40 protein-coding genes, 1 tRNA gene and 7 pseudogenes (2 of these 48 only partly in view) are annotated in these 57,671 nt (G+C 70.2%); 26 read left to right on the top strand and 22 right to left on the bottom strand.

Going from position 1 to position 57,671, the window contains the following annotated elements:
- Together lon and ACFY0T_RS37095 are read left to right on the top strand one after the other, a co-directional pair.
- Positions 1 to 1,643, top strand: the 3' portion of a protein-coding gene (gene lon / locus ACFY0T_RS37100) for an endopeptidase La (RefSeq protein WP_388881058.1). Its footprint begins 784 nt before the window's first position; 1,643 of the gene's 2,427 nt are visible here — the last part of the coding sequence; the start codon falls outside the window, past its left edge; the stop codon is at positions 1,641 to 1,643.
- Between the two features lie 188 nt (positions 1,644 to 1,831).
- A complete protein-coding gene (locus ACFY0T_RS37095; RefSeq protein ID WP_388881055.1) occupies positions 1,832 to 1,975 on the top strand; it encodes a hypothetical protein in 144 nt (47 codons plus the stop codon).
- Positions 1,976 to 2,035: 60 nt separating this feature from the next.
- Here ACFY0T_RS37095 and ACFY0T_RS37090 read toward each other — a convergent pair whose 3' ends face one another.
- Positions 2,036 to 2,908 carry a lysozyme gene (locus tag ACFY0T_RS37090; RefSeq protein ID WP_388881052.1) on the bottom strand — a complete coding sequence of 291 codons (873 nt, stop codon included), beginning with the start codon at positions 2,906 to 2,908 and terminating at the stop codon, positions 2,036 to 2,038.
- A gap of 292 nt (positions 2,909 to 3,200) precedes the next feature.
- Here ACFY0T_RS37090 and ACFY0T_RS37085 point away from each other — a divergent pair, with 292 nt between their 5' ends.
- On the top strand, positions 3,201 to 3,698 hold the full coding sequence (locus tag ACFY0T_RS37085; protein ID WP_388881049.1) for a MarR family winged helix-turn-helix transcriptional regulator: 498 nt from the start codon (positions 3,201 to 3,203) through the stop codon (positions 3,696 to 3,698).
- Positions 3,699 to 3,828: 130 nt separating this feature from the next.
- On the opposite strand, the gene ACFY0T_RS37080 is transcribed toward ACFY0T_RS37085, so the two are convergent.
- Positions 3,829 to 4,617: a protein phosphatase 2C domain-containing protein gene (locus ACFY0T_RS37080; RefSeq protein WP_388881047.1), complete on the bottom strand. Its 789-nt coding sequence runs from the start codon at positions 4,615 to 4,617 to the stop codon at positions 3,829 to 3,831.
- A 357-nt stretch (positions 4,618 to 4,974) separates the two neighbouring features.
- Between ACFY0T_RS37080 and ACFY0T_RS37075 the strand changes: the two genes are divergently transcribed.
- From ACFY0T_RS37075 to ACFY0T_RS37050, 6 genes are all read left to right on the top strand, one after another.
- Positions 4,975 to 7,932: a nitrate- and nitrite sensing domain-containing protein gene (locus ACFY0T_RS37075; protein ID WP_388881044.1), complete on the top strand. Its 2,958-nt coding sequence runs from the start codon at positions 4,975 to 4,977 to the stop codon at positions 7,930 to 7,932.
- Positions 7,929 to 8,432 (top strand): roadblock/LC7 domain-containing protein, encoded by a 504-nt coding sequence (locus ACFY0T_RS37070; protein ID WP_388881041.1) that lies wholly within the window; start codon positions 7,929 to 7,931, stop codon positions 8,430 to 8,432. The genes ACFY0T_RS37075 and ACFY0T_RS37070 overlap by 4 nt, the downstream gene beginning before the upstream one ends.
- Positions 8,429 to 8,842: a DUF742 domain-containing protein gene (locus tag ACFY0T_RS37065; RefSeq protein ID WP_388881038.1), complete on the top strand. Its 414-nt coding sequence runs from the start codon at positions 8,429 to 8,431 to the stop codon at positions 8,840 to 8,842. The genes ACFY0T_RS37070 and ACFY0T_RS37065 overlap by 4 nt, the downstream gene beginning before the upstream one ends.
- Positions 8,823 to 9,461 (top strand): ATP/GTP-binding protein, encoded by a 639-nt coding sequence (locus ACFY0T_RS37060; protein ID WP_388881035.1) that lies wholly within the window; start codon positions 8,823 to 8,825, stop codon positions 9,459 to 9,461. Before ACFY0T_RS37065 ends, ACFY0T_RS37060 begins: the two co-directional genes overlap by 20 nt.
- 24 nt (positions 9,462 to 9,485) lie before the next feature.
- The gene (locus tag ACFY0T_RS37055; RefSeq protein ID WP_388881032.1) at positions 9,486 to 10,739 is read left to right on the top strand and encodes a styrene monooxygenase/indole monooxygenase family protein; all 1,254 of its coding nucleotides are present in this window, start codon (positions 9,486 to 9,488) and stop codon (positions 10,737 to 10,739) included.
- A 459-nt stretch (positions 10,740 to 11,198) separates the two neighbouring features.
- Positions 11,199 to 13,787: an alkaline phosphatase family protein gene (locus ACFY0T_RS37050; RefSeq protein ID WP_388881029.1), complete on the top strand. Its 2,589-nt coding sequence runs from the start codon at positions 11,199 to 11,201 to the stop codon at positions 13,785 to 13,787.
- A gap of 47 nt (positions 13,788 to 13,834) precedes the next feature.
- On the opposite strand, the gene ACFY0T_RS37045 is transcribed toward ACFY0T_RS37050, so the two are convergent.
- The 4 genes from ACFY0T_RS37045 to ACFY0T_RS37030 form a co-directional block, all read right to left on the bottom strand.
- Positions 13,835 to 14,998, bottom strand: a complete 1,164-nt coding sequence (locus ACFY0T_RS37045; protein ID WP_388881026.1) for a C40 family peptidase — start codon at positions 14,996 to 14,998, stop codon at positions 13,835 to 13,837.
- A gap of 102 nt (positions 14,999 to 15,100) precedes the next feature.
- The gene (locus tag ACFY0T_RS37040) at positions 15,101 to 15,466 is read right to left on the bottom strand and encodes a hypothetical protein (RefSeq protein WP_388881023.1); all 366 of its coding nucleotides are present in this window, start codon (positions 15,464 to 15,466) and stop codon (positions 15,101 to 15,103) included.
- A 52-nt stretch (positions 15,467 to 15,518) separates the two neighbouring features.
- Positions 15,519 to 16,244, bottom strand: coding sequence for a TetR/AcrR family transcriptional regulator (locus ACFY0T_RS37035; RefSeq protein WP_388881020.1), 726 nt, complete (start codon positions 16,242 to 16,244; stop codon positions 15,519 to 15,521).
- A gap of 199 nt (positions 16,245 to 16,443) precedes the next feature.
- The gene (locus tag ACFY0T_RS37030; protein ID WP_388881017.1) at positions 16,444 to 17,379 is read right to left on the bottom strand and encodes a diiron oxygenase; all 936 of its coding nucleotides are present in this window, start codon (positions 17,377 to 17,379) and stop codon (positions 16,444 to 16,446) included.
- 137 nt (positions 17,380 to 17,516) lie between these two features.
- Here ACFY0T_RS37030 and ACFY0T_RS37025 point away from each other — a divergent pair, with 137 nt between their 5' ends.
- Both ACFY0T_RS37025 and ACFY0T_RS37020 read left to right on the top strand, forming a co-directional pair.
- The gene (locus tag ACFY0T_RS37025) at positions 17,517 to 18,623 is read left to right on the top strand and encodes a ferritin-like domain-containing protein (protein WP_388881014.1); all 1,107 of its coding nucleotides are present in this window, start codon (positions 17,517 to 17,519) and stop codon (positions 18,621 to 18,623) included.
- Between the two features lie 107 nt (positions 18,624 to 18,730).
- On the top strand, positions 18,731 to 19,330 hold the full coding sequence (locus ACFY0T_RS37020; protein WP_388881012.1) for a Uma2 family endonuclease: 600 nt from the start codon (positions 18,731 to 18,733) through the stop codon (positions 19,328 to 19,330).
- On the opposite strand, the gene ACFY0T_RS37015 is transcribed toward ACFY0T_RS37020, so the two are convergent.
- The gene (locus ACFY0T_RS37015; RefSeq protein WP_388881009.1) at positions 19,327 to 19,833 is read right to left on the bottom strand and encodes a DUF3291 domain-containing protein; all 507 of its coding nucleotides are present in this window, start codon (positions 19,831 to 19,833) and stop codon (positions 19,327 to 19,329) included. The genes ACFY0T_RS37020 and ACFY0T_RS37015 overlap by 4 nt on opposite strands.
- 166 nt (positions 19,834 to 19,999) lie before the next feature.
- Between ACFY0T_RS37015 and ACFY0T_RS37010 the strand changes: the two genes are divergently transcribed.
- A complete protein-coding gene (locus tag ACFY0T_RS37010) occupies positions 20,000 to 21,964 on the top strand; it encodes a nitrate- and nitrite sensing domain-containing protein (RefSeq protein WP_388881006.1) in 1,965 nt (654 codons plus the stop codon).
- 2 nt (positions 21,965 to 21,966) lie between these two features.
- On the opposite strand, the gene ACFY0T_RS37005 is transcribed toward ACFY0T_RS37010, so the two are convergent.
- The 5 genes and pseudogenes from ACFY0T_RS37005 to ACFY0T_RS36985 all read right to left on the bottom strand — a co-directional run bounded on the left by ACFY0T_RS37005 (position 21,967) and on the right by ACFY0T_RS36985 (position 27,497).
- A complete protein-coding gene (locus ACFY0T_RS37005; protein WP_388881003.1) occupies positions 21,967 to 23,457 on the bottom strand; it encodes a penicillin-binding transpeptidase domain-containing protein in 1,491 nt (496 codons plus the stop codon).
- Positions 23,458 to 23,476: 19 nt separating this feature from the next.
- Positions 23,477 to 24,853, bottom strand: a complete 1,377-nt coding sequence (locus ACFY0T_RS37000) for an FtsW/RodA/SpoVE family cell cycle protein (protein WP_388881000.1) — start codon at positions 24,851 to 24,853, stop codon at positions 23,477 to 23,479.
- Between the two features lie 84 nt (positions 24,854 to 24,937).
- On the bottom strand, positions 24,938 to 25,387 hold the full coding sequence (locus ACFY0T_RS36995; RefSeq protein ID WP_388880997.1) for an SH3 domain-containing protein: 450 nt from the start codon (positions 25,385 to 25,387) through the stop codon (positions 24,938 to 24,940).
- Positions 25,388 to 25,510: 123 nt separating this feature from the next.
- Positions 25,511 to 26,670 (bottom strand): annotated as a pseudogene (locus ACFY0T_RS36990) (ATP-binding protein); the annotation flags it as partial.
- A 317-nt stretch (positions 26,671 to 26,987) separates the two neighbouring features.
- Positions 26,988 to 27,497: a dual specificity protein phosphatase family protein gene (locus ACFY0T_RS36985; protein WP_388881169.1), complete on the bottom strand. Its 510-nt coding sequence runs from the start codon at positions 27,495 to 27,497 to the stop codon at positions 26,988 to 26,990.
- A gap of 106 nt (positions 27,498 to 27,603) precedes the next feature.
- On the opposite strand from ACFY0T_RS36985, the gene ACFY0T_RS36980 reads away from it, so the two are divergent.
- On the top strand, positions 27,604 to 28,407 hold the full coding sequence (locus tag ACFY0T_RS36980; RefSeq protein ID WP_388880994.1) for a nuclease-related domain-containing protein: 804 nt from the start codon (positions 27,604 to 27,606) through the stop codon (positions 28,405 to 28,407).
- Positions 28,408 to 28,569: 162 nt separating this feature from the next.
- Here ACFY0T_RS36980 and ligD read toward each other — a convergent pair whose 3' ends face one another.
- A complete protein-coding gene (gene ligD / locus ACFY0T_RS36975) occupies positions 28,570 to 29,451 on the bottom strand; it encodes a non-homologous end-joining DNA ligase (protein ID WP_388880992.1) in 882 nt (293 codons plus the stop codon).
- A gap of 458 nt (positions 29,452 to 29,909) precedes the next feature.
- On the opposite strand from ligD, the gene ACFY0T_RS36970 reads away from it, so the two are divergent.
- Positions 29,910 to 31,004, top strand: a complete 1,095-nt coding sequence (locus ACFY0T_RS36970; RefSeq protein WP_388880989.1) for a Ku protein — start codon at positions 29,910 to 29,912, stop codon at positions 31,002 to 31,004.
- Between the two features lie 382 nt (positions 31,005 to 31,386).
- Here the strand turns inward: ACFY0T_RS36970 and ACFY0T_RS36965 are convergent, their stop codons facing one another.
- Both ACFY0T_RS36965 and ACFY0T_RS36960 read right to left on the bottom strand, forming a co-directional pair.
- Entirely contained in the window at positions 31,387 to 33,150 is a 1,764-nt protein-coding gene (locus tag ACFY0T_RS36965; protein WP_388880986.1) for a beta-ketoacyl-[acyl-carrier-protein] synthase family protein, read from the bottom strand.
- Positions 33,151 to 33,379: 229 nt separating this feature from the next.
- Positions 33,380 to 33,610, bottom strand: a pseudogene (locus tag ACFY0T_RS36960) (MarR family transcriptional regulator); the annotation flags it as partial.
- Position 33,611: 1 nt separating this feature from the next.
- Between ACFY0T_RS36960 and ACFY0T_RS36955 the strand changes: the two are divergent.
- A pseudogene (locus ACFY0T_RS36955) lies at positions 33,612 to 34,352 on the top strand (MFS transporter); the annotation flags it as partial.
- Between the two features lie 95 nt (positions 34,353 to 34,447).
- Here the strand turns inward: ACFY0T_RS36955 and ACFY0T_RS36950 are convergent.
- Positions 34,448 to 35,464: a DUF5954 family protein gene (locus ACFY0T_RS36950; RefSeq protein ID WP_388880983.1), complete on the bottom strand. Its 1,017-nt coding sequence runs from the start codon at positions 35,462 to 35,464 to the stop codon at positions 34,448 to 34,450.
- 177 nt (positions 35,465 to 35,641) lie between these two features.
- Positions 35,642 to 36,560 (bottom strand): annotated as a pseudogene (locus ACFY0T_RS36945) (aldehyde dehydrogenase family protein); the annotation flags it as partial.
- Between the two features lie 527 nt (positions 36,561 to 37,087).
- Here ACFY0T_RS36945 and ACFY0T_RS36940 point away from each other — a divergent pair.
- The 3 genes from ACFY0T_RS36940 (at position 37,088) to ACFY0T_RS36930 (ending at position 41,837) form a co-directional block, all read left to right on the top strand.
- On the top strand, positions 37,088 to 39,802 hold the full coding sequence (locus ACFY0T_RS36940) for a SpoIIE family protein phosphatase (protein ID WP_388880980.1): 2,715 nt from the start codon (positions 37,088 to 37,090) through the stop codon (positions 39,800 to 39,802).
- A 491-nt stretch (positions 39,803 to 40,293) separates the two neighbouring features.
- Positions 40,294 to 41,433 carry an ABC transporter substrate-binding protein gene (locus ACFY0T_RS36935; protein ID WP_388880977.1) on the top strand — a complete coding sequence of 380 codons (1,140 nt, stop codon included), beginning with the start codon at positions 40,294 to 40,296 and terminating at the stop codon, positions 41,431 to 41,433.
- 233 nt (positions 41,434 to 41,666) lie between these two features.
- Entirely contained in the window at positions 41,667 to 41,837 is a 171-nt protein-coding gene (locus ACFY0T_RS36930) for a hypothetical protein (RefSeq protein ID WP_388880974.1), read from the top strand.
- Positions 41,838 to 42,021: 184 nt separating this feature from the next.
- On the opposite strand, the gene ACFY0T_RS36925 is transcribed toward ACFY0T_RS36930, so the two are convergent.
- Positions 42,022 to 44,184, bottom strand: a complete 2,163-nt coding sequence (locus ACFY0T_RS36925) for an MMPL family transporter (RefSeq protein ID WP_388880971.1) — start codon at positions 44,182 to 44,184, stop codon at positions 42,022 to 42,024.
- 298 nt (positions 44,185 to 44,482) lie between these two features.
- Here ACFY0T_RS36925 and ACFY0T_RS36920 point away from each other — a divergent pair, with 298 nt between their 5' ends.
- The 5 genes and pseudogenes from ACFY0T_RS36920 to ACFY0T_RS36900 form a co-directional block, all read left to right on the top strand.
- The gene (locus tag ACFY0T_RS36920; RefSeq protein WP_388880968.1) at positions 44,483 to 45,709 is read left to right on the top strand and encodes a sensor histidine kinase; all 1,227 of its coding nucleotides are present in this window, start codon (positions 44,483 to 44,485) and stop codon (positions 45,707 to 45,709) included.
- Positions 45,706 to 46,383: a response regulator gene (locus tag ACFY0T_RS36915; protein WP_388880965.1), complete on the top strand. Its 678-nt coding sequence runs from the start codon at positions 45,706 to 45,708 to the stop codon at positions 46,381 to 46,383. Before ACFY0T_RS36920 ends, ACFY0T_RS36915 begins: the two co-directional genes overlap by 4 nt.
- 287 nt (positions 46,384 to 46,670) lie before the next feature.
- The gene (locus ACFY0T_RS36910) at positions 46,671 to 48,998 is read left to right on the top strand and encodes a lamin tail domain-containing protein (protein WP_388880962.1); all 2,328 of its coding nucleotides are present in this window, start codon (positions 46,671 to 46,673) and stop codon (positions 48,996 to 48,998) included.
- 367 nt (positions 48,999 to 49,365) lie between these two features.
- Positions 49,366 to 49,662 (top strand): annotated as a pseudogene (locus ACFY0T_RS36905) (transcription termination factor Rho); the annotation flags it as partial.
- Positions 49,663 to 49,766: 104 nt separating this feature from the next.
- Positions 49,767 to 50,722: pseudogene (locus ACFY0T_RS36900) on the top strand (S1 family peptidase); the annotation flags it as partial.
- A 393-nt stretch (positions 50,723 to 51,115) separates the two neighbouring features.
- Here ACFY0T_RS36900 and ACFY0T_RS36895 read toward each other — a convergent pair.
- The 4 genes and pseudogenes from ACFY0T_RS36895 to ACFY0T_RS36880 form a co-directional block, all read right to left on the bottom strand.
- Positions 51,116 to 51,847, bottom strand: coding sequence for a hypothetical protein (locus ACFY0T_RS36895; protein WP_388880959.1), 732 nt, complete (start codon positions 51,845 to 51,847; stop codon positions 51,116 to 51,118).
- An 11-nt stretch (positions 51,848 to 51,858) separates the two neighbouring features.
- A pseudogene (locus tag ACFY0T_RS36890) lies at positions 51,859 to 52,684 on the bottom strand (IS5 family transposase).
- 344 nt (positions 52,685 to 53,028) lie between these two features.
- Positions 53,029 to 54,045, bottom strand: coding sequence for a DUF6215 domain-containing protein (locus tag ACFY0T_RS36885; protein WP_388880956.1), 1,017 nt, complete (start codon positions 54,043 to 54,045; stop codon positions 53,029 to 53,031).
- 374 nt (positions 54,046 to 54,419) lie between these two features.
- A tRNA-Arg gene (locus ACFY0T_RS36880) sits at positions 54,420 to 54,491 on the bottom strand.
- Positions 54,492 to 54,814: 323 nt separating this feature from the next.
- On the opposite strand from ACFY0T_RS36880, the gene ACFY0T_RS36875 reads away from it, so the two are divergent.
- The 3 genes from ACFY0T_RS36875 to lysA form a co-directional block, all read left to right on the top strand.
- Complete coding sequence (locus tag ACFY0T_RS36875) at positions 54,815 to 55,285, top strand: response regulator (RefSeq protein ID WP_388881166.1); 471 nt, start codon at positions 54,815 to 54,817, stop codon at positions 55,283 to 55,285.
- A gap of 337 nt (positions 55,286 to 55,622) precedes the next feature.
- Positions 55,623 to 56,609, top strand: coding sequence for an ArgS-related anticodon-binding protein NrtL (nrtL, locus tag ACFY0T_RS36870; protein WP_388880953.1), 987 nt, complete (start codon positions 55,623 to 55,625; stop codon positions 56,607 to 56,609).
- A 7-nt stretch (positions 56,610 to 56,616) separates the two neighbouring features.
- Positions 56,617 to 57,671: the 5' portion of a diaminopimelate decarboxylase gene (gene lysA, locus ACFY0T_RS36865; RefSeq protein ID WP_388880950.1), read on the top strand. It continues 337 nt past the right edge of the window; only the first 1,055 of its 1,392 coding nucleotides appear in the window; it begins with the start codon at positions 56,617 to 56,619; the stop codon falls past the right edge of the window.

The raw sequence follows: 57,671 nt of genomic DNA, 5'->3' as shown, positions 1-57,671 counted from the left end.
TCGAGGCCGCCGACCTCCCCGAGAAGGTCCGGGAGGCCGCCCTCAAGGAGGTCGACAAGCTGGAGCGGTCCAGCGACCAGTCGCCCGAGGGCAGCTGGATCCGCACCTGGCTCGACACCGTGCTCGAACTGCCGTGGAACGAGCGGACCGAGGACGAGTACGACATCCAGGGCGCCAAGGCGATCCTCGACGCCGAGCACGCGGGCCTGGAGGACGTGAAGGAGCGGATCACCGAGTACCTCGCGGTGCGCAAGCGGCGCTCCGAGCGCGGGCTCGGCGTGGTCGGCGGGCGGCGCGGCGGTGCCGTGCTCGCGCTGGTCGGCCCGCCCGGTGTCGGCAAGACCTCGCTCGGCGAGTCCGTCGCGCACGCCATGGGCCGCAAGTTCGTGCGCGTCGCCCTCGGTGGCGTACGGGACGAGGCAGAGATCCGCGGCCACCGGCGTACGTACGTCGGCGCGCTGCCCGGCCGTATCGTCCGCGCCATCAAGGAGGCCGGGTCCATGAACCCGGTGGTCCTGCTCGACGAGATCGACAAGGTGGGCTCCGACTTCCGCGGTGACCCGGCCGCGGCGCTGCTCGAAGTCCTCGACCCGGCGCAGAACCACACCTTCCGGGACCACTACCTGGAGGTCGAGCTCGACCTGAGCGACGTCGTGTTCCTCGCGACGGCGAACGTCCTGGAGGCCATCCCGGAGGCCCTGCTCGACCGTATGGAGCTGGTCCGCCTCGACGGCTACACCGAGGACGAGAAGGTCGTCATCGCCCGGGACCACCTGCTGCCGCGCCAGCTGGAGCGGGCCGGTCTGCAGACGGACGAGGTCACGCTGGACGAGAGCGCGCTGCGCAAGCTCGCCGGCGAGTACACGCGGGAAGCCGGCGTACGCAACCTGGAACGGGCCGTCGCGCGGCTGCTGCGCAAGGTCGCGGCCCAGCATGAACTGGGCGAGCGTGAGCTGCCGTTCACGGTGACCGACGCCGATCTGCGATGGCTCATCGGCCGGCCGCACCACGTGCCCGAGTCCGCCCAGGACCCGGCCGAGCGCCGTACGGCGGTGCCCGGTGTGGCCACCGGTCTGGCCGTCACGGGCGCGGGCGGCGACGTGCTCTACGTGGAGGCGTCGCTGGCCGACCCGGAGACGGGCGCGGCGGGTCTGACCCTGACGGGTCAGCTGGGCGATGTGATGAAGGAGTCGGCGCAGATCGCGCTGAGCTTCCTCAGGTCGCACGGTGCGGAGCTCGAACTGCCGGTCGGCGACCTGAAGGACCGGGGCGTGCACATCCACTTCCCTGCGGGTGCGGTCCCGAAGGACGGTCCGAGCGCGGGCGTCACGATGACGACGGCGCTGGCCTCGCTCCTGTCCGGCCGTCTGGTCCGTACGGACGTGGCGATGACCGGCGAGGTGTCCCTGACCGGGCGCGTCCTGCCCATCGGCGGGGTCAAGCAGAAGCTGCTGGCCGCGCACCGGGCCGGGGTCACGACCGTGATCATCCCGAAGCGCAACGAGCCCGACCTGGACGACGTCCCGGCCGAGGTCCTGGAGAAGCTCGACGTCCACGCCGTCACGGACGTCCGCCAGGTCCTGGAGCTGGCGCTCGCCCCGGCGACGAACGGAGCGAGCCCGAAGATGCCGGTGGCGGCGTGAGGGACGCTCACCGGTAACGGGCGGCCCCCGCAACGGAGTTGAGGCTCCGGGGCGGGGGCCGTCCCGTGTTTGGGGGGTGGGGCCGAACGGGGGGATCGAACTTGTCCTCGCACATCGGGAAACGAGGGACTGACGGGAGGGCAGGTCGGCACACTCCGGACCGGCGCTGGGGAGACCTGAACAAGGTCGTGACCCCGGAGGGCGACGCCCTGTGGCTCTGCGCGCAGCACGCCCGCCCGTATCTGCCCGCCCGGCAGCTGACGGCGCCGGGCGGCGCCCCGCCGCTGCCGGCTCCGCGCCCGGGAGACGCCACCCAGCCGACCGCTCCGTGATCCGACCTCTGTGGCACGCGATGTCGCGTGCCACAGAGGAAGGAGCTGGGCGGGCGGGCACTAACCGTTGGCCAGCGCCTGCACCCGGTCGAGCGCCCCGTTGAACTTGTCGTGGTCCCCGACCGTAGGTCCCGACGACGTGTACTGCCAGGCGGTGTAGTAGGACCAGCCGGCCGGCAGCGTGCCCACGTCGGAGGCGTACCGCGCGATCCACAGAGGATTGGCGGAGGCGAAGCCGCCGTAGTTGCCGGTGCACTGGGTCCACCAGCTGGTGGCCGTGTAGATCACCGCGTCGCGCCCGGTGCGCGCCTTGTACTGGGTGAGGAAGCTACTGATCCAGCTGACCATGCCGCTCTGCGTCTTGCCGTAGCAGGCGGCCCCGTACGGGTTCCACTCGATGTCGAGCGCGCCGGGCAGCGTCTTGCCGTCCTTCGACCAGCCGCCGCCGTGGTCGACGAAGTAGTTCGCCTGGGTGGCGCCGGACGTCGTGTCGGGGGTGGCGAAGTGGTACGCGCCGCGGATCATGCCGACGTTGTACGAGCCGTTGTACTGCTGGGCGAAGTACGGGTTCGTGTAGTACGTGCCCTCGGTCGCCTTGGTGTACGCCCACTTGACCCCGCTGCTCCACAGGGTCGACCAGGCGACGTTGCCCTGGTGGCCGGAGACGTCCACGCCTTCCGTCTGCGTGGCGTCACCGCTGCTCGGCGTACCGTCCTGCCCGTCGTGCGCGACGACACCCATGCCCATGGAGGCGGAGCCCCGGGCGGGAGTGGCGGGGGTACCTCCCTGCTCGAGCGAAGCCGAGAGCTTGGGGGAGGCGGAGGAGGGGAGGGCGAACAGCAGGGAGAAGGCGGTGAGCAGGATTCCCACTGCGAGCGGGCGCAGGCGGTGGGCCGTTGCGAGTCCGTGGGGTCTGTGTCTGTGCACGGGCATGTCGTGCCTCCGAAGAGATCGGTGGTGCACGGTGGTGCTCGGTGGGGGGAATGCTGGGGAGCGCTGATGGCACGCGCACGGTCAGGTGGGGGGCAAGTCCTCGTCGACTTGTGGAATGGCGTGGGCATGCCAGTAATTGCCTGGTAAAGAAGCTACGCACGGAGAAGACGGCGTGGGAAGGGGGCCCGGAGGCTGCCGTTGGTCTACGCCTGCGAAATACTGGCGGAGCTGCGGCAATGGCGGATTTCGGCGGAAACTTTCAGGATCGGGAAACCGGGTCAGGGGTGCTGACGTGCACGACAACGGAAACGGCGGCGGGCAGCGTGTCGAATCCGCGGCGTCGGGAAGTGGTGTGGACCAGGAATTCCCCGCGCTGGAACGTGAGTTGACCGTGTTCCTGCGGCGCGCCCGCGCCTCCTCCGGGGAGATGGCCCGCGAGGTCCATCCCGACCTGGAGTCCTCCGCGTACGGACTCCTGGTGCGGCTGGACGAGTGCGGCCGTCAGCGTGCCACGGAACTCGCCGCCTACATCGGCGTCGGCAAGGCCACCATGTCCCGCCAGCTGCGCGCCCTCGAAGACCTCGGCCTGGTCGCCCGCGAGCCCGACCCCGCCGACGGCCGCGCCTGGCTCGTCCACCTCACGGAGGAGGGCCGGGTCCGCTTCCGCAAGGTCCGCGAGGCCCGACGCGCCCGTTACGTCCGACAGCTCGCGGGCTGGGATCCCCGCGAGGTCGCGGAACTGGCTCGGCTGCTGCACCAGCTGAACGTCGGGATGGAACAGCAGCGGTAGCCGCCGGGCCGGCTCACTCTTCGCGGGTCCCGGGCCGGCTCACTCACTCTTCGCGGGTCCCGGGCCGGCTCACTCTCCGCCGGTCCCGGTCCGGCTTGCGCTTCCCGGGTCCCGGGCCGGGCTCACCGGCTCACAGCTCCACGTACACCACCGTCGCATCGTCATGCGTCTTGCTCCGTCGCAGATGCACCCGCTCCTGCGCGTCCGCGGCCTCCAGCGCCCGTACGCGGTCGACGAGCGCCTGTGCGCCCTCCTTCCGTACGAGGGTGAACAGGGCGGTCCAGTCGCCCTCGTGGAACTTCTCCACCCAGCGGGTGGCGCCGTCCGTGAGGGCGGTCAGGGTGCGGACGGACGTACGCGGCAGCGTGCCCGTCACCGCGCGGGAGGCCACCGAGGGGTCCGCCGCGGCCGTGAAGAAGCCGCCCTCCTTGTTGCGGACGGTCGTGTCGGCGACGGCGTCCGTGGCGAGGGAGGTGCGGGGGAGGCGGGAGAGGCGGTCGTCCAGCAGCGCCGTCACCTCGCCGATGGGGGACTCCACCAGCAGGGCCGAGTCCGAGAGGACCAGGTACTCGACCTCGGCGGCGGACCAGCGGGCGAGAACCACGGTTGCCTGGGGTGTGCGCGGGTGAGAAAGGTCACAGGTGTCGGCGTGGGCGTCGGCCACCCGGCGAATGGCCCGGGACAGGATCTCCGACAGGGTCAAATCCCTGAGCGAAACGGACAGTTCGGTCAGGGATCCGCCGAGGCGCGCGGAGAACCAGGCGACCGAATGCACACAGCCGTAGTCGCCCTGAGGGGGTGTCACGCCGTCCAGGACGACCAGTGAACCCCCCTGTCCTGAGGCCGGAAGTCCGACCGATGCGAAGTCCTCATTGGGGCGGTCCGGGTCGCCGGGCTCTGAGACGAGTTCGGTGCGCATCCAGCCAGTCTGCACGAGCCCTTCACAAGGTCCACGAAAGGCTGTCATCGGTCGCCGAACCGGTGCGGACGCGCAGCTCAACCGCCGGGTTTGGGATGGAATGATCGGCTCCGGTGAAGCGTGGCGGCGAATACTGCCAAAGCGCGTCGCCGACGTCCAACCGACCCGCCGGTCAAGGCCGTCGCACACGCCGGAGGAACTTGCCCGGCAACTCCCGTCCGGGGTTCACTCCTTCGGGTGGCGGGTCAGATGATGCGGGACCACTGCCCACCGGCACTGGGAGGGTCGGGAGCCGTACCGGGCGGACGCGCCAGTTGACGGAACGTCACCCGGGCCCATTGGGTACACGAGTCAGGAATGCGAGCACCGGTGCAGAAGACGCGGCCGAGGCGCACAGGCAAGCAGACGGCCTCTACTTCCACAGGGGGCGGCGCCACCGGCGACGCCGCCGACTCCGCGGGCAGGGGCCGCCCCGCCCACGTACGCAACCGGCTGATCGTCGCCGTGGCCGTCGTCGCGGCCGCCATCGCCGGCGCCGGAGCCCCCACGGTGATGGCCGCCTCGGGGCAACTCAACGACTCCCAGAACCTGGTGACGCTCGCGGAGCGCACCCAGCAGGCGCTGACCCTCGCGCACTCGCTGGCCGACGAGCGGGACGAAGTCACCTCGTACATCGCCGCGGGACGGCCGAAGGCCAAGGCCCCCTCCGAGCAGCGCGGCGCCCGCGTCGACCGGCAGGTCGAGGAGTTGCGGGCGGACGAGGACGCCCCCGCCCCGCTGCTGAAGGACCTCGACTCCATCGCCTCCCTGCGCAGAGCGGCGCTCACCGGAAAGAGCACCGCTCTCGAAGCGCATCAGGCGTACTCCGCCGCCATCACCGAACTGCACGCCCTCGCCGAGGACCTGGCCGACCAGCTGCCGCCCCGCGCGGGCTCCGGCGCACACGCCCTCGCCGAGCTGGACTCCGCCGTCCAGCAGTCCGCCGCCGCCCGCGGACTGCTCCTGGCCGCCCTCAACATCCCGCGCACCACCCAGACCACGATCGACCCGATCACCGGCCTGCCGGATACCACCAGCACCTCGTCGGCCGCCGACACCAAGCAGCGGGACGCGCTGAGCGCCGCCGCCCAGCAGGCCCGGCTCCGCTCGGACGCGGCCCTCGCCGACTTCCGCGAGGTCGCCCCCAAGGCCGCCAAGGCCTCGTACGACTCCACGGTCACCGGGCCCGACGTCACCTCCGCCGACTCCTACCTCGCGCGCCTGACCGACCAGCCGACGCTCTCCGGCGCCGAACTCGACACCAGCACCAAGAAGCTGGACGCGGCCCTGTCGGCCCGTATCGAGCTGATGCGCGGCGCCGAGGCCTCCCTCAACGACCACCGCACCAAGGACCTCGCACAGCTGCGTGACGAGGATGTCACCGCGCTGGAGATCCGGATCGCCCTCATCGGCACGCTGCTGCTCGTCGCGGTCGGCGTCTCGATGGCCATGGCCCGCAGCCTCACCCGCCCGCTGGCCGTGCTGCGGATCGGCTCGGCCAGGCTGGCCGCCGATCCGGGCGCCCAGGAACCGGTCAAGTTCACCGGCCGCAACGACGAGTTCGCCCAGGTCGTCCGCTCCGTCAACGCGCTGCACGCGCACGCCGCCGCGCTCCACGAGCGGCTCGCGACCCTGGAAGGCGACCGCAAGCACCTCATCGGGCAGCGCCAGCTCATGGCTGACGAGCGCGACAAGCTCCGCGGTGAACTCGCCGAGGCCGCCGCCCACTTGGAGCAGGTGCGCGGCACCATCCACGGCACGTTCGTCAACCTCGCGCTGCGCACCCTCGGCCTCGTCGAGCGCCAACTCGGCGTCATCGAAGGCCTGGAGGAGCGGGAACACGACCCGGACCGCCTCGCCACCCTCTTCAGGCTCGACCACTTCGCCACCGTCATGCGGCGCCACAGCGAGAACCTGCTCGTCCTCGCGGGTGCCGAGCACATCCAGCACCACGCGGGTCCCGTCCCGCTCGTCGACGTCGTACGGGCCGCGGTCAGTGAGATCGAGCGGTACGAGCGGGTCCGCATCGCCGCGCTGCCGCCGCACGCGCACCTCGCCGGGTTCGCCGCCGACGACATCAGTCACCTCGTGGCCGAACTGCTGGAGAACGCCACGTCGTTCTCGCCGCCGGACCTCTCCGTCGAGGTCTCCGGCTGGCTCCTGGAGAGCGGCGAGGTGATGCTCTCCGTGCAGGACGAGGGCATCGGCATGACCGCCGAGCGGATGAGCCAGCTCAACTCCCGCCTCGCGGACTTCGATCCGGAGGACGCGTACGACCTGGAGGGCGGCGAGGGCCTCGGGCTCGGCCTGTACGTGGTGGCCCGGCTCGCCCACCGGCACGGCGTGCGCGCGCAGCTGCGCGAGCAGAAGCAGGGTGGCGTCGCCGCCGTGGTCGTCCTCCCGAAGGCGCTGCTCGCCGCCGCGCCCGCGGACACCGTCCCCACGGCCACCCGGCACGTCGGCGGCGCACTCTCGGTGTCGCTGCCCGGCGCCGACGCCGAGGCCAACTCCAATGTCCTGCACGGCCGTTCGGCCCTGACGGCGGCGGAGCCCGCGGGCGCGGCGGACGAGGACCCGCTGATCGCGGCGGCGGAAGAGGCCGTACGGGAGGCTTCCGCGGGGGAAGAGTCCGTACGGGAGCCCTCCGCGCGGGGAGACGCCGTACGAGAGCCTTCCGCGGAGGCCGAGGCGGAGGCGCAGGCCGTACGCGACGACGCCCCGGAGCCTCTCGCGGAGGCGGCCGCTCCCGAACCCGAGCCCACGCTCGAGTCGGCGCCCGAACCGGAGCCGACCCCCGAGACCACGATGGAGCTTCTGGTCCCGGAACCCCGGGCGGAAGCCGCCGCTCCCGAACCCACTCCGGAAGTGGCCACTCCCGAGCCCACCCCGGAAGTGGTCCTCCCGGCCCAGACCACCACCGACCCGTACGCCATCGGCCCCGACACCCACGAGCGTGCCGCGGACGAGCGCGTCCCGGACCAGCGCGTCCCGGACCAGCGCGTTCCGGACGAGCCCCCGCGGCTCACCGACAAGGGCCTGCCCAAGCGGACGCCGAAGATCTCCGCGCCCGCGCCGGCCCCGAGGCCGCGCACGGGCGGTGTGGACGCCGATGCCCTGCGCCGCAGGCTCGGCGGCTTCCACCGGGGCGCGAAGGAAGGCCGCCGCGACGTGGAGGCGGAAATCGCCGAACAGACGGCGGAGGTGAACGCGCCACGGACGCTCAACGCACAGGACGTAGAAGCATCGGGGGGCACAGTCGAGGAGGCAAGCAGTTGACCGCGCCCAGTACCTTCGGCCTGAGCAGTGAAGCCCGTAACCTGCACTGGCTGCTGACGAATCTCGTCGAGGAGGTGCCGGGCCTCCTGTCGGTCGCGGTCGTCTCCTCCGACGGCCTGCTGCTGCTCTCCTCCGACCCCGGCAGGAACGCGGAGGCGAGGACGGCCGACACGGACCGGCCCACGGGCCCCAAGGGCTCCTCCGCCGACCTCGCCACCATCGTCTCCGGCATCGGCAGCCTCACCATCGGCGCCGCCAAGCTGATGGACGGCGGCGGCGTCAAGCAGACGATGGTCGCGATGGACGAGGGTAGCGTCTTCGTCATGTCGATCAGTGACGGCTCGCTGCTCGGCGTGCACGGTTCCCCGGACTGCGACATGAGCGTGGTGGCGTACCACATGGCGCTCTTCGTCGGTCGTGCCGGACACGTGCTGACCCCCGAACTCCGCATCGAGCTCCGAAAATCGCTGGAAGCAGAGTCGACGGGGAGTGCCCGATGAGCAGCGCGTCTGACAAGGCCCAGAAGCTCCCCGTCCGCGGCGGCGACCGCAAGCCCGCCCGCGTACGCCCCTACTCGCTCACCGGCGGCCGCACCCGCTTCGGCCACGTCCTCCTCGTGGAGACGTTCGTGGCGGCGCTCGAAGCCCCCGAGGAGCGCAAGGAGCTGACCAACGGTTCGCTCACGAACCGGGTGATGCCCGAGATGCGGGCCATCGTCGAACTCTGCCGCCGGATGCGCACGGTGGCCGAGATCGCCGCGCTGCTCAGGATGCCGCTCGGCGTGGTCCGGGTGCTCCTGAGCGACCTGGCGGACCAGGGAAGAATCCGTGTGTACGGAACAGGTCACGGCCCGGGACAGCCGGACCGCGCTCTGCTGGAAAGGGTGCTGAGTGGACTCCGTCGTCTCTGACGCCGCCCCGGGCGTCGTCCCCCTCCTCGACGAAGAGGAGAACCTGCAGGCCTGGCAGACGGACCGCACCCGTGCCCCGATAGCCACGAAGATCGTGGTGGCGGGCGGCTTCGGCGTCGGCAAGACCACGCTGGTCACCGCGGTTTCCGAGATCACGCCCCTCCAGACGGAGGCGCTGATGACCCAGGCCAGCGAGGACACCGACGACCTCACCGGCACGCCGGACAAGCTGACCACCACCGTGGCCATGGACTTCGGCCGCATCACGCTCGACGACGACCTGGTGCTCTACCTGTTCGGCACGCCGGGCCAGCAGCGGTTCTGGTTCATGTGGGACGACCTGGTGCGCGGCGCGATCGGCGCGGTGGTCCTCGCCGACACCCGCCGCCTGTCGGACTGCTTCCCGGCGCTCGACTACTTCGAGAGCTGCGGACTGCCTTACGTCGTCGCCGTCAACCACTTCGACGGCAGCGAGCGGTTCGAGCCCGAGGACGTGCGCGAGGCCCTCACCGTGCCCGCACACATACCTGTCATGATCATGGACGCCAGGCGCCGGATCTCGGTGGTCGAGACCCTGCTCGCACTGGTGGGGCACGCGCTCGACGTGAGCCCCGAATGAAACGTACGCAGAGTTAGGACGCGCATGCGGAAGATACTCGTCGTCGGAGCCGGCCAGTCCGGCCTCCAGCTCGCCCTCGGACTCCAGTCGCACGGGTACGAGGTCACCCTGATGTCGAACCGGACGGCGGACGAGATCCGCACCGGCCGTGTCATGTCGACGCAGTGCATGTTCGACACGGCACTCCAGCACGAGCGCGATCTCCAGCTGAACTTCTGGGAGTCCCAGGCCCCGAAGATCGAAGGACTCGGCGTCTCGGTCGCCGCCCCCGGCTCCTTCGACCCGGGCCCCTCGCAGCGCGCGATCGACTGGGTCGGCAGCCTCGACGGGTACGCGCAGTCGGTGGACCAGCGGGTGAAGATGGCCGGCTGGATGGAGACGTTCGCGCAGCGCGGCGGCCAGCTGGTCATCCACGGCGCCGCGGTCTCCGACCTCGACTACTTCTCCCGTACGTACGACCTGGTGCTCGTCTCGGCGGGCAAGGGCGAGCTCGTGTCGATGTTCGGCCGCGACGCCTCCCGCTCCCCGTACAGCGAGCCGCAGCGCGCGCTGGCGGTCTCCTACGTCCATGGCCTCGGCCCGCGCCCGGAGCACCCCGACTACGACGCGGTCCGCTGCAACCTCGTCCCGGGCGTCGGCGAACTCTTCGTCATGCCGACCCTCACCACCTCCGGCCGCGCCGACATCCTCTTCTGGGAGGGCATACCCGGCGGCCCGCTCGACGTCTTCAACGGCGTCAAGGACCCGGCCGAGCACCTCTCCCTGACCCTGGAACTCATGGAGCGGTTCACGCCCTGGGAGTACGCGCGGGCCACGAAGGTCGAACTGACCGACGCGCACGGCACGTTGTCCGGGCGCTACGCCCCCACCGTCCGCAACCCGATCGGCCGTCTCCCCGGCGGCGGCCTCGTCCTGGGCGTCGCCGATGTGGTCGTGGCGAACGACCCGATCACCGGACAGGGCTCCAACTCGGCGTCCAAGTGCGCGGCCGCGTACCTCGCCTCGATCCTCGAACAGGGCGACAAGCCCTTCGACGAGGAGTGGATGCAGGCGACGTTCGACCGGTACTGGGACACCGCGCAGCACGTCACCAAGTGGACCAACGCGATGCTCGGCGCTCCTCCGGAGCACGTGCTCAACCTGATCGGGGCCGCGGGACAGCTCCCCCCCGTGGCGAATCGGTTCGCCAATGGGTTCAACGACCCCGCCGACTTCGAGAACTTCTTCTATGAGCCGGAGAAGACCGGAGCGTACCTCGCTTCGGTGACTGGGGCATGACGGGCTTCTGACCAGCGGTCCAACCGTTGTTGTTGGTCGTCGTCGGCCACCCTCGGACGGCCCACAGACGGCCCCACATTGCCACACCAGACGTGGTGGACATCCCCACTGGGCAGTGGGGATGTCCACCAAGCTTTGCTCTCTGGAGTTGCGCTCACCCTTGAGCGGGACGACTTCCAACAGGCTGTTCTCGAAGTCGTACGTCTTGGACGCGCATGTTGCCGAGTTCCTCGGCCCGCACTCCATCCGTGAGGGTCCGGATGATGGCGTGATCCCGGAGCCGAGCGAAGTCCCGGACGCGGGGACCACCGCCCCCGGTCACCGCCAAGAGGTCGCCAATGAACTCTTCGCTGACTCACCTGAATGCCCGTTGGGGCGAGAGCGGCTCGGTATCAGCAGGGACAATCCTCTTAGCTCTGAACGCACGTCACACCGCCTTGCGGAGTAGGAGAGAAGACAATGGCCGGGTCGAACTTCTGTACCCTCGCGATCGGCGGCGCAGCCATAGCCACTGTCGCCACCGCCTCGGCGCTCGGGGACCCGACCAGTGCCACATCTGCCCGAGCCGAGGCTTCGTCGGCCGCGGCAACGAAGCGGATCGTGTCCTCCGAGCTCGCCATCAAGACCGCCGGTCCCAGGAAGGACGGCACTGCAATCACGCCCCTTGGATACCGGGTCACACCAGCGGGTGACCAGAGCCGGCTCGGGGACCTCCCCCTGAACGCAGCTCTTCACCCGAACGGTCGCTATCTGCTGGTGACCAACAACGGTCAGGGCGTACAGAGCCTGCAATTGGTCGATATCCGGACGAACAAGGTCGTCCAGACACTGTCGTATCCGTCGCCGGAGGCGCTGTACATCGGCCTGGCGTGGAGTCCGGACGGCAGGACCGCATACGCCAGTGCCGCGGCGAACTCCAAGATCCGGGTGCTGTCGTTTGCCGGTGGCCGACTCACCGAACGTGATCCCATCAAGCTGCCCACCAAGTCCCCGGAGGGCAAAGCCGTCACGCTTTTCCCGGCCGGCCTGGCCGTCACCCCGGACGGAAGAAAACTGGTGGTCGCCGATCAGCTCGGCAACGCCGTGACGGTCGCCGACACCGTCAGCGGGCGGGTGCAGACCGTCGCCGCAGGTCGTCGGCCGGTGTGGGTGACACTCAGCAAGGACGGGCGAACGGCCTACGTGTCGAACCAGGGTGCCGACACCGTGGACATCGTTGATGTGGCGGGCTCGGCGCCCCGGACGACTGGGCGGATCAAGGTGGGTCTGCATCCGAACAAGTCGGTGCTTTCCGCGTGCGGCCGGAAGCTGTATGTCGCGAACGGCGACGCCGACAGCGTCAGCGTGGTGGATCTGGCGACCAAGAGCGTGATACGCAGTTTCTCGGTATCGCCGTCCAAGAAGGCTCTCGTCGGCAGCAACCCCACGGGCCTGACCCTGGACTCTGTGGGCAAGCGGCTCTTTGTCACCAACTCCGGCAACAACAGCGTTTCGGTGCTCGATCCGACCAGCGGCAAGGTTCTGGGGCGGATTCCTACCGGCGGGTACCCCAGTGCGGTCATCTGGCACAACGGACGCCTGTGGATCACGAATGCCAAGGGGCTGGGGGCGGGCCCGAACAACGGTCCCGGATACCCCAACCCCGAGCGCTTGAGCCGGACGTCCCCCAGCCAGCAGCTCGCGTCGATGGTCGCCGGCACGCTGAGCAGCGTGGATGTGCCGGACCGGGACGAACAACTGGATGCGTACACCCGCCAGGTGGAGCGCAACAACGCCCCGGTGACCAGGGGCGGTGGTGCCGTCGTGCCGGGCAAGCCCGGAGAAGAGACTCCCATCAAGCATGTGATCTACATAGTCAAGGAGAATCGCAGCTACGACCAGGTGCTCGGCAGTCTGGGGAAGGGAAACGGCGACCCCGGCCTCAACCTGTTCGGGGACGAGTCGGCGCCCAACACCCGGAAGCTGGCGCGGCGCTTCACCACCATCGACAACTTCTATGCCGATGGCAAGGCCAGCGCCAGCGGCTGGAACTGGGCGGTCCAGGCCAACTCCAACCCCTACGCGGAGCAGATGTGGCCCGCAGCCTACTCCGGTCGCAAGGGTGTCTACCCCGGCGGCAACAACGCCCCCGAGAACGCTGCGCAGGCCGCCAAGAACTCCTACCTCTGGCAGCGCCTCGACAAGGCCGGCGTGAGCTTTGCCAACTTCGGCTTCTATGTGAGGCGTCAGGGGGACGAGGCGCACGCCGCGGATCCGGTGCTCGATGCCCGGACCGACCACGAGTTCCAGGCAGAGCTGGGCTGTCCGGACTCGTCGGGAACGTTCGTCCCCACCAAGAAGAACTGTATGACCCCGCGGGTCGACCAATGGCTGAAGAGCTTCCGCAGATATGTGACCAAGGGCGACATGCCGACGGTGCAGTTCGTCCAGTTCCCCAGTGACCACACCTTGGGCACCAAGGCCGGGCAGCCCACTCCCAAAGCGATGGTGGCCGACAACGACTACGCCCTCGGCAGGCTGGTGGATGCGGTGTCCCACTCACAGTTCTGGAAGGACACCGCCATCTTTGTCACCGAGGACGAGGCCCAGAACGGGCCCGACCACATCGATGCCCACCGGACGCTCGCCTTGGCGATCAGCCCGTACACCCAGACGGGAAAGGTCGACTCGACCTTCTACAGCACCGCCTCGATGGTCCGCACTGTCGGCCTGTTCGCCGGGATCGGCCCCCTCACCCAGCTTGACGACTATTCAACGCCGCTGAGTGCGTCCTTCACCGACAAGCCTGACTACCGGCCCTACTCGGTGATCAGACCGACCTATCCGATGAACAGCCTCAACATCCCTGTCAATGCACGGGAGGCCGTGGAGGGAATCGAACCCACGCACCTCGCTTTGCAGGTTTGTTCACGCTGGTCAGGGTGCGATCCGGAGCCGTTCAGCCGGGTTCAGGACCGTTCGACGCACCGTGCCGGTAGCGGCTCGCGAACGCCGACGAACTCCGGCGTACGCCGACGAATGAGACGGAAACCGAGACGGTGGGTCTAGCGGAGATGACCTGGTCAGGGGACCGCCCTAGCCCCGACGTACTCATGTCACGCCCCGCGCCCCTTAGCGGCGCTGTAGCCACCGTCTGATCCCCTCGTGGCCCTCTTGGGGAGCTTCGGCGGTGTGTAGTGCCGCAGGGGCTCCCTACTGAGGTCGGGCCGCACCGCACCCAGCAGTGGATTGGCGGCGACCGGCGAGACCTTGATCTTCGTCCCGGGCCGTGGTGCCTGCACCACCATTCCGTCGCCCAGGTAGAGGGCGACGTGGGTGGCCTCGGGGAAGTAGATGACCAGGTCACCGGGGCGCAGCTCGCTCAGCGGAATCCGCGGGAGGCGGGCCCACTGCTCCTGGCTGGTCCGGGGGATGGGCTGCCCCGCGTGGTCCCAGGCCTGCGAGGTCAGGCCCGAGCAGTCGTACGACTTCGGGCCCTCCGCACCCCACTCGTACGGCTTCCCGATCTGCCGTACGGCGTACCGCAGCGCCTTCGCGCCCTCCCGCGAGGGTCGCCGTACGCTGCTGAGCGCCCCCGAGGCCATGAACTTCTGCTGTGCCTTGGCCGCCCCCGACTTCTCGAACCTGTCCATCTCCGAGAGCTGGTCGACGGTCAGCGAGGAGAGCAGTTTCTCGACGTCCTCGAGCCGCTTTCGTACGTCGTCCCGGTCCTTCTTCTGCCGTGCGGCGAGGGTGAGTTGATCGTCGAGCGACTTACGGGCCGCACGTGCGAGCGTGTCGGCCTCCTTCTCGCTCCCGGCCACCCGTTCCACGGTCTCGGCCCGCTCCTGCGACAACTGTCCGATCAGGTGCCCCTCGTCGAGCGCGTGCTGCGGATCACGGGCGAGGAGCAGTCGTACGTACGAGGAGATCTCGCCGCTGTTCTGGTACTGCTGCCGGGCGAGCCGCCCCGCGGCGCCGCGGCTGTCGTGCAGCGAGCGGCGGGCCTTGGCGAGGCCGGCGTCGAGCCGGGCGACCTCGGCGCGCTGTTTCTTGAGGTTCTCCGTGGTCGAGTTGTACGCCTCGGTGGCCCGCTCGGCGTCCCGGTACAGCCGCTGAAGGTCCGTCAGCAGCCCGGCGACGGACCGCTGTCCGGGCTTGCCGACGGCCGTGCCTGTTCCCGGGCCGGGTTCCGGGACGGCCACCGCGGGGGTGGGCACGAGGAGCGCCCCGGTCGCCACCGCCGCCGTACAAGCCAGACGCAGAAGCCTTCCTGACACGTCATCACCTCCGGTGCTGGGGTGGTATGTCCACCTTGCACCGGCAGGATGGGGCGGCCGTGTGCCGACCGCGCGCCGACTGGCCGGTTCAGCCCAAGAAGGTCACTCGTCGGCGTGGGGGTCCGGCGTGGCGTCGCCTGGGGCGTCACTCTTCCCCTTGCCCTCGCCCTCGCCCTGGCCGTCGGCCTTGGCTTCGGTCTTGGCTTCGGCCTTCGACCAGGGCCACTTCAGCCCGTGCGCCCGCTTTCCCTCGGGGTCGTACTCGTACTTCCACCCCTGATGCAGCCCGAGCCGATTGCTCCGGCCCGCCTGGACGCGCCGGTAGACGAGCACGGTGGGCGGCCCGCCGGCCGCGTCCGGCACCGGAACCCGGTAGGTCTTCGGCGGATGCCCGGTGGGCCCGAGCAGGACGGGCAGCACGCGCCCGTCCAGAGGGCCGCCCACAAAGGGAGTGTCTTCGCTCTTCACGCCACCAGTGTCACAAACCCCACGGTCGCATCTGTCTCATCTGTCCCAGCCGTCACAGCAGGCGCGCCGCATCCCCGATCACCGGCAGCACACGACGGGCCATCGCGCCCACGGCCCCGTCCGCCGTCTCCACCGCGAGCGCGGCCTTCACCACTCCCGCGGCCTGCGGATCGCGGCCGGCGCTCGCCGCGAGCGTCGCCACGAACTGTTCGACGAGCCAGTCGCGCAGCTCGTCCAGCGGCGGCTCCTTGTCCTCGTCGAGCCAGATCAGCGAGGCGGCCTCCACGGCGGTGATCCACATCCGTACGGTCATCCGCAGCCGCGGCCCGGGTTCGTCGACCGCCAGATGATCGAGAATGTGCTCGGCGGCGGCCCGCCGTACCCCGTCCACTATGGCCGTGGTCCGGGACGTCTCGACGACGCTCCCGCCCTGCAGCAGGGCGCTGAACCCGGCGTCGTGCTGGTCCACGAACGCGAGATACCGGTCGAGCGCCCGGGACAGCCGCTCGGTGAGCGGCCCCTCCGGGGGCTCCGCGAAGCAGTGCTCCAGCTCCTCGGCCGCGGTCCGCAGGGCGGCCTCGTACAGCTGCTGCTTGCCGCCCGGGAAGTACCGGTACACCAGCGGCCGTGACACCCCCGCCGCCTCCGCCACGTCGTCCAGCGAGATCTCCTCGGGCGCGCGGTGCGCGAAGAGGGACAGCGCCGCCTCGAGCAGCTGACTGCGCCGCTCCTCGACACTCAGCCGTCGGTACGCGCGGGTCGGAACCTCGGAGGTCATATCGGCAGCGTAACCGTGTAATGGCCCCCGCCGCCTCAAACGCCGGAGGGGCTGATTTCAGCCCTGCGGCGTTTGAGGCGGAGGCCGTTCAGGCCGATCGCGGGGGTCTCGGGGCGGCAGTCCCCAGGGGCCATGGGGGTCCCCTGCTCGAGCGAAACCGAGAGCTTGGAGGAGGGCAGGGGCGGACGGGGCGAAAAACTCACGCCAGCAGCCCCGACGACCTCCACAGGCGCCGCCCGGCCCCCCGCAGCACCCCGATGTCGTCCAGGAAGTCCGTCAACCGCTTCGCCCCGGTCTGCATCACGTCCCGCCGGTGCCCACTCGCCTTCACCTGCGCCACGGCCTCCCGCTTGTCGAGCCCCACATTCGTGTACACCTCGGGATTGACGAAGGCGACGGAGAAGACGCGCGCGAACTCCCCGGAGGTGACCCGCGTGAACTCCTGGGACCAGCGCGGAGCCGTCACCATCTGCCGTCGCAGCTCCTCCCGGGCGTACCGCACATGCCGCGCCTCCTCCACGACGTGGATACGCGTGACCCCCCGGATGAGGGTCTGCACCCGCTCGTCCGGGAACGTCAGCCGCTGCATCCAGTCGAGGATCTCCTCACCGAGCAGCGTGGCGGTGAAGGACCCCGGCGTGGTCGAGATGGTCTTGAAGAGCCGCCCGAGGTTCAGATGCGCCCGGCTCACCGGGTAGTACGGCGTCCCGCCCCTCGATATCAGCCGGGCGAACATCTTCGAGTGCCGGCACTCGTCCTCGATCTCGGTCAGCGCGTACCGCACATGCGCACTCGTGGCCGCCTTGTCGTAGATGTGCCGCACCAGCAGCTGCATCAGGATGATCTCGAACCAGATCCCGAGGGACGCCAGCGCGGCGGCTTCATGCTGCGACAGCGCGATCCGCTGCTCCTCGCTCATCCGCCGCCACAGCGGGGTGTCGTACAGCGACACCAGCTCCGGCGGCCAGAACCACTTGCCCTCCTCGAAGGGCGCGTCCCAGTCCAGCTCCTTGTCCGGGTCGAAGGAGTGCTTGGCGGAGGAGTCGAGCAGCCGCTCGGCCACCTGCTCCCGGTCCTTGAGCAGGCCGAGCGCGTCGCGGAGACCAAGGAGTTCGTCTTCCGTCACGGTCGTCATGGCTGTTCCCACCTCGTCGTACGGGATCTACAGGGGTTACCGACGGTCACGTCTTATGAGACTGCTTGTCAGCAAGACCGTCAATCCCTTGCGCCCGACTTGTTGACGACGCGTCTACCTCATGTGAGCCTGCCGGTATGTCGACCCGAGAGCTGTACGCCAAGGACCCTGGAGATTCCCTCTGGCAGGTGCCCGCCAGCGGCGCGGCCCGGTTCAGCTGGGATTACGACGACGGCCGCGAGCGGCTCCTCGCCCTCTACCAGAAGGGCAAGGACAAGCAGTGGGACGGCCAGAAGCGGATCGACTGGGACCTCGACGTCGACCCGTACGACCCGCTCGGCACGCCCGACGAGTCGATGTCTCTCTACGGCACGAAGCACTGGGCAAAGCTCACCGACCGCGACAAGGGCGAACTGCGCAAGCACTACGCCTCCTGGCAGTTCAGCCAGTTCCTGCACGGTGAGCAGGGCGCGATGGTGTGCGCGGCGCGCATCGTCGAATCGGTCCCCGACCTCGACGCGAAGCTCTATTCGGCCACCCAGACCATGGACGAGGCGCGGCACGCCGAGATCTACGGCCGCTTCCTGCACGAGAAGATCGGGATGCTCTACCCGATCAACGACAACCTCCAGTCCCTGCTCGGCGACACCCTGCGCGACTCCCGCTGGGACATGCCGTACCTGGGCATGCAGGTCCTGATCGAGGGCCTGGCTCTGGCGGCCTTCGGCATGATCCGCGACACCACCGACAAGCCCCTCCCGAAACAGATCCTCGCCTACGTCATGCAGGACGAGGCCCGCCATGTCGCCTTCGGCCGCATGGCCCTGCGCGACTACTACCAACAGCTCTCCGACGCCGAACTCCGCGAACGCGAGGAATTCGTGATCGAGGGTTGCTACTTGATGCGCGACCGCCTGCGCGGCGTAGAGGTCCTGGAGAACTTCGGCATCCCGAAGGCGGAGGCCGAGGAATACAGCGAGCAGTCCGAATTCCTCGCTCTCTTCCGGCAGTTGCTCTTCAGCCGCATCGTCCCCTGCGTCAAGGACATCGGCCTCTGGGGCAAACGCCTCCAGCAGGCCTACGTCGACATGGGCGTCTTCGAGATGGGCAACTCGAACCTCGACCTCCTGATGGCCCAGGACGAGGAAATCGCCGAGAAACTGGATGCGGAACGCTTCGCGGTGGAGGAACGGGAGCGGGTCGCGGAGGTGAGGGAGGCGATCGAGGCGGGGACGGAGGGCTGATCAAGGCGGCAATGGCAGGCCTGGTGATCACTCGATGGAGCGCCGAATCGGCGTTCGTCCTGGGTACGCTGACTGAGCCAGGCAGACTCCAGCACATGGGAGCGATCATGAGCGCCGCACGCGAATACGGGCTGGACGACGACTACGAGTGGCCCCGTCCGCCGGAGGGCGGCTGGACGGCGGACGACCTCGACGAGCTTCCCAACCTTCCTCCGCACACGGAGCTGATCGACGGGAGTCTTGTCTTCGTGAGTCCGCAGACTCGTTTCCATGCACGCGCCATGCTCTTGCTGGTGAACGCCCTGCTGGATCAGGTGCCGGAGGGGCTGGACGTCATCCATGAGATGACCATCAAGCTCAACAAGCGCAATAGGCCGGAGCCCGACGTCCTGGTGTTCCGTGCGGGCGCCGACACCGGTCCGAAGCAGACCTGGTACCGGCCGGAAGATGTGGTGATCGCTGTAGAGATCGTCTCCGAGGACTCCGAGGACCGAGACCGAGAGGTGAAACCACGGAAGTACGCGCAGGCGGGCATTCCGCACTACTGGCGCGTCGAGGAGAACCAGGGCCTTCCGGTGGTCTACGTCTACGAACTCGACCCCGCAACCCAGGCCTATGGCCTGACGGGCATCTTCCACAACCGCCTCAAGCTGACCGTCCCGTTCCCCATCGACATCGACCTCACCGCGATCAACCGTCGCCGCTAGACCGAGCACCCCAGATCCTCCGGAACCGCCGACGACACCGGCTCCGTCCCCTGCGCCGGGAACGACGTCCGCAAGGTGAAGGCGTACGGCGTCGGTCCGTTCGTCCGCAGGTGCAGCAGCCGCCCTTCCGCCTCCGCGATAGTCGGCCGATGCCCCGCCGGTACCCACCACAAGGCCGTCACCGCTTCCTTCAGCCGCTCGAACCACTCGCGGCGGCGGGACAGCAACTCCCTGTGCCGGCCCTGATACATGAACGCCGTCAGCGCGTTCGTGTCCCGCCACACCGACATGTTGACGATCAGCCAGTCGTCGCCGAAGACCGGTACATCCGTGGCGTTGCCTGAGTCGCTCTGCAGGCGCCAGACGAAGCCGTCCGCGGTGTCGGCGACGGCGTTCACGGGGTCCAGGGCGTCGACGAAGTCCTTCAACTGCGGTGAATCCAGAGGTGCCTTGAGACGAGCGATGTTGACCTGGGCGAGTTCGTACGAGGCGGGTTCCGTCATGAACCGAACGATAGGTCGGCAGGAGGCGGCATCCCACCCCCCGTCTCACCACGCGAGCAATGTCCGCCTCTCACAGCACACCCGTCGGCCTCGTGAGTACCTGGGAACCGACCCCTTACGGACGGGAAACGGCTCCCTGACCGGCCCGCCCTTAGCCTCCCTGGGCATGACGGGGAACGTACTGACCACCCTTCGCCTTCCCACCCTTCCCACCCTTCCGGGCTGGAACTCCATCCGCGGTCGCATGGCCATCGTCCTGGCCGTGCCGACCTGCCTGCTGCTCGCGCTCACGGGACTCGGCGTCGCCGACCGCGCCGCCGACTGGTCCGCCGCCAGGGAGACCGAGGCGCACGTCGGTGTCCTGCTGCGTGTGCAGGATCTCGTGCGGGAGTTACAGCGCGAACGCGGGCTCACCAATGGCCTGTTGGGCGGCGCCGAGGAGTACCGGGACGATGTGCGCGCACAGCGGAGCCGCACCGATGACGCCCGCTCCGCGCTGCGAGCAGCGCTCTCCGAAGAGAGCGGTGATCTCCCGGGTGCGGCCTCCTCCGCCCTCGAAGCCGCCCAGGTGCCGCTCGGCGGCCTCGCCACCCTGCGCGCCGAGGCCGACTCCGGCACCATCGACCGCGAGACCGCCCTGACCACCTACACCAAGGCCGTCACCGCCCTCATCGACGCCGAGTCCGCCGACGCGCCGAGCGGTGACCGCCGTATCGCCCAGGGCGTGCAGGCGCTGCAGGCCCTGGCACGCGCCACGGAGGCCGTCGCTCTCGAACGCGGCTCCCTCAACGGCGTGTTCGCGGCGAAGCGGTTCCGCGGCGGCGAGTACCTCGACTTCACGGAGATCCGCGCCACCCGCGTGGCCGCTCTCGGCCAGTTCCGCGAACTCGCCACCTCCGCCCAGGAGTCCGCGCTCGACGCGGCCTTCAAGACGGCCGCGGCCCGCAGGATCACCGGCTACGAGGACAGGGCCGAACGCGGTGTCGACGGATCGGCCCTCGACGTCGCCCCCGCCCGCTGGTGGGCCGACATGACGACACTCGTCGACGACCTGCACGGCGTGCAGAAGCGGCTCGGCGGCGACGTGCGCGCCCGTGCCGGCGAGACCGGTGACGCGGCCACCCGGCAGCTCGGCGGCTTCCTGGCCCTCGGCGCGCTGATCCTCGCCGTGGCCGCCGCGCTCGCCGTGATCTCGGCCCGCTCCATCACCCGCCCCCTGGGCGCCCTCGCCGACGAGGCGGACGCGGTCGCCGGGAGCAGGCTGCCCGATGCCGTCCGGCGCATCCAGGAAGCCGACCCCGACACCCCGCTCCCCGACGGACCCCGGGAACCCGAACTCCCGGGCAGCGCACGGGAGATCACCCGCCTGGTCGCCGCCCTGCGCAACGTCGAGCGCACCGCCGTCGGACTCGCCGCCGAACAGGCCGTCCTGCGCCGCAACAGCACCGAGTCCCTGGCCAGCCTCGGCCGTCGCAATCAGACGCTGCTCAACCGCCAGCTCGGCCTGATCACGACCCTGGAGAGCCAGGAAATCGACCCGGACGCCCTCGCCGAGCTGTTCGAACTCGACCACCTGGCCACGCGCATGCGGCGCAACGCCGAGTCCCTGCTCGTCCTGGCGGGCGAGGAGTCCCCGACCCGCTCCTGGTCCCGTGCGGTCACCGTCGCCGAGGTGGTCCAGTCGGCCGTCTCCGAAGTCGAGCAGTACCGGCGCGTGGCCGTCGCCGACATCCAGCCGTGCCACGTCCGCGGCCACTGCGTTGCCGAACTGTCCCATCTGCTGGCCGAGTTGGTGGAGAACGCGCTGATGTTCAGCCCGCCCCAGCAGCCCGTCGAGATCTACGGCTGGCGAGACGCCGGCGAGTACTGCCTCGCCGTCGTGGACCGGGGGATCGGGATGACCGCGGAACGGCTGGCGCACGCCAACGCCGTGCTGTCCGGCAAGGCCGGCTCCCTGCACACCACCCCCACGCGGTTCCTCGGCCATCACGTCGTCGGCGCCCTCGCCACCCGCCTCGCCGCCCATGTCGAGCTGCGCCCCACCCAGGGCACAGGCGTCACGGCCTACGTAGCCCTGCCGGCCGGCCTCGTCCAGCAGCCGGACTCCTCAACGGCCTCGGTCGGCGGATGAGTTCAGCGTCCGCCGGAACCCGGTCCGCCGCCGGAGGCCGAGTTCAGCACCGCCTCCATCACCGCCTTGGCGATCGGCGCCGCGTCTCCACCCCCGCTGATCTCCCCGCGACGGGCCGCCGCGTCCTCGACGACGACCGCGACGGCCACCGCGGGCTCCATCTGGTCGTCGGCCTGGGCCCAGGAGATGAACCAGGCATACGGGAAACCGGAGTTGTCGATGCCGTGCTGGGCGGTGCCGGTCTTGCCGCCGACGGTGGCGCCGGGGATGGCGGCCTTCGCGCCGGTGCCCTCCTCCACGACGTCGGTCATCAGCTCGCGCATGAGCAGCGCGGTCGTCGGGTTCATCGCCTGGTGGAGGGTCCGCGGCCCGTGTGCGGAGACCGTGCCGCCGCCCTTCGTGGTCGTCTTCTCCACCAGGTACGGCGACTTGACCGAACCGCCGCCCGCCACGGCCGCCGAGATCATCGCCATCTGGAGGGGAGTGGCGCGGGTGTCGAACTGCCCGATGGAGGAGAGGGCCAGCTGGGCATGGTCGAGCCGTGTGTCGAAGTTGCTGGGGGCGACCGAGAAGGGGATCCGCAGCTTCCGGTCGTTGAAGCCGAAGTTCGCCGCCGTGTGCGTCATGGCGTCGAGGCCCACGTCCACCCCCAGCTTCGCGAAGACCGTGTTGCAGGACCACTCGAAGGCATAGCGCAGCGAGGCGTCCTCACAGTCCTCGGCCTCGTTCGTGAGCAAGGTCCTCGTGCCGGGCAGCCTGTACGGGTCCGGTGACGACGTCGGCGCGTCGAGATCCGTCACCACGCCCGCGTCCAGCGCCGCCGCGGCCGTCACCACCTTGAACGTCGACCCCGGCGGATACGTCTGCCGGATCGCCCGGTTGAGCATCGGCTTGCTCGCGTCCTCGTTCAGCCGCTGCCACGCCCGCTTCACCGCCGGGCCCGTACCGGACAGCTCCGCGGGGTCGTACGACGGTGTGGAGACCAGTGCGAGGATCCGGCCGGTGGACGGTTCGATCGCGGCGACCGCGCCCCGCCGCGAGCCGAGTCCCTCGTACGCCCTCCGCTGCGCGAGGGGGTCGAGCGTGGTGACGACCTTGCCGCCGGGGTTCTGGGCACGCGTGATGTCGTTCCACAGGGGGAGCGGGGCGAGCATCGGGTCGGCGCCGGAGAGGATGTCGTCCTCGGCGTTCTCCAGGAACGTCGTCCCGTACAGCTGAGAGGCGAAGCCGGTCACGGGCGCGTACAACGGGCCGTTGCTGTACGTCCGTTCATAGCGGAGCTGCTCACCCGTGTCCGTGGAGCCGGTGACCGTCCTGCCGTCGACCACGATGTCACCGCGCGGCTGGTCGTAACGGGCGATCGTCTGGCGGCGGTTGGCGGGATTGTCGTCGTACGACGGGGCCTGGAAGACCTGGATACGGCTGGCGTTCACCAGGAGCGCGACGAGCAGCACGGTGCACAACCCGGCGGCCCTGCGAATGTACTTGGTCACGACGCGACCTCCCGAGGACTCACGGCGCCGCCGTCCCGTCGTACTGACTGCGCGCCGAGTCGCTGATCCTGATCAGCAGGGCCACGATGATCCAGTTGGTGACGACCGAGGAACCGCCCTGTGCGAGGAACGGCATCGCCATCCCGGTCAGCGGGATCAGGCCGGTCACCCCGCCCGCGATCACGAAGACCTGGAGCGCCACGATCGAGGCGAGGCCGAGCGCGAGAAGCCGTCCGAAGGGGTCGCGCAGGGCGAGGCCCGCCCGGTAACCGCGTTCCACGAGAAGGGCGTAGAGGAGGAAGATCGCCGACAGGCCGACCAGGCCGAGCTCCTCGCCCGCGGTCGCCAGGATGAAGTCCGACTTGGCGGCGAAGCCGATGAGGATCGAGTGGCCGAGCCCGAGGCCGGTGCCGAACATCCCGCCGGCGGCGAACGCGAAGAGTGACTGGGCGAGTTGGTTGGGGCCGAGGCCCGCCTCGATCGACGCGAAGGGGTGCAGCCAGTCCTGCACCCGGCTGTGGACGTGCGGTTCGAGCCAGCCGACGGCCACCGCGCCCACGCAGGCCAGCAGCAGCCCGACCGCGATCCAGCCGGTGCGGCCCGTGGCGACGTACAGCAGGATCACGAACAGGCCGAAGAACAGCAGCGACGTTCCGAGGTCCCGCTCCAGGACCAGCACCAGCACGCTCAGCAGCCAGATCGTGACGATCGGCCCGAGCACGCGGCCGGTTGGCAGCTGGAGCCGCTTGAAGCGCCAGATCTGGCGGCCGGTGTAGGCGAGCGCGTTGCGGTTGGCGGCCAGATATCCGGCGAAGAAGACCGCGAGCAGCACCTTCGCGAACTCGCCCGGCTGGATGGAGAATCCGGCGATCCGGATCCAGATGCGGGCGCCGTTCACGGCCGGGAAGGAGATCGGCAGAAGCAGCAGGACCAGGGCGGTGACGACGGAGACGTACGTGTAGCGCTGGAGCACACGGTGGTCGCGCAGGAACAGCACGGCCGCGATGAAGAACGCGACACCGAGCGTCGACCAGATCAGCTGGATGGGGGCCGCCCGGTCGCCCGGGGTCTCCAGGTCGAGCCGGTAGATCAGCACCAGGCCCAGTCCGTTGAGGAGTACGGCGATGGGGAGCAGCAGCGGATCGGCGTACGGCGCCCGCAGCCGCACCGCGACGTGCGCGAGGAGCGCGAGTACGCCGAGCCCGGCGCCGTAGCCGGCGGCGCCGGGCGGGACGCTGCCGTTTCTGGCGAAACCGACGGCGCAGTAGCCGTACACGCAGAGCAGGACGGCCACGACGATGAGGGTGAACTCGATGCCACGGCGCCGGGGCAGGCGTACAGCGGGGGTGGGCCGGTCCGCTGCCACGGTCGTTCCGGGCATTCCGGGGTGAATCATGTCCGGAACGTAGCAAGTGGCGGACCTGATGTCCCGTTATCTAGTGATAAACGGGCTGTTCCGGTGCACCTCAGGATCGACTGTTCAGCACCAGCGCGGGGTGCTGGAGGCCTCGATGAAGCGCGCCGGACCCCAGGCCCAGGTGCCGTCGGTGACCAGGTACCAGAGATCGTCGTCGCGGTCGCCCCAGGTCTGGCAGTAGATGCGGACGATCTCGCCGTTCCTCGCGATACGGACCAGTCTGCTGTCGCGATCGGGGCGGGTGCGCAGGGCCAGCCCGCCGTCCACGTTGACTCTGCCTCTGGTGGTGTCGGGGTCGTCGAGGTCGTCGTCGCCACCTTCGTCGTCGTTGCCGAAACGGACGTCGCCCCCGTTGCCGAAGCCGCCGTCGCCGCCCTCGCTCCGCTGGCGGTCGTCGCCGCTCCCGGGGTCCCGGTCCTCGTCGGCGAGGGCCGGGGTGGCTCCGGCGAGTGCGACGAGGCTGCCGGCGGCGAGAGCTATGGCGAGACGTGTGTACGTGGATCGCAGAGACATGGGGGCTCCTCCAGGAAGGGGGGCGAACCTGACTAATCGCCACATTAGGAGCGGGGGTGGGTGCGCGCAGGTCACAGTGAGCCATCGGGGACGCGGAAGTGCTCAGGCCCCCCGGACGGTCCTTCAGGCTGCTCCGGACGGTCCTGCGGGGAGGCCGTGCTGAGGGAGCGTCAGGGTCGTCGGCGCGCCGCCGCCGGGAGCGTTGGCGAACGTCAGCCGCGCGCCGAGTACCTCCGACTGGCCGAGCGCGATCGTCAGCCCGAGCCCGTGCCCCTTCGAAACCGCCCTCCGTGTGGAAGCCGCTGCGGCCCGTGCGTCACGAGGTACTCCGGATCGCCCTCGCCATGGTCCCGCACGGGCACGGCCGGGCCGTCGACCGTCAGCACCACCGGCCCCTTGCCGTGCTGGTGCGCGTTCGCCACCAGATTCCCGAGCACCCGCTCGAGCCGGCGCCGGTCGGTCGCCACCCGCGCGTCCCGTACGACCCGGACCTCGGTGTCGGTGCCCGACGCCCGCATCACCCGCCCGGCCGGTGGAGCCAGCACCTCCGAGTCCAGCTCAAGGCGCTCGCTCCGCGCGTCCAGGCGGGAGATCTCCAGCAGGTCTCGGTCAGCGTGCCCAGCGCGGCCGCGCGGTCGCGCACCAGCTCGGTCGGCCGCCCGGCGGCAGCAGCTTCGGCCGCCGCCTGCAACCCGGTCAGCGGGGGTGCGCAGCTCGTGCGCCACATCCGCGGTGAACCGCTGCTCCCTCAGCAGCTTGCTCTGCAGCGAGGACGCGATCGTGTCGGGGGCACCGGCGACCGCGGCCACCCCGTCCTGGGGGCGCGTCGGATCCTGCGTCCGCGGGTCGTCGACGCGCGCGTCCAGGTCGCCCGCGCTGATCCGCCGCGCCACGTGTGCCATCGCGTGCAGCCACCGCGTCACCCGCGTCACCGCGAACGAGCCCACCAGCAGCGTCGCGCCGATCGCCGGCGCCAGGGGCCACACGATCGCCCGGTCCAGGGCGTCGATGGTGTGGGCGCCCTGCGCGGAGTCGTACTGGACGGCCGGCACGCGTCCGTCTTCCGCGGGCCGGCGCCCACATGGTTGGGCGTCCGTCGTGCTCGCCGGCCATCGTGCCGCGCCTCCCGTCCGCCGCCGACTGCCGCAGCCGGGCCGGCAGCCCGGGCAGGTCGACGCCCGCGTCCGGCGGCAGCCGGTCTCCCGCCTCGTACCGCGTCGTCACGTCGGTGAGTCGAGCGCGCGGCCACGGGCCTCGCCGACGGTCTGGTTGGTCACCGAGAGCGCCCTTGACGCCCTTGACGGTCTCGGTGTCCGCCTCGCCGTAGTCGAGGGTGGGGTGGAGGCGGGCGGCAGCTCGGGCCACAGCGTGGTGGCGCCGACAGCGGTGGGGGTGGCCCCCGCGGCGCGCAGGTCGCCGCTGTCGCCGCAGTCGGCCAGGGTCGCCACCAGGACAGCGGGCGGGCGGCGCCGAAGGCTGCGCGCGAGCCTGTCGGCTGCGCGCGCGGGGCGGCTGGGGCGGCTGGGTCGGATGAGGAGAGGGTGGTGAGCCGCGGGAGGGCGGGCCGTGCGGTCGCAGGTCAGCGGGCGGTGCGGTGGTGTCACGGCTCCGCGAGTTCCTCCAGCAGGCGGGCCGTCGCCAGCCCCGCCCGCAGGTACTCCACGAACAGCTCGTTGTGCAGCGCCCACGGAGAGCGACGGGCCCGTATCAGCCGTATCGCGTCCTCGGTGCTGTGCCCAGCGAGGACGAGCGCGTGCGCGACGACCAGCCCCGAACGGTTGTACCCGTGATAGCAGCGCACGAGAACCCGGCGGCCGTCCTCCAGGGCGTCGTCCGCGGCCCGCGCGAGTCGCATCACACCCGCCAGTTGCGTACCGTCGAGGGGGCCGTCCGGGATGGGCCACACATGGTGCTCGACGCCCGGGTCCGGACCGTGCCCCGGCAGCCGCAACAGGGTCAGGACCAGGTCGAACTCATCCCGTGCGACAGCGAATTCCGGCTCGCCGGAGTGCCCCGCGAACGCGTGCCCGCCCATCCACAGGCCCGGCACGATCTCGCTCCACGGGCTGTCCGGAGCGGGTACATCGGGTTGCCTTCCACGAGTCCGCAACGGCGCCTCCCACCCAGTTCCCAACTCTCCCAACTCCTCCCAAAGGTAACCGGGTTCTTGCCCCTGGAGCACCCCGCCTGTTCCCATGGTCATGGGGTGATGGTGCATGAACGGATTGCGCGTCATACCGACCTGGCGGCACGGTCAGGAGCGGCTGTACGTCTGTCTGACGGACGGGAGGAACGTCGCCTGGTACGACCGTGAGGCGGCCCGGGTCAACCTGCTCAGCGAGGACAGGCGCGAGGAGGTGCTCGACGCGCTGGGGCCCTTCCTGACCGGCCCGGTGACGGTGGGACCACCCCCCGTCCCGACCCCGGCGGAGCTGGCCCGGCTGACCCTGCACCCGGACGACGACCTTGCGCCGAACCGGCCCGGCGAGGCGCTGGTGATCGCCCTCGACCGTGATCCGGGGCCGACGCATCGACTGCGTCCCGATCCGCGCCGGCGGGCGCTCGCCGCCGAGCAGGCCGTCGGCGAGGCCCTGGACCAGCTGGAGGGCGCGGGCTGGCACACCCTCCACTCGATCCCGCTCCCCGGCGGCGACCGCATCCACCACATGGTGATCGGCCCCGGCGGCCTCTTCTCCGTACGCACCCTGTACGCGCGCAAACAGCGTGTCCTGGTCGCCGACCCCATGGTGACGGTCGGCCGCCACGAGCCGCGCCCACTCCTACGCCGAGTCCGCGCGGACGCCGACCGCGCGTCCTACGCCCTGACGGCCGAGGTCCACCCCGTCCTGGCCCTGGCCGGCCCCGCCAACCTGGAGGTCATGGCACCCCCACGCGAGGTCCGCATCCTCCAGGACACCGACCTCGCCTCCCTGGCCCGCCTGGGGGGCGTCCTGAAACCGGCGGACGTGGAGGCCCTCCACGCGATAGCCCGGGACCGGCATACGTGGCTACGGGTGTGACAGGCACCCCGTCAGGGGCGCGGGGAACTGCGCGCCCAGCCCCCACCCACCCGCAGCCGAAGAACCACCCAGGGGTCTGGGGCGGAGCCCCAGGCATGGGACGGGTAGGGGCGGAGGGGGCGAAAACCGATCTGGCCCACCCAGGAAGGCGCCCACGCCAGGTCACGGCAGCGGGCCGGCATGGCGGGGATTGAGCAGGGGCTCCAGAAGGTCGCCGTACCGCCGCAGACGAGGGGCGATGTCAGGAGCACGGAAGGCGAGTCGGGTCGCGGTGGTGCACTCCGTGACCTCGTCCCAGGTCACGGGCGCGGACACCGTGGGCTCGGCCCGGGCACGGAGGGTGTACGGCGTCGCCGTCGTCTTCCGCGCGGCGTTCTGGCTCCAGTCGACGAAGACCTTCCCACCCCGCAGGCTCTTCGTCATCCGATGCACGACCCGGCCCGGTAGCGCACGCTCGGCCTCGACGGCGAGCTCCTTCGCGTACGCGGTGACCTCCCTGGAGGGCGTCGGCTCCAGGCCCGCCAGCAGATGCAGCCCCTTCGACCCGGACGTCTTCGCGTAGGCCTCGATCCCGTCCGCGGCCAGCCGCTCGCGCAGCCACAGCGCGACCTCGCAGCACTCGACGATCGTCGCGGGCGCCCCCGGGTCGAGGTCGAACACGAGACGGTCGGCCTCGCCGGGGGCGTCCACCTGCCACTGGGGCGTGTGGAACTCGGTGACGAGGTTCGCGGCCCACATGAGCGAGGCCAGGTCCTGGATCAGGACCATACGGGCCGGGCCCTCCGAGCGGGGGACCTCGGCCGTCCTGACCCAGGCGGGCGTGCCGGGCGGCACGTTCTTGGCGAAGAAGACCTGCCCGCCCGGCCCGTCCGGGTAGCGGAGGAAGGAGAGCGGCCGGTTGTGCAGGTGCGCGAGGAGCGAGTCCGCGACGGTCGCGTAGTAGTGCAGCACCTCGCCCTTGGTGAAGCCGGTCGCGGGATACAGCACCTTCTCCAGGTTGCTGAGCGCGAGCCTCCGCCCCTCCACCTCCGTGATCGGCGTCATAGGTCGAGAATCCCACGAAAGGGTAATAAAGCGTCCGGATTGTGACGTCTCGGGCTGATGGATCGCACGGAGTCCGAAGGCGGGTAGTAGCGCCGGTCCGCCGAACACCGCGATCCGGGCGATGCCGTCCCCGGCCCCGGGAACCGAACGCTCTGCACGTCGTGGACGGCCCGCGAGCCCTTGAGCGGCCCGGCGGAGGCGGCCGCCATGGCGGCGTGGATCTCCTCCTTGTTCCGCAGGTGGGTGCCCGGCAGCAGGCCGGTCGCCTCGGCCGCGTAGTGACTGAAAGGAATCGGGGCCGCCCGGGAGCACCGGGGGAGGGCGCCAGGGGATGTGGCACCGGGAACGTCCGCTTAGCCTGGATTCAGCCAGTATTTTCCTGTTCTCGCACACGCCTCTTTTCCACACGTACCTCGCGAATCCATGTCTCCATATCTCTATGTCTCCATGTCAGGAAGGTGCTGCACGTGCGATCCATCTGGAACGGCGCCATCTCCTTCGGCCTGGTCAGCATCCCCATCAAGCTCGTGAACGCCACCGAGAGCCACTCGATCTCCTTCCGCCAGATCCACCTCGACGACGGCGGCCGCATCCGCTACCGCAAGTTCTGCGAGCTGGAGGACCGCGAGGTCTCGACCCCGGAGATCGGCAAGGCGTACGAGGACGCGGACGGCACGCTGATCCCGATCACGGACGAGGACCTGGCCGCGCTGCCGATCCCGACCGCCAGGACCATCGAGATCGTGGCCTTCGTGCCGGCCGACCAGATCGACCCGCTCCAGATGGACACGGCGTACTACCTGTCCGCGAACGGCGTCCCCGCCGCCAAGCCGTACGTCCTGCTGCGCGAGGCCCTGAAGCGCAGCCGGAAGGTCGCCGTGGCGAAGTTCGCGCTGCGCGGGCGGGAGCGGCTCGGCATGCTGCGCGTGGTCGACGACGTGATCGCCATGCACGGGCTGCTGTGGCCGGACGAGATCCGGGCCACCGACGAGGCTGCCCCGGACACGAGCGTCACCGTCCGCGACAAGGAACTGGACCTGGCGGACGCCCTGATGGACACCCTCGGCGAGGTCGACTTCGCCGACCTGCACGACGACTACCGCGAGGCCGTCGAGGAACTCATCTCCGCCAAGGCCGCCGGCATGGAGGCCCCCGCCGTCCCCGCCGGGGAGCCGACCGGCGGCAAGGTGCTCGACCTGATGGCCGCCCTGGAGAAGAGCGTGCGCGCCGCCAAGGAGTCGCGTGGCGAGGAAGCCGCCGAGGAGGCCGCCGAGGTCACGCCACTTCCGTCCCGGCGCCGTACGCCAGCCGGCAAGTCCGCCCGTACGGCCCCCAAGGAGGTCGGCGGCAAGAAGTCGACCTCCGCGGCGAAGAAGACGGCGGCCAAGAAGACGACGTCGAGGAAGACCACGGCGAAGAAGACCACGGCGAAGAAGTCGACCACCGATACGGCCGCCAAGAAGACGGCGACCAAGCAGACGGCCGCCAAGAAGACGGCGGCCAAGAAAACCACCGCGAAGAAGGCCGCCCCACGGAAACGGACGTCCGCCTGAGCGCTCGCGACGCTGCCGAGACACGCGATGCCTTGTCTCGCCCCCTCCGCCCCTACCCATCCCGACCTGGGGCTCCGCCCCAGACCCCGCTCCTCAAGCGCCGGAGGGGCTGAATCTTTCGCCGGCCGGGGCTGAAAACTTTCACCCCCGGCCGGCACTTTTCTGGCCTGTCCGGCGTGTGATGACGAGCGCGTCAGCGCGACACGGGGGTCTGGGGGGCGGAGCCCCCAGATACGGGACGGGTAGGGGCGAAGGGGGGAAGAAACAAAAGGCCTGCGGCGCAGCCCACGTCTCGACGAACCAGCCACCCTCGGGGTGCGGTTGAGGCACCGCGTGGCGCACCGTCAGGCGGCGTGCGGCCCGTGTTGCCGCCCGACCCCGATCACGCGGTCCTCCGCAGCGCCAGCACCGCGTTGTGGCCGCCGAATCCGAAGGAGTTGCTGAGGGCGAGGTCGCCCAGCGCGGGCAGCGCTCGCGGGCTGTTCGTCACCACGTCCAGGACGATGGCGTCGTCCTGGTCCTCGCAGCCGATGGTCGGCGGGATGAGCCCGTGGTGCAGCGTGAGCACGGTGGCGACGGCCTCGACGCCGCCCGCCGCGCCCTGCAGATGACCGAGGTGTCCCTTGAGCGCGGTCACCGGGACGTCCGCGCCCAGCACCGCGCGCAACGCGCTCGCCTCGGCGAGGTCGCCGTCGGTGGTAGCGGTGGCGTGGGCGTTGACGTGCACGACGTCCACGACGTGGGCGCCCGCGTCCCGTACGGCCCGCCGCAGGGCGAGGGCGACGCCACTGCCGGAGGGGTCGGGCGCGGCCATGTGGTGGGCGTCGGCGGACAGCCCCCACCCGGCGGCCTCGCAGTAGACGCGTGCCCCGCGCGCCCGAGCGTGCTCCTCGGACTCCAGCAGCAGGAATCCGGCGCCCTCGCCGTTCACGAAGCCGTCGCGGTCCTTGGCGAAGGGCCGGGAGGGGCTGGTGGACCCGAGCTCGTGGGTGGACAGCGCGCGCATCGCGGCGAACGAAGCCATGATCGCCGGGGTCACCACGGCCTCCGCGCCACCGGCGAGGGCCACGTCGACATGCCCGTACCGGATACGGTCGATGGCCTGCCCGATGGCCTCGGTGCCGGAGGCGCAGGCGCTGGTCACGGTGCGGGCCTCGCCGGTGATCCGCAGCGCGAGGGACACCTGGGACGCGGCCTGCGAGGGCACGGTCATCGGCGTGGTCAGGGGCGACACGGCACGCGGCCCCTTGTCCCGCAGCTTCCGGTCGCCGCCGACGAGCACGGAGGCGTCACCGAGGATGGCGCCGACACTGACGCCGACCCGCTCGGGGTCGAGCCCGCTCTCGACCGTACCGGCCACGTCGAAACCGCCGTCCTGCCACGCCTCGCGCGCGGCGAGCACCGCGAACTGCGCGGCCCGGTTCATCCGCCGCGCCTGCGGCCTCGGCAGCAGTTCGGCCGGGTCCACGGGAACGCTCCCGGCGACGCGAACGGGCAGTTCGGCGAACTCCTCGCCCTCCAACTCCCGTATCCCGCAACGGCCCTCCACCAGCCCCTGCCAGAGCTCCTCCACTCCCACACCGAGCGGCGTGACGGCCCCGAGCCCGGTGACGACGACCCGCCGGGGCGCGGTGCCGCCGGTGGCCGTACAACGTGGCCGGGGGAGGTGCCGTACGACATGCCCCTCCGCGACGGCGCGCGCGGCGTGCTCGCGCAGCCCGGCGTCCGAGACGGGCTCCTCGGCCCGGCTCTCCAGGTCCCGGTGCCAGCGGCCCCACCGGCGGGTGTACGACTCCTCGACGGCCCCGGGGTCGACGGCGCGCAGCGAGGTGACGCGATCGCCGTCGCGGAATTCCACCCTGGTGAGATCGGTCGACGTGATCTCGGGAATTCCGGTGACATCCATACGCCGACAGGCCACGGTCACCCGATGACCGCGCTCGAATACCTCGTCGTGATCCATTCCCCCGAGTGGCGGCCGCAGGGTCAGTCGAATGGTGTGCGGGGTCTCGGGGAGGGTGTGCATCACCACATGCCACTTGTCTTCCGCCACGTCCTGTTCCGAGAGGGCGAGAAGATCACCCGGAATCACTTCGGCGACGGTGACGGCGTGGGGCTGTACGGGGACGTCGGACGAATTGCGCATGGAGCAAGAGCCTTCGGTGCCTTGGGAGTGGGGGGAATGCCGGGCTCAACTGTCGACGACAAATCGACAGTTGCCTAGGTGTCCCCACCAAGGAGTGCGCAACGTCACGGAAAGGGAAGCTCAATTCCCGCCCCGGAAAGGGAAATCCGAGCGAGTGTCCCTCCGGGAATTGATCATTTCTGGAAGGACGCAGGCCCGGATATGTGGCCCAGGGGCAGGGCCGCGGCGGTCAGCGGCGCGGCCAAGGGCGCCCGTCCAGGCGCTCGATGTCGCGGTTCAGACGGCCGAGATACGCGGCGAACTCGGCCACCTCCTCCGGCGCCCATTCCTCCATCACCTTCTCCAGGCCGTGCAGGTTCTCGGCGCGGTCGGAGGTCAGTCGGCGCTCGCCCTCGGCGGTGATGGCGAACTTGCGGGCGATGCCCCCCTCGGGGTCGGGGACGCGCTCGACGATCCCGCTGGCCTGGGGCTGGTGGGAACTGCGGATCACCGACCCGCTGGTCGACCTCCGGGTGACCGCCCGCCCGCAGGTGCTGACCACGAACGCGGCCTCGATCCTCATCGGCTTCGCGATGTACGCCCAGTCGCTGGTGGTGCCCCAGCTGCTGCAGCTGCCCGAGGCCACCGGCTACGGTCTGGGCGAGTCGATGCTGGCCATGGGCCTGTGGATGGCCCCCGCGGGCCTGATGATGATGCTGATGTCGCCGATCGGCGCCAAGCTGTCGGCCGCGAAGGGGCCGAAGGTCACCCTGATCGTCGGCGCCCTCATCATCGCCCTCGGGTACGGCGTCTCGCTGCCGCTGATCGGCTCCGGTTCCCCCTGGGCCCTGCTGGTCGTGACCATCGTCTGCAACACGGGCGTCGGCTTCGCCTACGGCTCGATGCCGGCCCTCATCATGGGCGCGGCGCCCCCGCCGGAGACCGCCTCGGCCAACAGCTTCAACACGCTGATGCGCTCCATCGGCAGCTCCGTGGCCGCCGCCGTGATCGGTGTGGTCCTGGCCCAGATGACCACCAAGTTCGGTGTCTACTCCCTGCCGTCCGAGAGCGGCTTCCGGGTCGCCATGCTGATCGGCTGCGGTGTGGGCCTCGCGGCGGCGGCCGTCGCCGCGCTCATCCCCGTACGCCCGGTGGCCGCCGGGCAGCCGGAGGCCGACGTCGTATCGGACTCCGAGCCGGAGGCGTCCGGGGCGAAGGCGTGACCTGAGGCACAGGAGCGGGATTCAGGGGGCGGCCTCACCGAGGCCGCCCCCGAGTCGTTCTTCGTACTCCCGAGTGCATTCTTCGTGCCCCCGGGTCATTCCTCGTAGTGGAGCGTGCCGTCCTCGTCCATGGTCGGGTGCATCTTCATGGGGCCGTAGTCGTCCAGGTCGGAGGGGCGGGGCGGCTCCGGCCCGTCGGGGCCGAACCGGGCCGTCCGCTCGATACGGCAGATCCTGAACAGGCGGTCGTCCACCCGGATTTCATGGGCGCGGCCGGCGACCCGGAACTCCTCGGCGGCCCGCGCGTACCGCGCCCGCTTCGCCTCTCCGAACCGGTACAACAGCGGCCACATCTCGTTCAACCCGTCGTAGAGCAGCCGCCGCGCGTCGTGCGGGGTCGGCGCGAGCGCGCCGCACGGCTCCCACCCGCCCGTGCTCTGTTCCACCACGCCGAAGCCGACGGGAAGGAGCACCACGTCCGGGTGGCTCGTGACGGCCCGCTCGGAGTCCGCGCGGACCTCGGCGGGAAACCGCGCGCCGGTGTACGCGAACTCCCGCATCGCCATCTTCAGAGCGCCCGCCATGAGTCCCTCGTCCTCGCCGGGCGAGAAGACGAACCCCACGTCCGGTTCAGGCGTCGCGGGCCGGCCCTCCCAGGACACTTCGGCGGGCTCCGGGTCGGTGGGCCGCGGCGGCTCGAGCCCGTCCGGCCCGCTGCGGGCGAACTCGTCGCCGCGCACCACGCGGTAGCGCACACCGAGCACACTCAACTCGTCCACCGGTTCGCGTTCGAGCACCGCCACCGCCGCCAGCACCTCACGCCGTACGGCCGGGTCGTCGGTGTCGTCCTTGGCCCTGAACCAGAGCAAGGAGTTCAAACCGTCCCGTACCAGTTGCGGCATGCCGTTCGTCATCGGCTGCACCAACCGCCACTCCTCGCCGACTTCGGGATCCTGCGCGGCAAGCCCGAACACCGGGCCGCGCAAGGCGAAGTGCGGATACCGCAGGGAGGCGTCCACGGCATCCGCCTCGGCCACCCACGCGGCCGGATCGTCCCGTCGCACCAACCCCGCGTGCAGCCGGTCCAGTTGTCGCTTCCAGTCATCGGCCATGCGCGCATTGTTGTGCCCGCCCGTGCGGCACCCCGCCCGAATATCCCAAGTGATCAAACTCGGGCACTTTCGGAGCCGATTCCCGAGGTGACGGTGGAACGTTTCCGCTGTGACGCTCATGACGCTGCCGAGCTACCGCGGCCGTTCAAGTCCCCCCGGTTCACGCTCGGTTGGGCACTACTGCGAAAAGTCCACTCCCTGCGCCTGCGCCACCCGCCCCGAGTAGTTCACCGTGTTGGTCGCGCGGCGCATGTACGCCCGCCGGGCGTCGGAGCCGGACTCGCGGCCGCCGCCCGTCTCCTTCTCGCCGCCGAAGGCACCGCCGATCTCCGCCCCCGACTGCCCGTGCTGACGTTGACGATGCCGCAGTCCGCGCCGTCGGCGGCCAGGAACCGTTCGGCCTCGGCCTCGGCCTGGTCGGCGGTGAAGATCCCGGACGACAGCCCCTGCGGTACGTCGTTGTGCAGCCGGATCGCCTCGTCGCGGTCGCGGTAGGTGAGGACGTACATGATGGGCGCGAAGGTCTCCTCGCGGACGACTGCGGTCTGCGCGGGCATCCGCACCAGGGCGGGGCGGACGTAGTAGCCGCCCGGCGCCGCCTCCGCGAGCTGCCGTTCGCCGCCCGCGCACAGGGTGCCGCCTTCCTCCACCGCGCGGTCGAGAGCCGAGCGCATCCTCGTGTACGAGGCCTCGCTGACGAGCGGCCCGACCAGGGTCGACTCCTGGAACGGGTCGCCGATCGGGAGCCGGCCGTACGCGGTGGTGAGCCGCTCGACGACGGTGTCGGCGACGTCCTCTTGCACGATCAGCCTGCGCAGCGTGGTGCACCGCTGCCCCGCCGTGCCCGCGGCGGGGAACACGGCGGCGTTCACGGTGAGATCGAGGTCCGCCGAAGGCGTCACCACGGCCGCGTTGTTCCCGCCGGGTTCCAGGATGCCGCGGCCGAACCGGGCGGCCACCCGGGGGCCACCGCGCGGCCCATCCGGGTCGAACCGGTCGCGCTGATCAGCGGCACCAGCGGGGAGTCCACGAGCCGCTGGCCAGTCTCCGCCGCACCGAGCACGACATGGCTGAGACCCGCCGGGGCCCCGGTCTCGACGGTGACCAGGTGGGCGAGGTGCGCCTTGTGCTCGGTGAGCAGCGAACCGCTTGACCAGCGCGCCGCGCACCGGTCCGGGGTGGTCCGCCACCTGAGGAACGCCTCGTGCGCCCTCGCCGGAGAAGAACGGGTGGTTGTCGAGGCTTCCCCGGTCCGTGTGTGCCGGTTCCCGGCCGGCCGTGATGGTGCCGATGCCCCCCAGCGTGTCGCGGGCCTCTACCGCCGTGCCGTGCGGCCCCGGCCGGTCGTGTCGCGCACGGTACCCGGGGCACTGGCCGCCACCGCTGTTCAGTCCGGCCCGCCCCGGTCACCTCGTCGTCGGAGACCTAGAGCGATACAAATGGTGTATGTGCGCAATACCGGGTCAATCTGGGCGTGGGGTGTTTGATGCGCGCAGGAGGACCCCATATCCCGGTCGGCATCTTCGTCCGGGACAAGGCCACCAAGGGCGACAGGAGCACGGCCGGCCGCATCAGGGGGGAGAGGCGCGGCGGCCGCCGCGGCGCCTGCGCTCCCTGCTGAGCGTGCGCAGCGTCGCCGGCCAGGTCTTCCTCCTGCAGCTGACGGTCGTGGTGCTGCTCGTCGCCGCCGCGCTGGTGGCTCTCGTGGTGCAGGCTCGACGCGACAGCATGACGGATGCCCGGGACCGGACGCTTGCCGCGGCGCAGGCGTTCGCGAACTCCCCGGGGGTCGTGGCGGCGATCAACAGCCCCGACCCGACCGCGGTGCTGCAGCCGCGCGCCGAGGCGGCCCGGAAGGCCGCGGGCGTCGATGCCATCATCGTGTACCGGCTGGATGGGATCACCCTCACCCACAGCGACCCGAATCAGATCGGGAAACACGTCATCGGCCCCTACGCGGAGGCGGCGACCGGCAAGGCGTTCACCAGGACCTTCCAAGGCTCCCTGGGGCTCTCCGTGATCTCGGCGGTCCCCGTCAGGGCTGATGACGGCTCGGTCGTCGCCATCGTCTCCGCTCCCGTCAGGGTCGAGAAGCTCCAGCACGGGGTGGACCGGCAGCTGCGGGTCCTGTTCGGCGGCGCTGCCGGTGCCCTTGTCATCGCCGCAGGCGGGTCGGCCCTTGTGAGCCGCCGGTTGCGGCGGCAGACCCATGGTCTGGGTCCGGTCGAGATGGCCCGGATGTACGAGCACCACGACGCGGTCCTGCACGCCGTGCGGGAAGGCGTGCTGATCATCAATGGTGATGGCCTGCTGCTTCTGGCCAACGACGAGGCACGGCGGCTGCTGGACCTGCCGGCGGACGCGGAGCGGCGCCACGTCACCGAACTGGGGTTGGAGGAGGACCTTGCCGAACTGCTGACCTCCGACCGCCTGGCCACCGACGAGGTCCACCTGGCGGGCGACCGGCTACTGGCGGCCAACAAGCGGCTCACCGCACCTCGCGGACCGGTCGGCAGCGTGGTGACGCTACGGGACACCACCGAGCTGCAAGCCCTCTCCGTCAGGGCGGAGAGGGCGCGCGAACGGTTGAGACTGCTCTACGACGCCGGGGTGCGGGTCGGCACCACGCTGGATGTGAAACGCACCGCCGAGGAACTGGCGGAGGTGACGGTGCCCCGGTTCGCCGATGCCGTCACCGTCGAGCTGCTGGACCCGGTCCTGCACGGCGAGGAGTCCTCCGGTGGGACCACCGAGATGCGCCTCACCGCGGTCGCGGGTCTGGACGAGGACTATCCTCTCCACCCCGTCGGCGAACTGATCCGGTTCGTCGCCACCCACCCCGTCTCCGCGGGGATGGCCGACGGCCGAGCGGTCCTGGTGAGGGACCTGAGCACCTTCGACGGCTGGCGAGCCCAGGACCCCGAAGGTGCCCAGCGGATCCTCGACCACGGCATCCACTCCCTGCTCGTGGTCCCGTTGCGGGCCCGCGGGGTGGTGCTGGGAAGTGTGGAGTTCTGGCGGGCGCACGCCTCCTCGCCGTTCGAGGGCGAGGACGTGTCCTTCGCCGAGGAGCTGGCCGCCCGGGCAGCGGTGTGCATCGACAACGCCCGCCGCTACACCCGCGAACACACCATGGCCGTCACCCTCCAACGCAGCCTGCTGCCGCGCAGGCTGCCCGAGCAGTCCGCCCTTGAGGTGGCCTACCGCTACCTGCCGGCCAAGGCCGGGGTGGGCGGTGACTGGTTCGACGTCATTCCGCTGTCCGGCTCCCGGGTGGCGCTGGTGGTCGGTGATGTCGTCGGCCACGGCCTGCACGCGGCGGCGACCATGGGCCGACTGCGCACCGCCGTGCACAACTTCTCCGGCCTGGACTTGCCTCCGGAGGAGCTGCTGGGCCGACTGGACGAGCTGGTGGACCAGATCGACGCCGACGAGGCCGCCGCCGGGGACGACGGGCAGGGGATCGCCGGGGCAACCTGCCAGTACGCCGTCTACGATCCCACCTCCGGGCAGCTGGCCATCGCCACCGCGGGCCATCCGGGACCGGCGGTGGTCCATCCCGACGGGACCGTGAACTTCCTTCAGGTGCCCGTCTCCCCGCCACTGGGGCTGGGCACCGGCCTGCCCATCGAGAGCGCCGAGCTGACCGTGCCCGAGGGGTCCCGGCTGGTGCTCTACACCGACGGCCTGATCGAGGACCGAGGCCGCGACCTGGACGCCGGCCTGGAGGCCCTGCGCGGTGCTCTGACCGGGCCCGATCGCACCCCGGAGGCCACGTGCGCGGCGGTTTTGGAGGCCATGCTGCCCGCCCAGCCCAAAGATGACATCGCGCTGCTGGTGGCCCGCACCCGCCGGCTCGACCCGGCGCAGGTCGCCGAGTGGCACGTGCCCCGTGACCCGGCGGCGGTAGCCCCGGTGCGCGCCGCCTGCGCCCGCCGGCTGACGGAGTGGGGCCTGGAGCAGATCGCCTTCTCCGCCGAGCTCATCCTCAGCGAGCTGATCACCAACGCCATCCGCTACGGCGCCGAGCCCATCACCGTCCGGCTGCTCCACACGGTGCCGATCAGCGGCTCCGCCGCGGGCACCCTGATCTACGAGGTCTCCGACGGCAGCAGCACCTCGCCCCGGCTGCGCCGGGCGAACGTCACCGACGAGGGTGGCCGCGGACTCTTCCTGGTCGCCCAGTTCACCGAACGCTGGGGCACCCGCTACACGCCCACCGGCAAAGTCATCTGGGCCGAACAACCCCTCCACGACGGCGCCACGCCCGGGGCGGAAGGGCTCGGCGAGATCCTGCTCGGCGAGGGGGCATGGGGCATGGACGACACGGCGCTGTGAGGGGATCGTGCACATCGCGCGACCTGCCCGCCGCCCGGCGCGCCGCACAGGCGCGACTGGGGCCCGGGGCACACGGAGGCCGCGGTTCCGCCGTGGAAAGGCGCTGATCGCAGGCTTCCTCGGGTGGGATTCGGTCATCGAGGTTGCCGGGTACGCTGGCCTCGATGACCACTTCGTCGACGCAGTAGATCTAGGAGGCGAGGAGTCACAGCGGAGGGCCCGCCGCTTCGGACCGCGTGCGGGATGCTGCCAGTGCCCGGACGGACCGCGTGTGCGCAGACTGGAGTACCGCGGCTCTCGGTCCTCGGCAGCTTCCGGAACTCCACGACCGCGCTGCGTAGCCCATGGCGCGGCGACAACAGCGGCTCGCGCCGCACCTCGGCGCAGGACGGCACGGCGGCACCGGGTCGTTCACTCCGGTGACCCGACGCTCCGTGCACCGACCAGACGGTGAGAACCCTCGTTCCCTATCTCCACCCCCTGGAGCCGTCGTGACCGCACCCCGCGCCCGAGCAGCGGCCGTCTTCGGCTGCTTCGCCCTCGCGGCACTGGGCCTGAGTGCCTGCGAGAACACACCGACCGCCAGACCCGAGAAGCCGTCGGTGGCCACCTCTGCCGAGAACGTGGGCGGCATGGACGCGCTGATCGCCGCAGCGAAACAGGAGGGCACGCTCAGAGCGATCGCGCTTCCGCGTGACTGGGCCAACTACGGCGGCCTGATCGACGGCTTCGAGAAGAAGTACGGGATCAAGGTCACGGTCGACAATCCGCAGGGCTCAAGCCAGGACGAGATCGATGCCATGAAGAAGAGCAGGGACCGGCACAATGCCCCCGACGTGATCGACGTAGGGGATACGTTCGCACGGGCAGCAGCCCGGCAGAACCTGCTCGCGCCGTACAAGGTCGCCGCGTACGACTCGATCCCGAGCAGTCAGAAGGACTCGCGGGCCCGCTGGTACAACAACTACGGGGGCTACATCTCCATCGGCTGCAATGCCGAGCTCGTCAAGACCTGTCCCCGGACCTTCGCCGATCTGCTGAAACCCCAGTACAAGGGCAAGGTCGCGCTCGACGGCGACCCCACCCGGTCCGGTACCGCCTTCGCCGGCGTGTACGCGGCCGCCCTGGCGAACAAGGGGTCGTTCGACGACATCCAGCCCGGTGTCGACTTCTTTGCCGAGCTCAAGAAGAGAGGCAACTTCAACCCCCTCGAGTCCACCTCGGCCGCGGTCGAGAGCGGTCGGACGCCCATCAGTATCGACTGGGACTACGTCAACCTCGACTACGCCGACCGGTTCCGCAGCAAGGGTGTGAACTGGCAGGTCTCGATCCCCTTCGACGGCAGCTTCGCCCAGTACTACGCGCTGGCGATCAACAAGAACGCCCCGCACCCGGCGGCCGCCCGCCTGTGGGAGGAGTACCTCTTCAGCGCAGAGGGCCAGAACCTCCGGCTGGGCGGCTATGCCCGCCCGGTGCTCATGGACGCCATGAAGAAGGACGGCACCCTCGACGAGGCCGCCGCCGCACGGCTGCCGACGGTTGAGGGAACGCCGCAGTTCCCGACAGACGCGCAACTGGAGAAGGCGAGGAAGACGGTCGCCCAGGGCTGGGCGAAGGCCGTCTCCGGCTGACAGCCCGGCTCGCGGAAGCGACTGGCCGTCTCACCCTCGTGGGCCTGAGAGCGGCACGCGCTGCTATCGCGGCCGGCTGGGTGACGCGAAAGGCGCCCCTGCCCTGGCTACGGGGGTGGGGCTGAAGCCCTCGCGGGGGCAGCTGGTCTCGGTCGACCACCTGCGTACGCTGTCAGCGCCGCAGGTCACAGCCGAACGGAAAGGCGACGACGCGGGAGCCTGGGACATGCTGCGTGCCGCACGCACCTTCGTGCCGACGGCCGGGCGGCAGACACGAGGTGCTGGTCACCGGATTCTCACAGGGGGCCTCGGCTGCGCTGGGCCTTGCCCGGGAGTTCCAGGACGGCGCCGACCCCCGGTTCCGGCTGCAGGCGGTGGCACCGGTCAGCGGCGCGTACGCCTGATCGCGCCGGCCTTCGGGTCCGTCTGCCGGGCCGGCAGTGCGGGCAGTTCGACGTCCCGGACCTCAAGGACGTCGGATGAGTCACACCGGTCTTGGACGACGGCCTTCATAAGGAACTCTCCATAAGGAACTCTCGCCGATCGGTGGATTGTTGGGGGGCGCTGCGGGACGGCGGGGGCGTGGCTTCAGTGGCTCCCGGGCGCGGGAGCGAGCACCCGCTCGGGGCGAGGCTGCCGGTCGGTGTCCTCGACCCCGATGCGCGGCAGCCGATGGTCGAGCCAGCGCGGTAGCCACCAGGTCGCGCGCCCCATCAGCGCCATGGCCGCGGGCACGAGCACCATGCGGACGATCGTCGCGTCGAGCACGATCGCGGTCGCCAGGCCCAGGCCCATCATCTTGACGAGCGGCGACGGGTTGGCGACGAAACTGAGGAACACCACTGTCATGATCAGTGCGGCAGAGGTGATCACACGGCCCGTGGCCGCCATGCCGCGTGCCACCGACTCGGTGGTGTCGCCCGTGACCTCGTACTCCTCGCGGACGCGCGAGAGCAGGAACACCTCGTAGTCCATGGACAGGCCGAACAGGACCGCGAAGAAGATCGTCGGCATGGGCGAGGCGATCAGGAAGGTGTCCTGCAGGTTGAACACGGTCCCGAGCCAGCCCCACTGGAAGACGGCGACCACCACGCCGTACGCCCCGCCGATGGACAGCAGGTTGACCACGGCGGCCTTCAGTGGCAGCGCGACGGAGCGGAACACCACCATCAGCAGCAGGAACGACGCTGCCAGGATCGCGGCGATGAAGACCGGCAGGGTGTCGGCGAGTTGCTCGGTGAGGTCGTCGGTCATGGCGGTCAGGCCGGATACGGCGACGTTGTCGGGGACGAGGTCACGGACGCGCTCAAGGGTCCGGGAGGTCTCGGCATCCGCGGGGGCGGTGGTGGGGAGCGTGGGCAGCACGACGGTGTCCCCGGCCGCGGACGTCTGCGGCTCGCCGACCGTGGCGATGCCGGGGTCGGCGGCGATGCGCCGGGACAGTGCGGGGACGTCCTCGGCGTCCGCACCCGGGCGGGTCAGGTCGACGACGATCAGCAGGGGAGCGTTGAAGCCCGGGCCGAAGCCCTCGGCCAGCAGGTCGTAGGCGCGGCGGTGGGTGGTGCTCGTGGAGTCGTCGCCGGCGTCGGGGAAGCCGGTCTCCATGCGCAGCGCGGGGGCGGCCAGTGCGAGCAGCACCGCGGATGCGGCGAGCAGGTAGCGCCACGGCCGGCCGGACACACGGTGGGCGAAATGCCACCATGCCGTGTCCTCGGACTTCTTCACCGGGCGCTTGCGGCCCCGGCGGCGCCCTTTGTGGACACGGTCGCCCAGGAGCGACAGCAGGGCAGGCAGCAACGTCAGGGCGGTCGCCACGGCGAAGAGAACGACCAGGGCGGTACTCAGGCCGATCGACGTCAGGAAGCCCAGGCCGGTCAGCGCGAGAGCGGCCATCGCCACGATGACGGTGCCGCCGGCGAACAGGACGGCCGCACCCGAGGACCCCATGGCGTTCGACAGTGCGGTGGCGTTGTCCTGGCCGGCGGCGCGGTTCTCGCGGTGACGGGCCATGATGAACAGCGTGTAGTCGATGCCGATGCCCAGGCCGATCATCGCGCCGATCGTGGGGGCGGCGGTGGAGACGTCCATCGCGTTCGCCAGCAGGATGACGCTGCCCAGGCCGGCGGCGACGGCCACCAGGGCGAGCGCGATCGGCACCAGTGCGGCCACGATCGTGCCGAACGCCACCACCAGGATGACGAGCGCGGTCAGCAGGCCCGCCGCCTCCGCACCCGATGTCTCCGTCTCGGCGTTGATGAAGACGGCGTCACCGCCCAGCTCGGCGACGACGCCGTCCCCGCGTGCGGGCTCGATCGCGTCGGTCAGAGCCTCGATCTCCTTGGGGTCCACGTCCATCGCGGGCACGTCGAACGTGATCCGGGCGAAGCCGATACGTCCGTCGGGCGAGAGCGTGTCGGCGGTGAAGGGATCGGCCGCGGTGGCGACGTGCTCCACGTCGGCGATCCGGGCGACCGCGGCGTCGACGGCAGGCCGGTGGTGCTCCAGCCGCTCTCCTTCCGGCGCGGCGAAGACCGCCATGGCAGTGCCACCGGACGCTTCCGGGAAGCGCTCTTCGAGCAGATCCATCGCCTCCTCGCTCTGGCTGCCGGGAGCGACCAGGTCGTCGACGAACGAGCCGCCGACCGTGCCGGCCAGGGGCAGCACGAGGAGGAGGGCAACCGCCCAGGTGGCGATGGTGACCCATGGCCGGCGAGCGCTCGCGCTGCCGATGCGACGGGTGAATCGGTTCATGGCTGTGTGGGCTCCCCCGTGAGATGGCCGCCGTCCGCCGCCGGTGCGTGGCGCGCTTCGGAAGCGGGAGTCGTGAGCGGTTCCATCGTGGGTTCGGGCGCCGGTGCTGTCTCCCGCCACCGGACGGGTTCGGTGCTCCCGCGCGGGACGGGGACAGCGCGGTGGCACCACCCCCTGACGGGGGAGCCGGGGATCCGCCCACAGGTGGGTGACTGCGCCTGCGACCTGGGCCTACGATGGCTTGCCCGGTGCACCCTGATGACCAACGCCAGGGCGCCGGAAGCCTTTTGACGGAGCGATGATGAGCCGCACGGCGCTGCCTTCACAGACGCTGGTCCGCGACGTGCCGGTCAGGTTCCGCGGGCCCTTCGCCCGGTGGCCGCGGGGCGCGGACGCCGTCCTCGCGGCCGCCATGCTCCTGGCCATGGTGTTCGTGGAGGAGGCACCCGGCGATGCGCTCGGCGTCCGCCCGATCACCGAGGTGCCCGTCCCGTTCCTGCTGCTGGTCGCCGTGGCCGGCGGGGCGCTCTACTGGCGTCGCCGCGAACCCCTCGCGGTCCTGTACGTGGCACTCGTCGCCTGGGGGCCGACGCTGGGGAGCAGCTACTCCAACGCCGGCGGGATCGTGATCGTGGCGCTGTACAGCACCGGGCGATACGCCGCGGACACCCGGCGGAGCCGCCTCTGCACCGCAGCGGCCATCGCCGCGGCCATCGCCGCGCTCGTGATCGACGGCCTGCTGAACTCCTCTCCCTGGGGGGACATCGGCTTCGGTGCCGTGGTCATGTTCGTGGCCTGGTACATCGGCCGGCGTCTGCGGCTGCGTGCGGAGCGCGCCGCCCGACTCCGCCAGGAGCAGGCCGCCGAGGCGCGCCGGATCGTCGCCGAGGAGCGCACCCACATAGCCCGCGAACTGCACGACGTGGTCGCCCACCGGGTGAGCATGATGACGGTGCAGGCGGGTGCGGCCCGGATGGTGGCCGCCGACGATCCCCAGGAGGCCCTCGAAGCGATGGCGGCGGTGGAGCAAGCCGGGCGCCAGGCGCTGGACGAACTCCGTCACCTGCTGGGAGTACTGCGGCCGGACGCCGACCGCGACCGGCTGGGCCCCCAGCCCCGGCTGGCCGACCTTCACCAGCTCGTCGAGCAGGTCCGCGAGGCGGGTCTGGACGTCTCGTTCACCGGCGGTGTCCAGGCTGCTCTCCCGGCCCGCGTGGAGCTGTCGGCGTACCGCATCGTCCAGGAGGCACTGACCAACGTGCTCAAGCACAGCGGACCGGGGACCCACACCGAGGTGCGCCTGAGCTGTGAGAGTGGCGGCCTCACCATCGAGGTGCTCGACGACGGTCGCGGAGCCGCCGTCCAGTCCGTGTCCGCCGGTGCCCACGGCGGTGTGCCCGGCCATGGGATCGTCGGCATGCGGGAGAGAGCACTCCTCCTCGGCGGCAGCCTCGATGCGGGCCCGCGTCCCGGCGGCGGATTCCGGCTGGCCGCCCATCTGCCCACGGGAGGAGAGCCCGCGTGAGCATCCGTGTCGTCGTGGTGGATGACCAGGCGCTGGTCCGACGGGGCTTTGTCATGATCCTGAGGGTCCATGACGACATCGAGGTCATGGCCGAGGCCGGGACCGGACTTGAGGCCGTCGACGCGGCACGCAGGCATCGTCCGGACGTGATCCTCATGGACATCCGCATGCCTGGCATGGACGGCATCGAGGCCACCTCCCGGATCCTGCGGGAGGCGGACTGGGACGTGCGGGTGCTGATCCTGACCACGTTCGATCCGGACGAGTACGTCTACAAGGCGCTGCGTGCCGGTGCCAGCGCCTTCGTGCTCAAGGACATTCCCCCCGAGCAGCTCGCCACCGCCGTGCGCACCGTGGCCGAGGGCGGGGCGCTGCTGGCACCGTCGATCACCCGGCGCCTCATCGACCAGTTCGCGGAGCGACGTGTCGTCAGCACCACCGTGGCGGGCCGGCTGGAGCGACTGACCGACCGCGAACGCGAGATCGTGGCCGCCGTCGCGCGGGGGGCGAGCAACTCGGAGATCGCCGCCCAGCTCTTCATCGGGCCCGCCACCGTCAAATCGCACGTGTCGAGCATCCTCACCAAACTCGGTCTGCGTGACCGCATCCAGATCGTGATCTTCGCCTACGAGAGCGGACTCGTAGAAGCGGGCGACCACGACATCGGTCACTGAGACTTAGGCGACCCACAACACCACCTCGCCCGCGACGCGTGCAGCCGCGGCTGCGAGCGTGCGGGACAGCGCCCTGGTACGTGCCTTCGACGCGGTCGATCGCAACACCACCGGCGGCCACGGGCAACCGATGTCTTCCGCTTACGCATTTGTTCACCGGAGGTTGGCGGGCTGACGCGCGTAGGTGCGGCTTCCGCTGTCAAAGTTCCCCGCGTCGGTTTCGCCTGCAGCTGGGAGGAAATCCAATGCGGCCAGGGAGAAGAACAGTGCGCCGTTGCGCGGCGGTTGTGGGTACCGCAGCCGTCGTCGGCGGTCTGCTGGCACCGTCCGGAGGCGCCGCGTACGCGGTCTCCCCGGACATCGTGATCAGCCAGGTCTACGGCGGCGGAGGCAACTCGGGAGCCCCGTACACCCATGACTTCATCGAGCTGTACAACCGCGGCACGAGCACGGTGCCCCTGTCCGGCTGGACTGTGCAGTACGCCTCGGCGTCCGGCTCCACCTGGTCGAAGACGGCACTGTCGGGCAGTATCGCGCCGGGTCAGTACTACCTGGTGCAGGAGGCCGCCGGTGCGGGCAGCGGCGCGTCGCTTCCCACCCCGGACGCCACCGGCACCATCGCGATGAGCGCGACGTCCGCGAAGGTGGCCCTGGTCACCAGCACCACCGCGCTGACGTGCGCCACCGGCTGCGCGACCCAGGCCGGGGTGCGGGACTTCGTGGGCTACGGCAGCAGCGCCGGCTCCTACGAGAGCGCACCGACCGGCACCCTGTCCAACACCACCGCTGCACTGCGCAACGGTGGCGGCACGACCGACACCGACGACAACTCGGCGGACTTCACCGTCACCGCGCCCAACCCGCGCAACTCCAGCTCCAGCGGTGGCGGCGGCGGTGGCGCCACCCGCATCCGCGACATCCAGGGCACCTCCCACCTCTCCCCACTGAACGGCCGGCAGGCCAGCGGCGTATCCGGTGTGGTGACCGCCAAGTCGACCACCGGCTTCTGGATGCAGGACCCGCAGCCCGACACCGACCCCGCGACCAGCGAGGGCATCTTCGTCTACACCAGTACCGCACCGACGGTCGCGGTCGCCGACTCGGTGACCGTCGACGGGACCGTCAGCGAGTACCGCCCCGGCGGCACCAGCGGCACCAACAACCTGACCACCACCGAGATCACCGCCCCGACGGTCACGGTCGTGGCGAGCGGTACGCCGCTGCCCTCGCCCAGCCTTGTCGGCTCAGGCGGCCGTGTCCCGCCGGCCTCCGCGATCGAGGACGACGCCACCGGAGACGTGGAGAACAGCGGTGTGTTCGACCCGGCGAGCGACGGCATCGACTTCTGGGAGTCGATGGAGGGAATGCGCGTCGAGATCGACGATGCCGCCGTGGTCGGCCCGCGCAGCAGCTACGGCGAGATCCCGGTCGTCCCGCAGGGCAGCACGACCCGCACCAACCGCGGCGGCATCGTCCTGCGGCCCGACGACGCCAACCCGGAACGGGTGCTGCTGGACGATGTGCTCGCGGCCACCCCGACCGCGAACGTCGGCGACACCCTGTCCGGCGCCACCACCGGCGTACTCGACTACTCCTTCGGCAACTTCAAGCTGCTCGTCACCAGCACCCCCTCGGTGACCGGCGGCGGCATCACGCCGGAGACCACTGCGACGCCCACCGCCGACGAGCTGTCCACCGCCACGTTCAACGTCGAGAACCTCGATCCGTCCGACCCGCAGTCGAAGTTCGGCGGCCTTGCCGCGCAGATCGTGGCCAATCTCAAGTCGCCCGACCTGGTCGCCCTGGAGGAGGTCCAGGACAACAGCGGTGCCACGGACGACAGCACGGTGGCCTGCGACCAGACGATGAGCAAGCTGATCAGCGCCATCACGGCAGCGGGCGGCCCGAGCTACGGCTACCGGCAGATCAACCCGCAGAACGACACCGACGGCGGCGAGCCCGGCGGCAACATCCGCCAGGTGTTCCTGTACCGGACCGACCGCGGGCTGGCCTTCGTCGACCGCTCGGGCGGAACGGCCACCAGGGCGAACGCGGTCGTCAACACCGGCGGCGTGCCGTCGCTGAAGTACTCGCCCGGCCGCATCGACCCGACCAACTCGGCGTTCTCCGCCAGCCGCAAGCCGCTGGCCGGTGAGTTCACCTGGAAGGGCAAGACGGTCTTCGTCATCGCCAACCACTTCAACTCCAAGGGCGGCGACCAGCCACTGTTCGGACACGCCCAGCCGCCCACCCGCTCCTCGGAGACGCAGCGGCACAACCAGGCCACCGTGGTGAAGAACTTCGTCGACCAGATCCTGGCCGTCGACGCAGGCGCCTCGGTGATCGTGCTGGGCGACCTGAACGACTTCGAGTTCTCCCAGACCGCCGACATCCTCACCGCGAACAACGCCCTGGTAGACCTGCCCCGCACGCTTCCCGCCGCGGAGCGGTACACCTACGACTACGAGGGCAACTCTCAGGTGCTCGACCACATCCTGCTGTCGTCCGGCCTTGCCGCCAAGGCGTACGGCTACGACGTCGTCCACGTCAACTCCGAGTTCGCCGGCCAGCTCAGCGACCACGACCCGCAGGTCGTACGCATCCCACTGCCCTGACCCCGCCCCCGCGCACACCTCGGGGACGCCTCCGTTCCACTGCGGACGCGTCCCCGACGCACGTTTCCCACGGTCCCGTGAAGCCGGAGCGTCATGCGATGGCGGAGAGCGGAAGCCTGATGCCGACCAGGAGATGGGACGCTGCCGCGGTGCGCGCGGTGTGCGCGGTGCGGACGAAGTGGGCGTCGTGTCGTCACCCTCAACGTCAGCATCGACGGCGTGCGCGGCCGTGAACTCCTTCCCGCCGTACCGGAGATCGCCGCATCCACCGGCTCGGCCTGCGTCAGCGGCACCCACAGGCCCTCCGCAGACCCCACCGAGTCAGGCCCCCTGCCAGACAGACACCCAATCACCGCGTGCGGAGCGCAACAGCGAGGAGTTCAAGGGCACCGGCAACATGGAGCTCAATCTCGACCGGAAGCTCGCCGACAAGCGCTTCTTCCCGGCGGTGGACGTCGACGCGTCCGGTACGCGTAAGGAAGAGCTCCTGCTCGGCAGCGACGAGCTGGGCATCGTCTGGAAGCTGCGTCGTGTGCTGCACGCGCTCGACCAGCAGCAGGCCATCGAGCTGCTGCTCGACAAGATGAAGCAGACGAAGTCGAACGCGGAGTTCCTGCTGCACATCCAGAAGACGACGCCGTCGCCGGGCAACGGCAACGACTGAGGTCAGCAGGGCCAGTAGCGCCGAGGGCCGCCCCGTCACGCAGGTGACGGGGCGGCCCTTTGCGCGGAATGGGGCAGGCGTACGATCGCGCCCTTGAACTTCTGCCCAGCATCTCCGCGCCCAGCCTGGCCGAGCTGGAAAAGCGCGTCGCGGGCGCTCTCGCCGGTGACGACACCGCGGGTCAGACGACCAGACGTCGTCGCTGAGCGCCGGCACGAGCACGTCGACCATCGACCCGAAGATCATCGGCGGCACCGAGACCACCATCAGCACGGCCCCGTGGATGGCCCAGCTCTGGTACCACGACGACTACGGCACCACCGACACCAGCGACGACCTGAACTTCTTCTGCGGTGGCTCGGTCGTGGCGCCGACGAAGATCCTGACCGCCGCCCACTGCGTCAGGAACGGGAACAGGGACTACAACTGGCAGGCCCACGGAGCCGTCGTCACGGGTACCGCCCAGCTGCCCACCACCGACTCCACCGACTCCACCGGCACCACGGACCTGCACGGCGGCCAGGCCACGGCCGTACTGCGCCAGTGGTGGCAACCGGGGTACGACCCGGTGGACAAGGAGGCGGGGAGGAACGAGTACGACCTCGGCCTGCTCACCCTGGCCGTCCCGGTCAAGGCCACGCCGATCAAGATGGTCGGCGGTGGCGACACTGGCTCGTACGCCGCCGGCACCCAGGCCAAGGTCTACGGCTGGGGCCGTACCAGCTCCACCAGCCAGGACATCTCCCAGACGCTGCGGACGGCCACGCTGTCCATCAAATCCGACAGCACCTGCTCCAGCGTCTACGACTCGGCCTTCGTCGCGGGGCGCATGGTCTGCGCGGGCACGCAGAGCGGGAGCGACACCGGTACCAGCGCGACGTGCAACGGCGACTCCGGCGGCCCGCTCGTGGTGGGCGGCCGGCTCGCCGGAGTGGTCTCCTTTGGCGTCAAGGACTGCGTGGAGAAGGGCTACTACAGCGTCTTCACCAAGGTGAGTGCCTGCTCCGATTATGGCCAGATCGACGACACGAACCTGAGCACCTTCAACAACAAGCCCGACGGCAAGGCCGCCGCTTGGGCCGGGCCTCGTTGTGAGTGCGAACGTCGCGGGTCATGAGTTTTCTCCTTCTACAAGGGTTTGCTGACATTCCCCGGAAATTTGGGAGACAACCGGCGGACCGGCTTTTTTGCCGGGACCGCGGTGCCGGGATATCCGTCGGTTCAGTGAGGAGGGAAATAGTTTTCTGCGAGGAAATTTCCGCCCTTGCCGTGCTGCCTCGATTCGTTTCCGGTGAGGCCCGTACTTCAAGTAGGCCCGACGGGCAACGCGGGGTCATGTTCCGAGGACTCGGGACTTGACGGTGCCCACGGGTGTCGGGTACAGGCCGGCTAACTGACCGTTTCAGAATGAGCTGGACGTGGGATGCGACGTCACTCTTGCTCGTAAGAGCAGTCACAGGACTTCATCCCAGACGTCGCCGCCGTCAGCCCAGGTCCACAGCCATTTCCGTAGTGAGGCGGTCGCATGGCGAAGACCGTCATGAGGGCCTTCCCCGAAGGTGTAGCCGTCGGCGTCGTAGAGAAGCACTGGGTTGTCGACTGCGCTCAATGAGACATGCCATTCCATCGTGCAGCCGCCGTAGGTGAGGAAGAGCCACGATGGTGGCATGCCCTCTGACAGGTTGCGTTCGTGGACGCTGGCCGCGCACGGCCAGTCGCGCAAGTGCCCTGGAGCCCGGTTGCCGTCGGTCAGGGAGGCAAGCCCGCCATCGGGTCCGAATCCTCCGTTGGCGACCTCGGTGTAGAGGCGCCGAAGCAGTTCGGGAAGACGGCGTCCGATTCTCCGCTCTGCCTTCTCGACCTCTGACAGGGAGATCGGAGGGAACAGCGGCCCGCGAGGAGCGTCGGCGTAGTAGTCGGTCACCTCCTCGGTCTCGGCCTTGAGCTCAACCGTCCCGTCACTGCCATACGAAACTATGTCGTCTCGCATCCGCTCCAACCGGGGCTTGCCATAACGCTCGACGATCCACGCGACAGGGACGTCCGCGCGGTCGAATCGCAGGCCTGGATCCCATGCGCGAGCCTGCAGAGCTTTGACCAACGCGTCGTCGTCCGCTTCTTGCCTGGCCTCCGGGCTGGGCTCATGGCGGAGTGGCGCAGGTACACCGTGAGGAGAAAAGGTCACGCGTCAGGAGCCTACTGCTGCGCTTCGACTGCCCTCAGAAGCCGTCGAAGACAGATGATTCCGCAGGCGAGTTCGAGCAGGCCTTGATGGAGGTCGGCGCGTCGCTCGTAGCGGGTGCGGAGTCGTTGGAACTGGTGGAGCCAGGCGGATGGCAAGGCGCGCTCGACCACCCAGCGGACCTTGCCCAGTCCGGAGCCGTGGGCGACGCCGCGTCGGGCGATCACGGGTTTGATGCCACGCCTCCACAGCAGGCGGCGGTACTTGTCGAAGTCGTAGCCCCGGTCCGCGTACAGTCGCCGAGGCTTGCAGCGGGGGCGTCCCCGCAGACCCGGATGGATGGGACCGCGTCCAACAACGGCAGGAGCTGGGTGACATCGTGCCGGTTGCCACCGGTGAGCGTGACGGCGAGCGGGGTTCCGTGACGGTCGACGATCAAGTGGTGCTTGGAGCCGGGGCGGGCCCGGTCGACGGGCGAGGAGCCGACGTGATCCCCCCTTTGAGGGCCCGGATGTGCGAGCCGTCCACGGCGCAGTCGTCCAGGTCCAGCAGGTCGGCGCGGCGCAGCTCGCTCAGCAGGGCGGCGTGCAGGCGGGGCCAGACGCCGGCCTCGGTCCAGTCCCGCAGTCGGCGCCAGGCCGTCACCCCGGAGCAGCCCACAGTCTCCGCGGGGACGTCACGCCAGGCGACACCGGTCCGCAGCACGTACAGGACGCCAGCGAGTGCAGTTCGGTCGGGAACACGCAACCGCCCCGGATGGCGGCGGCGCCGCTCGGGAGCGGGCGGCAGCAGCGAAGCCACCCGCTCCCACAAGTCGTCAGGAACAAGATCAGCACGCACTCCGGACACCCTGGCCGACCAAGATCACTGAGCACAAGACCCGCAGCTCAACTCATTCTGAAACGATTAGTAAGGAAAGCCCCGATTCCTTTCGGTCTCGGGGCTTACTCGTTGCTCAGACCTCCTCGCAGCAACAGGTCTGGCAGTGGGGCTTCTTCCTCGGCTTCACCGAAAAGGAAGCACGCAGCCGACCGACCTGAAACCGAAACCCACTACGCCGAAGAGCCATAACAAGAGCACCCCCGGCCGGGCCTCCTATGAGCCAGTAATAAAGTTGCACAAAACTGATGCCGTCGCCGGCGGCGCGACTGGACCGATCTTTTCGCCGAGATGTTTTCGGCGTCTCATCGGACAGGTCGTTCGGGGATCTTCGGAAGAACCTTCTCGGCGATGTTGAGGAGAACGCTGTCGTTCGGGAGGGCTCCGGACGTGCTCCACACGGTGATGTCGCAGTAGCCGCCTCGGTCATTACGGTCCAGGGCCACGGTCAGCGTCCTGGCCAGGGGGCCTTGTTCGACCGGTCCGCCGGATCCGCCACTCCCGAGATTGATCTCGAGCTTCATGGTGTGATCCGAGGAGAGGACCGCGGGCCGACCGAGAACCGTAAGCGTCTTGATGTCCTTCTCATCCCCGAACTTCATCAGCTTCACGTACTGGTCGGTCGACAGTTCGTTGTAAGTGGCCGAGACATTCACGGTGTACGTGTCGAACGTGACCTCGGCCTCCGGCTGGGCGACCTTCCCATCAGTCAGAGGAGCGGTGTTGTTGGTGCTGGAAACAGTGGTCGCGGTCTCTCCAGGCGTTCCAAGGAGCTTGGCCAGGTCTGGCCGGTTGAGCGCCTTGCACAGCTCTTCACCGGTCACAGGCTGGGGCGTGTCCTTGTAGGCCTTCGGAAGCTCCTCGTGTGCCCCGCCCGAACACGAGGCGGGCTGCGGGGCGTTGTCGTCGGATGGCATGAAGCGTGGGGCCACCCACAGCGCGGCCGCGAGTGCCCCGAACACGGCCACGGCCGCGACGGCCTGGCTCCATGCGTTGTGCTCCTTCTCCGGAGTGTCCGGGCCGGGACGCGGCCCGGCTCCGGCCTGGGCCTGGGCCTGGGCCTGGGGCTGGGAGGCAGCAGCGACTGCCGCCCCGTCTGCGGAGGCTGCCGGACTCGGGTTCCGGCGTGCGCGCAGGGCCCGGATCACCGCGTAGACGCGTATTGCGGTGAACACGAGGAACACCACGCCGAGACCGGCCGCGACCCGATCGTGATCGCGGACGGCGAGATACATGATGCGTACGCCGAGAACAGACCCGACCGCGATGAGCAGGGGCTCGCGGACCCAGAACGGCAGGAGACGGAGGAGGAAACCGAGCATCCGGCGATCTCACCAGGACAAGATCACATTCGCCATGATGGAAGCCACAGTTCCGGGCACGTGCAGGGCCTGCCGAAGCAAGAGACGCCAAGCCGACGATCCCGAGATCGGCTATCGGGACGACAGCGGGTGCAAGGGCTGAGCCAAAGCTGCCTGATGTTCTGGACCACTCCACTGCCCTGAGCTCGAACACCCACGGCACGCCCGTGACCCGCCGTCCGCTACCGGCCTTTAGGTTCCTGAAACCCACTCGCTGCTCACTCGCGATCAGTGCGTAGCAATGACAAAGAGCCGGACCCAGTAGGACTGGGTCCGGCTCTTAATGTCTGGCACTTTGGCTGGTCAGCGGGTTGATCGCGCTGGTCCGGCTTCTGTGCCCCCGGCAGGATTCGAACCTGCGCACACGGCTCCGGAGGCCGTTGCTCTATCCCCTGAGCTACGGGGGCGTGTCGGTCGCGGTGTGTGCGGCGACGGGTAGAACCCTACCAGCTCTTTCGGGGGTGATCGCCACGGGTTTTGGTGGGGGAGGGGTGGGTTTCCGGGGAGGGAGGGGGCGGGCTGTTCTTGGGGCGGGGCGGGGCGGGGTGTAGCCCGGGTGGAGTGGACGCGGGGGGCCGTACGGCCCGCAGGCGTGGCCCGCGCACGGGCCGGGACGTGACCCCCGTACGGGCCCGGACGTGACCCCCCGCACGGGGTGGAAGTGGGGAAAAGCCGGACGCGGCGGTGGGCGCGGACCTACTCTCGAGTTGTGTCAGGCGTGTCCGGTCGGGTGCTTGTTGTGGACGACAACAAGGTCATCCGGCAGCTGATCAGGGTCAACCTCGAACTGGAGGGTCTCGAGGTCGTGACCGCGGCCGACGGTGCCGAGTGCCTGGACGTCGTGCATCAGGTGCGGCCCGATGTCGTGACCCTCGATGTGGTGATGCCCCGGCTCGACGGGCTGCGGACCGCCGCCCGGCTCCGTGCTGATCCCCGGACCCGGAATCTTCCCCTCGCCATCGTGAGCGCCTGCACCCAGTACGAGGTCGAGAGTGGGCTCGATGTCGGCGTGGATGCCTTTCTCGCCAAGCCTTTCGAGCCTGCCGAACTTGTACGGCTCGTACGGCAGTTGATGGAGCGGCAAGGGCGTGGGGGCAGCGCGGGGGGTGGTGGCGACGACGGCTCGCCATCCTTCGAGGATGCCTTCGGGACCACCGCCGGGGTCGAGAAAACCGAGCGCGCCGGACGCGCCGGTCACTGACGGATGCGCCGGTCCCTGACGGATACGCCGGTCCCTGAGGTGAGCAGCACGGCAGGGGCTCAGCCGGACGCCCGCCCGGGGGACAGAGGCCGTGCTGTCAGCCGGACGCGCGCCAGAGGGCACAGAGGCCGTGCACTCGGCCAGGCGCCTGCCAAAGGGCACAGCGGCCGTGCACTCAGCCGGACGCCCGGCAGAGAGCACAGAGGCCGTGCCCCTCACTGCCCAGCAGCCCCCGGCCCCGTCTCCGCCCTGCCGCCCCCGCCTCCCCCGTCCACATCCCGGACCCTGCCCCAAACCGACTCGCCTACCCACCCCCCTCCTCCCATACGCTTGTCCCGTGACCCCCGTCGAGCTCTCCCGTACCGTGCTGCGCGCGGTGCGTCGTGCTGTCGAGGAGGGGGAGCTGAGTGTTGCCGTGCCCGCGCGGGCCGTGGTCACGGTGCCGGGGCCCGGGGGCTGTGGGGACTACGCGACGAACATCGCCCTTCAGCTGGCGGGGCCGGCCGGGCGGCCCGCCCTGCAGGTCGCCGAGATCCTGCGGCCGCACATCAGCTGCGCCGCCGGGGTCGTGGACGTCACGATCACCGGGCCCGGCTTCCTGAACATCAGCCTGGGCGGAGGGGCATCCGCCGCGCTCGTGCAGGAGGCCCTGGCGCAGGGCGCGCGGTACGGGCACGGTGACGCCCTCGCCGGGCAGGTGGTCGAGCTGCGCGTGCCGTACGACACCCGTGCCGAGGTCGTCGCCGACACCCTCGTACGGATCGTCGCCACCCAGGGCGGCCGTGCCGAGGTGCGGCACGCCGAGCCGGCGAACCTCCGGCCCGTGCCGGCGCCGGAGGACCCCGCCCCGCTCGGTCCCGACGCCGCCCGCTGGGCCCTGCTCCACCCCGCACCCCACGACCGGCCCCGGATCACCGCCGACCATCTGGCCCAGCGCGAGAGCAACCCTCTCTTCCGCGTCCGGTACGCCCACGCCCGCACCCGGGCCCTCAGCCGCAACGCCACCAGACTCGGCTACACCGGCGCCCCCGGCGACGTACACCAGGCGTCCCGGAGACCCCAAGAGGACGACCTCCTCGGTGCCCTCGCCGAGTACCCCCACGCCCTGCGCCTCGCCGCGACACAGCGCACCCCCGACCGGCTCGCCCGGCACCTCGTCGTCACCGCCGACGCCCTCCTCGCCGTGCAGCACAGCGTGCTGCCGCTCGGCGACGAGAAACCCTCGGCCGCCCACCGCGCCCGGCTCGCGCTCGCCGAAGCCGCCGGGACGGTGCTGGCCGGCGGCCTGTCCCTGCTCGGCATCAGTGCCCCCGACTATCTGTGAGAGAAGAATGAGCCGTTCCGCACACCCCGCCGGGCCCCGCCACGCCGACGTCCTCCCCGAGGGCCACTACACCGCCCCGCCGGCCGACCTCAACGCGCTCGACCCCAAGGTCTGGGCGCACACCGTCACCCGTAATGAGGACGGTGTCGTCAGCGTCGGGGGTATTGAAGTGACGCGGCTCGCCGAGGAGTTCGGCACCCCCGCCTACTTCATGGACGAGGCCGACTTCCGTGAGCGCGCCCGGGCGTGGCGCACCGCGTTCGGGCACGACGCCGACGTCTTCTACGCCGGCAAGGCATTCCTGTCGCGCGCCGTCGTGCGCTGGCTGCACGACGAGGGCCTCAATCTGGATGTGTGTTCCGGCGGCGAACTCGCCACCGCGCTTTCCGCCGGAATGCCCGCCGACCGCATTGCCTTCCACGGCAACAACAAGTCGGAAATCGAAATTCGTACGTCCATTGAGGCCGGTGTCGGGCGCATCGTGCTCGACTCCTTTCAGGAGATCGTCCGCGTCGCGCACATCGCCCAGTCCCTGGGCAAGCGGCAGCGCGTGCAGATCCGTGTGACGGTCGGCGTGGAGGCGCACACCCACGAGTTCATCGCCACCGCCCACGAGGACCAGAAGTTCGGGATTCCGCTCGCCGGGGGGCAGGCCGCCGAGGCCGTACGGCGCGCGCTCCAGCTCGACGGGCTCGAACTCGTCGGCATCCACAGCCACATCGGCTCGCAGATCTTCGACATGTCGGGCTTCGAGGTCGCCGCGCACCGCGTCGTCGGGCTGCTCAAGTCCATCCGGGACGAGCACGGTGTCGAGCTGCCCGAGATCGACCTCGGCGGCGGTCTCGGCATCGCGTACACCAGCGAGGACGACCCGCGTGAGCCGCACGAGATCGCGAAGGCGCTGAGCGAGATCGTCACGCGGGAGTGCGAGGCCGCCAAGCTGCGGACTCCGCGTATCTCCGTCGAGCCCGGGCGCGCCATCGTCGGGCCCACCGCCTTCACGCTCTACGAGGTCGGCACCATCAAGCCGCTCGACGGGCTGCGCACCTACGTCTCCGTGGA

The sequence above is a fragment of the Streptomyces sp. NPDC001530 genome (assembly GCF_042894545.1).
In the GTDB taxonomy this organism is placed as follows: domain Bacteria; phylum Actinomycetota; class Actinomycetes; order Streptomycetales; family Streptomycetaceae; genus Streptomyces.
The sequence above is the reverse complement of the archived record's forward strand: the minus strand, read 5'-3'. Positions and strand labels throughout refer to the sequence as shown.

Excerpts from the sequence above, each read along its gene's own strand:
- ACFY0T_RS37090 (WP_388881052.1), bottom strand. The coding sequence starts at position 2,908 with ATGCCCGTGCACAGACACAGACCCCACGGACTCGCAACGGCCCACCGC.
- ACFY0T_RS37080 (WP_388881047.1), bottom strand. The coding sequence starts at position 4,617 with ATGCGCACCGAACTCGTCTCAGAGCCCGGCGACCCGGACCGCCCCAAT.
- ACFY0T_RS37075 (WP_388881044.1), top strand. The coding sequence starts at position 4,975 with ATGCGAGCACCGGTGCAGAAGACGCGGCCGAGGCGCACAGGCAAGCAG.
- ACFY0T_RS37065 (WP_388881038.1), top strand. The coding sequence starts at position 8,429 with ATGAGCAGCGCGTCTGACAAGGCCCAGAAGCTCCCCGTCCGCGGCGGC.
- ACFY0T_RS37055 (WP_388881032.1), top strand. The coding sequence starts at position 9,486 with ATGCGGAAGATACTCGTCGTCGGAGCCGGCCAGTCCGGCCTCCAGCTC.
- ACFY0T_RS37050 (WP_388881029.1), top strand. The coding sequence starts at position 11,199 with ATGGCCGGGTCGAACTTCTGTACCCTCGCGATCGGCGGCGCAGCCATA.
- ACFY0T_RS37035 (WP_388881020.1), bottom strand. The coding sequence starts at position 16,244 with ATGACCTCCGAGGTTCCGACCCGCGCGTACCGACGGCTGAGTGTCGAG.
- ACFY0T_RS37030 (WP_388881017.1), bottom strand. The coding sequence starts at position 17,379 with ATGACGACCGTGACGGAAGACGAACTCCTTGGTCTCCGCGACGCGCTC.
- ACFY0T_RS37025 (WP_388881014.1), top strand. The coding sequence starts at position 17,517 with ATGTCGACCCGAGAGCTGTACGCCAAGGACCCTGGAGATTCCCTCTGG.
- ACFY0T_RS37020 (WP_388881012.1), top strand. The coding sequence starts at position 18,731 with ATGAGCGCCGCACGCGAATACGGGCTGGACGACGACTACGAGTGGCCC.
- ACFY0T_RS37015 (WP_388881009.1), bottom strand. The coding sequence starts at position 19,833 with ATGACGGAACCCGCCTCGTACGAACTCGCCCAGGTCAACATCGCTCGT.
- ACFY0T_RS37010 (WP_388881006.1), top strand. The coding sequence starts at position 20,000 with ATGACGGGGAACGTACTGACCACCCTTCGCCTTCCCACCCTTCCCACC.
- ACFY0T_RS37000 (WP_388881000.1), bottom strand. The coding sequence starts at position 24,853 with ATGATTCACCCCGGAATGCCCGGAACGACCGTGGCAGCGGACCGGCCC.
- ACFY0T_RS36995 (WP_388880997.1), bottom strand. The coding sequence starts at position 25,387 with ATGTCTCTGCGATCCACGTACACACGTCTCGCCATAGCTCTCGCCGCC.
- ACFY0T_RS36980 (WP_388880994.1), top strand. The coding sequence starts at position 27,604 with ATGAACGGATTGCGCGTCATACCGACCTGGCGGCACGGTCAGGAGCGG.
- ligD (WP_388880992.1), bottom strand. The coding sequence starts at position 29,451 with ATGACGCCGATCACGGAGGTGGAGGGGCGGAGGCTCGCGCTCAGCAAC.
- ACFY0T_RS36965 (WP_388880986.1), bottom strand. The coding sequence starts at position 33,150 with ATGCGCAATTCGTCCGACGTCCCCGTACAGCCCCACGCCGTCACCGTC.
- ACFY0T_RS36950 (WP_388880983.1), bottom strand. The coding sequence starts at position 35,464 with ATGGCCGATGACTGGAAGCGACAACTGGACCGGCTGCACGCGGGGTTG.
- ACFY0T_RS36925 (WP_388880971.1), bottom strand. The coding sequence starts at position 44,184 with ATGAACCGATTCACCCGTCGCATCGGCAGCGCGAGCGCTCGCCGGCCA.
- ACFY0T_RS36920 (WP_388880968.1), top strand. The coding sequence starts at position 44,483 with ATGATGAGCCGCACGGCGCTGCCTTCACAGACGCTGGTCCGCGACGTG.
- ACFY0T_RS36885 (WP_388880956.1), bottom strand. The coding sequence starts at position 54,045 with ATGCTCGGTTTCCTCCTCCGTCTCCTGCCGTTCTGGGTCCGCGAGCCC.